The organism is Saccharopolyspora endophytica (genome assembly GCF_018070075.1).
Classification (GTDB): Bacteria; Actinomycetota; Actinomycetes; order Mycobacteriales; family Pseudonocardiaceae; genus Saccharopolyspora; species Saccharopolyspora endophytica.
In genome coordinates, this window is the sequence record NZ_JAGPXE010000009.1 from 230,687 (window position 1) to 286,528 (window position 55,842).

The window sequence follows — 55,842 nt, forward strand, 5'->3', positions numbered from 1 at the left end:
TGAGCGGCGATGAAGTCGGCCATCATGCGGCTGCAGGCGTCGTCGTCGAGGACCACCACGTCCACGCCGTGCTCGGCGAGCCAGTCGTGGCCGCCGTGGAAGTTGCGGGCCTCGCCGATGACGACGCGGCCGATGCCGAACTGCCTGATCAGGCCGCTGCAGTACCAGCAGGGCGAGAGCGTGGTGACCATCGTGGTGCCGCTGTAGGAGCGCTGCCGGCCGGCGTTGCGGAAGGCGGCCGTCTCACCGTGCACCGACGGGTCGTCGTCCTGCACGCGCCGGTTGTGCCCGCGCCCGAGCACCTCCCCGCCCGCACCGATCAGCGCGGCTCCGATGGGGATCCCACCGGTGGCCAGACTCGCTTCGGCCTCCTCGACGGCGACCCTCAACCACTCCCGGTAGTCCACTGCGGACACTCCTTCGCTCGGTGAACTCGTCGTGCGTGGTCTCAGACCCGGAACAGGGCGCAGAACATGGCGTCGGTGCCGTGCTTGTGCGGCCACAGCTGCACGCTCGGCCCGTCCCCGAGGTCGGGCACGTCCGGGAAGTGCTCGCGCGCGTCGAGCTGGGTGACGCCGGTTCGGCGCACGACGTCGGCGACCACGCCGTCGGTCTCGGGCAGGTGCGGCGAGCACACGACGTAGCCGACGATGCCGCCGGGCCGGGTGAGACCGATCGCGGAGATCAGCAGCTCGCGCTGCAGCTTGGTCAGCTCTCCGACGTCGCCGGGCTGACGCCGCCAGCGCGCCTCCGGGCGTCGCCGCAGCGCGCCCAGCCCGGTGCAGGGGGCGTCGACCAGCACGCGGTCGAAACCGGGTTCCAGTCCGGGGTCGCGGCCGTCGCCGGTGTGCACGGTGACCGACAGGCCGTCGGTGGCCTTGCGCACCAGCTCGGCGCGGTGCGGTGCCTGCTCGACCGCGTCGAGGGTGCCGCCGTCGAGGGTGACCAGCGCGCCCAGCAGCGCGGCCTTGCCGCCGGGGCCGGCGCACAGGTCGAGCCAGCGCAGGTCGGAGCCCTCGACCTCGGGGCGGGTGACGGCGAGGCTGGCGAGCTGGCTGCCCTCGTCCTGGACGGCGGCGAAGCCCTCCTGCACCGGTTCGAGGTCGCCCGGGTCTCCGGCACCGGCCTCCAACCGCACGCCGTAGGGCGAGTAGGGCGCGGGGTCGCCGCCGGTGATGGCGGCGAGCTCGTCGGCGCTGATCTCGCCGGGTCGCGCGGTCAGGTGCACGGCCGGGCGGGCGTCATCGGCGGCCAGGGCGTCTTCGAGCTCGTCGAGCCCGAGGGCGTCGGCGAACGCCCGCGCGATCCACTTCGGGTGCGCGTGCTTCATCGCCAGGTGGCCGACGGGGTCCTCGTCCGAGTTCGGGGCGATCTTGTCGACCCACCCCTGCTCGTCCAGCTCGGTCGCGCGCCGCAGCACGGCGTTGGCGAAACCGGACATCTTGGAACCGTTCTCGAACCGCACGATGTCCACAGTGGACGCCACGGCGGCGTGCGCGGGAATCCGGGTGCGCAGGATCTGGTAGACCCCGACGCGCAGCGCGTCCAGCAGCTTCGGGTCCATCTCCGACAGCGGGCGGGTGCTGCACTCGCCGATCACCGCGTCCAGCAGGCCCTTCGCGCGGCAGGCGCCGTAGGTGAGCTCGGTGGCCAGCGCGGCGTCGCGCCCGGAGAGGCGGCGCTGCTTGAGCAGCGGCGGCAGCGCCAGGTTCGCGTAGGCGTCGCGCTCGCGGACCGCGCGCAGCGTCTCCACCGCCACCAGCCGCACCGGGTCGACCTCCACCGGTCGCGGGTTGGGCTTGCGCTGCGGCGGGCGGGCCTTCGACGGGCGGGAGGGCCGTCGGCGGCGTTCAGTCACTGGAGCTTTTCTCCTTGCTCGATGCGTGTTCCGCGCGCCCAGTCGGTGGCGGCCATGCGCTTCTTGCCCGCCGCCTGCACCTCGCCGAGCGCGACGGCGGTGGTGCCGGTGCCGACGAGGACCCGTCGCTTCTCGGCCTTGATCTCGCCCGCGGGCAGCTGCTCGTCGGTGACGGTGACGGGGCCGAGCTTGAACCGCTCCTCCCCCAGCAGCGCCCACGCCCCGGGTTCGGGGGTGACGGCGCGGACGAGCCGGTCGACGGCCGCGGCGGGCGCGGTGAAGTCGACCCGGGCGTCGTCGACGGTGACCTTCGGCGCGTAGCTGACGCCGTCGGTGGGCTGTTCCTCGGCGCGGACGCTGCCGTCCTCGATGCCGTCGAGGGTGGCGGCCAGCAGGCCGGCACCCGAGATCGAGAGTCGTTCCAGCAGTGCACCGGAGGTGTCGGTGCCGCGGATCTGCTCGGTGACCACGCCGAAGACGGGTCCGGCGTCGAGCTCGCGGACGATGCGGAAGGTGCTGGCGCCGGTGATCTCGTCGCCGTGCCGGATCGCGGCCTGCACCGGCGCGGCACCGCGCCACGCGGGCAGCAGCGAGAAGTGCAGGTTGACCCACCCGTGCTCGGGGATCGACAGCGCCTCCTCGCGCAGCAGCGCGCCGTAGGCGACGACCGGGCAGCAGTCGGGGCCGATCTCGCGCAGTCGCGCCAGGAACTCCGGATCGGAGGCCTTCGCGGGGGTGAGCACTTCGATGCCGTGCTCGTCGGCGAGCGCCCCGACGGGCGAGCGCACGAGCTTGCGGCCCCGGCCGGCGGGAGCGTCCGGGCGGGTCACGACGGCGGCGACCTCGTGCCGGTCGGAGTCGATCAGCGCCTGCAGCGCGGGCACGGCGGGCGCGGGGGTTCCGGCGAAGACGACGCGCATCGTCAGCGGCCTCCGAACAGCGGGTGCGGGTTCTGCTTCATGACGGGGACGTCGCCGTCGAACCAGGACGCCTGGCGGATCTCGCGCATCGCCGCCTTGCGCGTCTCCTCGTCGAGGCGGTCGAGGAACAGCACGCCGTCGAGGTGGTCGGTCTCGTGCTGGATGCAGCGCGCGAGCAGGTCGGTTCCCTCGACCTCGATGGGCTCGCCGTGGGCGTTCCAGCCGCGCGCGACGACGTGCTGGGAGCGCAGGCAGTCCCAGGACATCCCGGGGATCGACAGGCAGCCCTCGGGCCCGAGCTGGCCGTCGTCGCCGACGGCGGTCCAGGTGGGGTTGATGAGGTGCCCGGCGAAGCCGTCGCAGTGGTAGGTGAACACGCGCAGGCTCACGCCCAGCTGCGGAGCGGCCAGGCCGGCGCCGCCCTGGTCCTCCATCGTGTCCCAGAGGTCCTTGATGAGGGTGCGCAGCTCCTTGTCGAAGTCGACCACCTCGTCGGCCTTGGTGCGCAGAACGGGGTCGCCGAAGAGTCTGATCGGCTGGACGGTCACCTGGTCTCCCTGAAACGTCGACTACGACCCGATGAGTCTAGTCGCCGCACCCCGCACTCCGCCTCGACCCACCACGGCCAGCCGCAACGCGGTGCACCCCGTTGCGTCCCGTTTCGAATTTCGCGCGAAGTTCGAAGGCTCTCCCCGCGGTCGGGCGTGTAGTGCCTGGTCGGGAAGCTGGGTGTCGAATTTCGCGCGAAATTCGAGTCCGAACCTTGCGACTCGAATTTCGCGCGAAATTCGAAATGGGGGTGATGTCGGGGTGCCGGAGCGTTCCGTCAGGGGGTGGGGACGACGACTCCCGCCGCGCCGCCGCCCCGGCGGTGGGGTTCTGCCGCTGCGAGCCAGCGCCCGTCCGGGAGCAGTTCGACGCCGGTGGCCGCACCGATCTCGTCGGTGGATTCGAACCGGTGCCCGAGGGCTTCGAGCTTCGCCGCCTCGGGCTGGGCCAGGAAGCCGGGCTCGGCGTCGGTGGTGGCGCTGTTGCGCTGCGAGGCCCGGGGCTCGGCGATCGCGTCGACCAGCGACTGCCCCCGGTCCAGCCGTCCGGTGAGCGTCTGCAGCACGGTGGTGATGATCGTCGAACCACCGGGGCTGCCGACCGCGAGCACCGGCTCGCCGTCCCGCAGCACGATCGTCGGGCTCATGGAGCTGCGCGGCCGCTTGCCCGGTCCCGGCAGGTTCGGGTCCGGCACGCCGGGGGTGACCGGGGTGAAGCTGAAGTCGGTGAGCTCGTTGTTGAGCAGGAACCCGCGCCCGGGCACCACGATGCCGCTGCCGCCGGTCTGCTCGATGGTCAGCGTGTAGGACACGATGTCGCCGCTGGCGTCGGCCACGGTCAGGTGCGTGGTGTTGGGGCCCTCGTAGGGCTCGCCGCCGCCCTGACCGCCCTCGCAGCCCTGCGGCGACGCGGGATCACCCGGTGCCGCCGGGGCCGGGAGCACGGCGTCGTCATTGATCAGGCACTCGCGGGAGGCCGCGAACTCGTCGCTGAGCAGTCCTTCGGTGGGCACTTCGGAGAAGGCGGGGTCGCCGACCCACCGGTTGCGGTCGGCGAAGCCGAGCTTGCTCGCCTCCAGGTAGCGGTGCAGGTAGCCGGTCTTGTCGGCGGCGGCGAGGTCACCGCGTTCGAGGATGTTGAGCGCCTCGCCGACGGTGGTGCCGCCGGATCCGGAGGGGGCCATGCCGTAGACGTCGTAGCCCCGGTAGCCGGAGTGCGTGGGCTCGCGGTCGACGACCTCGTAGTCCTCCAGGTCGGAGGCGGTCATCGCGCCCGGCCGGACCTTCAGCCCGGCGGCGGGGTCGACGGGCGGCTGGTTGACGGTGCCGACGATGTCGGCGCCGATGTCGCCGGAGTGCAGCGCCTTCGCGCCTTCGTCCCCGAGCCGCCGGTAGGTGTCGGCGAGGTCGGGGTTGCGGTGCACGCTGCCGACGGTGGGCGGCTGCCCGCCGGGCAGGAACAGCTCGCGCGTGGCGGGGAAGGCGCTGAAGCGCTCCTGGTTGTCGGCGGTCTGGGAGCGGAACGTCTCGTCGACGACGAAGCCCTCGCGCGCCAACCGCTCGGCGGGCCGCAGGACCTCGCCGAGGTCCTGGCTGCCCCACCGCTCCAGGGCGCGCTCCCAGGTCCGCGGGGTGCCGGGCACACCGACGCCGAGCCCGCTGGTGACGGCCTCGTCGAACGGGATCGGCCGACCGTTCTCCAGGAACAGGTCCTCGCGCGCCGACGCGGGTGCGGTCTCGCGTCCGTCGATGGTGTCGACCTCGCCGGTCGCCGAGTCGTAGTGCACGAAGAACCCGCCGCCGCCGATGCCCGCCGAGTACGGCTCGGTGACGCCCAGCGCCGCGGCGGTGGCCACGGCGGCGTCGGCGGCCGTACCGCCCCGGCGCAGCACGTCGAGACCGGCTCGGGTGGCGTCGGGGTCGACGCTGGAGACCGCGCCGCCGACACCGACGGCCTCGGCCTGCTTGGGCGGTTCGGGCGCCGCCTGCGCCACCGGTGTCACCAGCGCGCACACCCCGAGCACGCTCAACCCCACCCGGACACTCGATCGCATCGTCGAGAACCTCCTGCTTTCCTCTGCTGCGCGGAGCGCGCACCTGAACCGCTCGCCGCCCCATGGAATACCTCAAGATCGGTTCCCGGAGCCATGCCGCGCGGCGATTCCGGGAGCAGTTTCCCGCAAAACCCGGCGAACGGACGGTTCGCTTACCCCGACGAGGCGAACGGTCGTCCTCGCGATCCGCGCGGTTCGGGGGACGGGTGGGCGAGCAACACGTCCGAACGGAACGCGAGGTTCACCCCGACGCTGGTCACCGGGCGTCTGACGATCACCCCATGCTGGGTGCGCGCCACCGCGGCGTGCGGCGAAAGACGCGACGGAGCTGACCGAATGCCATGCCCTTATCCGCTCGACCCGACCGGGAGCGAACTGCACGCCGAGGCGGCAGGGCTCAGCGCGCGAGGCCCCGCGACCCGGGTGGTGCTGCCCGGCGAGGTGGAGGCGTGGCTGGTCACCGACCCGGAGGTGTTGCGCTCGCTGTTCGCCGACCCCCGCGTTTCCAAGGACCCGCACCGGCATTGGCCCGGGTACCGCGATCTCCCCGCGGACTGGCCGCTGCACACCTGGGTCTCGATGCGGAACATGTTCAACTCGCACGGCGCCGAGCACCGCAGGCTCCGGGCGCTGATCGCCCCGGCGTTCACCACCCGCCGGATCCGCGGCCTGGGCCCGCACGTCGAGCGGATCACCGGCCGGCTGCTCGACGAGGTCGCCTCCGCGGGGCCGGGTGTCGCGGTCGACCTGCGCGCGCGCTTCGCGAACCCGTTGCCCGTCGCGGTGATCAGCTCGCTGCTCGGCATCACCGATCGCGATTCCCTGGACGAGATGCGCCGGCTCGTGGAGCGGTTCTTCAGCACGACGGCCACGCCGGAGCAGGTGGTGGCCGGGATGGAAACGCTGTACCGGCGGTTCGGCGAGCACGTCTCGTCGTGCCGGCGGAATCCGGGCGACGACCTGACCAGCGACCTGCTGGCGATGCAGGACGAGGACGGCTCGCGCCTGTCGGACGGCGAGCTGACCGACACCCTGATGCTGATGTTCTCGGCGGGCCACGAGACGACCGTGAACCTGCTCGGACACGCCATCGCCGAGCTGCTCACCGAACCTCGGCACCTGGCCGCGATCCGGGCGGGCGAGCTGAGCTGGGACGCCGTCATCGAGGAGACGCTGCGCTGGCAGCCACCGCTGGCGAACCTGCCGCTGCGCTTCGCCATCGAGGACATCGAGCTGCCGGGTGGCGGCGCGATTCGTGCGGGCGAGCCGATCGTGGCGGCTCTGCTGGCGGCCAACCGGCACCCCGCGCACCGCGCCGACGGGGACCTCTTCGACCCGGCCCGCGCTGACACCGCGCACCTCAGCTTCGGTCACGGCCCGCACTTCTGCGTCGGCTCCCAGCTCGCCCGCCTGGAGGCCCGCATCGCGCTGTCGGCGCTGTTCGACCGCTTCCCGCGGCTGACCGCGGCGTTCGGCGAACTGGAGCAGCGACCGTCGTTCATCTCCAACGGCCACGTCGACCTGTTCGCGATCCCCGTCCCGGAAGGGATCTGAGGGCGAGCGGGCCGTTCGCCCGGCGAGACCGGCGCGAACGGCCCGTCCCGGTCAGCCCCTCGGTACCAGTGCCGCGTCGTGGTAGCGGCAGTTCGGCGCCCACAGCAGGAACGAGTTCATCCCGTTGCTGCGCGAGGCGTCGATCTGGGCCGCGACCTCGCCCGGGCCGTAGGACACCCCGAGGCTGAAGTCCTGCAGCCACGGGATGATCTGCACATCGGTCCCCTCCACTGCCTTGCCGAACGCGGCCAGCGAGCGGGCCACGATGTCGTAGGGCTGGCTGTTGGGGTTGCCGACGCCGAACTCACCGGCCGCCCAGTGCGACGGGTAGACCATCGGCGCGATGTAGTCGACGTAGTGCGACATCTGCCGGACGTCCTGGGCGATCTCGGTCGGCCGGTCGACGGCGATGCCGAACACCGATGCGCCCAGCAGCGCGCCGCGCGAGCGGACCTCGGTCTGGGTCTGGCGCAGGAACTCCGCGATGGAGGTCTCCGGTGTGCCGACCAGGTTCGGGATCCGCATCTCCTCCATGTGGCCGTCCGGCCGGCGCACGTAGTCGTAGAGCACGTCGTCGAAGCCGAGCTGGGCCGCTTCGGCGGCGATGTCGACGTTGTACTGGCGCACCACCGGGTCGGCGAAGTTGGTGAACGCGTACTGCCCGTAGCCGCTGGACCAGGGCGAACCGCCCGAGGTCTGCACGACGCGTTCGGGGTGGCCGCTGTTCCAGGAGGCCGCGCCGAGCACCGGGTCCTTGAACGCCACGAGCCTGCCGACGACCCGCACGCCCATGCCGTGCAGCTGGTCGAGCGCCTGGCGCGCGTTGTAGTAGCCCTTGACGGCGCCGATCTGGTGGGCCATCGGGACCGCGGAGTCGTAGACGACCTCGCCGCTCTCGTCCTTGAGGTCGAGCTCGACGGTGTCGATCTTGCCCTGGCGGGCCATCTCCAGGATCGGCTCGCGCAGCGAGTCGCTGGTCCAGGCCATGCCGGTGACGTGCACCGCGCGCATGCCCGGGTGTTTGATGTGGACGGTCATGACCCGTTCGGCCCGGTTGCCCGCCACGTCGGTGGCGACGACCTTGACGTCGCGGTCCGGCTTGTCGACCACGACGCTGAACGCGCCCTGCGGGTCGGTCTTGACCTGCTTGCCCGCGACCTCGACGCGCTCGGCCCCGTGGGCTCTGCCGTTGACGGTCACCGGGCGGTTGGGACCTTCCGGCCGCAGCGAGTCCTCGACCTGGAGGTCCGGCGGCGTGCTGTCCACAGTGAACTCGTGACTCGTGGTGTCTGAACCGAGCCAGGAGATGCTGCGCGGTGCGTCGACGACCAACTCGTGCGGTCCGTCCGGCAGCCCGGCGGGCGCCAGGGCCATACCGCCCGCGACCTGCCGCGCGGCGATTTCCCGGCCATCGACCGTGATCTTGGCGTTGTTCACGCCCTGGATACCGACTTCGGCATTGGTGTTCACCGGCTGATCCAAACCGGTGATCTTCACGTCCTCAGTGGACAGTGTGCGTAACAGGAGGAAACCGAAGAGCAGCACCAGCGCGGTACCGACTCCGATCACGACGTACTTGGGCATTCCGGCGCTGATGGCCTTGATGCGGGCGCGCGCTGAAGCAGCATCCGACATCGGTTTCGCCTCCCCGACTTAGGCGAACTCGCGCGGTGCACGAATTTCCTTGCTGGACAATTGTGTTCCGGCCGCTCCCGGCGTCCGGAAACCCACTGTCGCAGTCGGATCGGGCTAGATCAATTGGCCAGTTGGAGTATCCCGGAACTGGAACCTGATCTATACCGTTGGTTCCGATGTTGCCCTCCAGAACCACGGTTCGCGCCGCCGCGCTCGCGATGTTGCTCGCGTCCGCCGCGTGCAGCGCACCCGCCGCGCCCGCTCCGCCGCCGCCTCCCGCTCCCGCCGCACCGCCCGCTCCCCCACCGCCACCGGACCCCGCATCGGTCGGGGCCAACGAGCTCGGGGACGTCCCGGTGCTGATGTACCACCGCATCACACCCGCTCCGAGCAGCGTGTACGACCGCACTCCCGCCGATTTCCGAGCGGAGCTGGAACGACTCGCCCGCGAGGGTTACGTTCCGGTGACGGCCACCGAGTACGCCACCGGGAAGATCGACATCCCGGCGGGCAAGCACCCCGTGGTGCTGACCTTCGACGACGGTTCGGCCACCCAGTTCACTGTGGACCCGGCGGGGAACCCGGCGCCGGAATCGGCCGTCGGCATCCTGCTCTCGGTGGCTCGGACCAACCCGGGTTTCCGCCCAGTGGCAACGATGTACGTGTTCAATCCGCCGTTCGAGGAGCCCACCGGTCGGCGCAGCCTCACCTGGTTGCACGACAACGGTTTCGAGATCGGCAACCACACGATGAACCACCCCAACCTCGGCCGGGTCTCCTCGGCGGAGGCGCAGCAGGAGATCGCCGGGATGCAGCGCGTCATCACCGACGCCGTCCCGGGACTGCGGGTGGACTCCATCGCGCTGCCGCTGGGCATGCACCCCGACGACGAGCGGCTGGCCTCCGACGGCTCCGCCGACGGGGTCACCTACCACCACACGAGCGTGATGCTGGTGGGCTCGAACCCGGCTCCGTCGCCGTTCACCACCGACTTCGACCCGGCCAACGTCCCGCGCATCCGCTCGCAGGGCCCGGTGGGCGAGGACGCGGGTTACGGCTCGGCGGCCTGGCTCGACAAGCTCGCCGCCGCCCCGGCGTCGCGCTACACCTCCGACGGAGATCCGGCGAAGACCTCGGCACCCCGCTCGGCGAGCGCCCAGCCGGCGCCGGGCGCACCGAACGTCCAGCGCTACTGACACCGCTTCGCGCAGCTGCGACCGGGATCCGCAGCTGCGCGAAGCGGTTGCTCGGTTTGTGGTTCCGCATGCTGATCGTGACCACTGCGTAGCCTGCGTTGGTATGAACGTGTCACGTGCGTTGACACGACTGCCAATCCGCGACACGCAGGGTTGATCAGCTGCTAGCGTCCGTGCACTCATCATCGCCGCTGAAACCGGAGGGGGGTTTCCGCTGGTGACGTCACAGGACGCCGAGACTCATCACCGGACCATCAAGAGGCGTCTTTCGCGCGCGCTCACACTGCCGATCGTGCTGCTGTCGGTCGTGCTGCTGTCCTCGACGGTGCCGCAGGGGGTCGAATCCTTCGTCGTCTGGAGGATCGGGGTCGCGGCCGAGGAGGCCGGTACGTCCGCGATGCGCGGTTTCGATTCGCTCCAGCGCGAACGCGACCTGTCGGTGCGGACCGAGATCCCGCCCGCGGAGTTGGCCGCCGCGCGTGCCGCGACCGACCGCAACATCGACGAGCTCAACGCCACGCTGGACTCCCTGACGGGATACGCGCCGGAACCGATCGCGGAGAAGACCGCGCAGTTCCAGCGCCGCCTGGCCGAACTGCCGCAGCGCCGCCTGCTCGCGCAGGGCAGCGAGCTCAACCGCCGCGCGACCGTCGACTACTTCAACTCCGTGATCGACTCGGGCATCGACCTGTTCGACACCCAGTCCCGCCTCGCCCACGACATCCAGGTCACCCAGGACGGCATCACCGCCACCGAGCTGCTGCGCGCCTCCGACCTGATGCAGCGCGCGGCCATGATCGGCGGGGCCGCGGTGGACTCGGGTCGTTTCGACGCGGGCGAGCACCTGGCGTTCGCCGAGCGGGTGTTCACCTACCGCAGCCGGATCCGGGCCGAGAGCGCCCATTCCGCGCCGCAGGTGCAGCAGCGCTACCGCGAGCTGACGCGAACCGGGGCCTGGGAGCGGCTCACCGCGGTGGAGGACCAGCTGATCGCGGCCGGCGCGGATGCGGTGCACCCGATGTCACCGCAGCAGCAGCGGGCCTGGCACACCGACGTCAGCACCGTGGGCCGCGAGCTCAACGCGATGTCGATGGCCCAGTCCGACCACGCGATCACGCTGGGCATGACGCAGAGCTACGCGAAGTTCGTCTGGACGATCCTGGTGGTGCTGGTCGCGGTCGCGGTGACCGCGGGCTGCTGGTGGTACTCGTGGCGCAACATCGGGGTCACCGAGCAGGTGCTGGCGCGGCTGGCCCGGCTGCGCGACGCGGTGCTGCACCGCACCAACGACCTGCTGCCGCCGATCCTGGAGCGCGCCCGGGAGGGCAAGCGCGTCGACGTGGACGGCGAGCTGGGCAAGCTGGACTTCGGTCGCGACGAGATCGGCCAGGTCGCCGACGCGATGGAGGTCTCGCAGCGCGCCACCATCGACGCCACGATCAACGAGGCCGGGACGCACGCGGCGTTCCGCAGCGCCATCGCCGCGATCGCCAGCGGGCAGCAGACGCTCATCCAGCAGGCGATCGTGCTCATCGACGCCGCCGAGCACGACGAGCAGGATCCGGCCAAGCTGCGGCGGTTGCTGCAGGTCGACAGCACGGTCACGCGGCTGCGGCGCAAGATCGAGAACCTGCGGGTGCTCTCCGGTGACCGTCCCGGTCGCCGCTGGCGCGACCCGGTGCCGCTGGGCAAGCTCGTGCAGTCGGCGATCGGCGAGACCGAGCACTACACGCGGATCAACGTCCGCGCGGTGCCCGCGGTGGCGGTCAAGGGTCCGGCGGTCACCGACACGATCCGGGTGCTGGCGGAGCTGATGGACAACGCCACCCGCTTCTCGCCGCCGAACTCGCCGGTGGTGGTGCGGGTGGAGCGCACCGACGACCGCGTGCTGGTGGAGATCGAGGACCGCGGTCTGGGCATGAAGGAACCCGACCGCGAGCGCATCAACCGAACCCTCGCCGCGCCACCGGATTTCACCGCGACGTCGGTGCAGGACGACGTGCGGCTCGGTCTCGTCGTGGTGAGCAGGCTCGCGCAGCGGCGGGGCATCGCCGTCAGCCTGCACCCCGGTGACGGTTCGGGCACGCGCGCCTCGGTGGCGCTGCCCGGCGACATCATCGCCGAGCACGTGTCCGCGAAGCGCGAGCGCAGCGCCGAGACGACGATCCGGATGCGCCGCCGACCCCACAGCACCTCGACGGTGTCCGAACCGGACTCGCCGGGCGGCCTGCCGCAGCGCAAGCGCGGCACGACGCTCGCGCGGCTCAAGGGCAGACCGGGCGAATCCTCCACGGAGGAAGCGGTTTCCGAGGATGAAGACCAGTCGTCCGGGGCGGTAGCGTTCATGAACCAGATCCGACGCGCCCGCGCCGAGCAGGAGGGACGTTCGTGAACAGCGACAACCTGAGCTGGTTGCTCGAAGATTTCCGCCGGCAGGTTCCCGACGTCCGGGGCCTCATCTTGTTCTCGGCCGACGGTCTGCCCACCTCGTTCTCCGGCATGCCCGAGGACGAGGCCGATGCGCTGGCCGCGCTGGGGGCCTCGATCAACAGCATGGTGGCCGGCGCGAGCGCGCACACCGGTTCCGGCGGTGTGCGGAGCACCCTGATCGAGAGCGACGAGGCGTTCCTGATGCTCAGCCAGGCCGCGGAGCGCACCGGCCTGCTGGTCGTCGTCCCGGCGAGCGCGGACCTCGAACTGGCGGCCACGGCCGTCGAGCAGCTGGTCTCGCGGGTGGGTTCGCACCTGGCCACCCCGGCGCGGCGGTGACCGGCATGGCCGAGTGGAACGACGACGAACCCGGACCGCTGGTGCGGCCCTACGTGCACACCGGCGGTCGCACCGACGTCACCAGCGACGAGCTTGACGTGTCGGCCCTGCTGCACGCGATTCCCGAGACCACCGTCGACGACGTGTCGCTGAGCGCCACGACGGTGCGGGAGTTGTGCTCGAAACCGGTTTCGCTGGCGGAGATCGCCGCGGAGCTGGAAAGCCCGATCTCGGTGGCGCGCGTGCTGGTCGGCGACCTCGTCGACCGCGGCCTGCTGCGGGTGACCGCGCCGCGCACCGACCGGCCCGACGTTTCGTTCATAGAGAGGCTTCGCAACGATGTCCGGAACCTTTGACCCGAACACGACCTCGGCGAAGATCGTGATCGCCGGGGCTTTCGGGGTCGGCAAGACCACGATGATCACCAAGCTCACCGATCGGGAACCGCTGCGGACCGAGGAGATCCTCACCGAGGCGGGCGTCGGGATCGACGACCTGGCGAACTTGCAGGACAAGAAGACGACGACGGTCGCCCTGGACTTCGGCCGCCTGGATCTGCCCAGCGGCCCGAAGCTCTACCTGTTCGGCACTCCCGGCCAGGACCGCTTCTGGCCGATGTGGGACAGCATCGCGCTCGGCGCGCTGGGCGCGATCGTCATCGTCGACACCGAGCGGCTCAACCAGTGCTTCGCGATCCTGGACTTCTTCGAGGACCGGGGAATCCCGTTCGTGGTCGCGGTCAACGAGTTCGACGGCACCCCGCGCCACCAACCGGACCAGATCGCCGCGGCGCTCGACCTCGACCCGGAGATCCCGGTCCTGACCTTCGACGCCCGGAGCAAGCAGGACACCAAGGAAGTCCTGGTCACGGTCCTGGACCGAGCCATCGAATTCCGCACGCCCCACTCGAACCCCGCCCGAGCAACAGGCCTCTGACCCCGGCAACGGGCAGTTCTGGTGCGAACCGACCGGACGAGGAGGACCTCGATCACGAACAACTCGAACCGGAACCGCCCCTGGCCGAGCAACCCCGCCCAGCTCACCTCACCATGTCGACGACGGAGAACAACGAGCGTTCAGCCAACCGGGCAAATCCGAATCCACGCACCGGAAACGACAGCTGAACCGCATTCGCCCAGCAACTTCCTCTCCGCTGCTCTGAACGGCTGATCGATCCTCAAAGCACCGCGCGGCCAACCGCACTTCCGGTTCACTGATCCACCAGCCGGGATCTCACGACGGCGAGGAGACGGGTTGCCGAGAATCAGCGTCCGCGAGTACATCCGCAACGGGACCAAGGTCAGGGCCCACACGCGGGGCGGACCAAGACGGAGGACCAGCGCGGTCGTTGCGGTCGCGCTCGGCGGATCGATCGCGCTCGGCGGCGGTGGCACCGCAGCTTTCGAGGGAATCTCGACGCCCAAGCCGAGACCTCGCACCGCGCAGTCCGCGAAGAGCCCTGTCGAAGTCGAACTGCGCGCAGTCGCGCGCTGGAGAAGCCGCGGCTACCAGGTCGAGGTGCAGGAACGCAGCCAGCTCGGGGCCTGCGACGACACGTCATACGGCGATGTGAAGCGCTTCTTCGCCGCACACCCCTGCCGCACGTTGCACCGGTTCATGGCCGAGCTGAGCAAGCCACGCAGCGGCAGCGTGGTCGTGGCAGTCTCGACGGTCGACATGCCCGGCATCGATTCGGCCAAGGAGTTCAAGAGGCTCGTGGACAGGCACGGCACCGGCAACGTCCTCGAACTCCCCAAGGAGTTCCGCAAGTACCGCAAGGTCGAGTTCACCGGTCATCGGTACGACTCGTGGCGGGATGACAACCTCGTCACCAACATCCAGGTCGAGCCCGTGGCGGGGAGCAAGCTCGGGTTGTTCACCATCACAGAGATCTTGAGCCTGGCGAGTTCCTGAGGTCACGCCTCGTCGAGCCACTGCTGGTGGGTGAGGGCGTATTCGACGTCGCCGTGTTCGGCGCCGGGTATGGGGCCTTCGGGCCATTCGGTGAAGAACGTGCGGACGTAGCGGAGCCCGGCCTTCTCCATGACGCGGCGGGATCCGGTGTTGACCGCCATCGTCTGGGCCCAGACCCGGCGCAGGCCGAGCTCGGCGAATCCCTCGTGGACCAGCGCCCGCGCGCCCTCGGTGGCCAGACCGCTGCCCCAGGTGGAGCGGAGCATCCGGTAGCCGAGCTCGAAGTCGTCGGACTCCTCGGGTGTCCGCGGGTGGAACTTGAACACGCCCAGGAACTCACCGCTTTCGCGGTCGACGGCGCTCCAGACGCCGTGGCCGCCGAAGCGATCGTAGCGCTCCCGGTACATCGGCAGGGCCTTCAGCCGCACCTCGTCGAAGGTCGTCGGCAGCCCGCCGTTGAGGTAGCGCATGACCTCGGGATCGTTGTTCATGCGGAACAAGCCGTCGGCATCGGCCTCGGTGAGCTCCCGCAGCACCATCCGCGCGGTCTCCAGGAAGATCCGGGCCACTACAGCATCTCCAGCGGGTCGAGCCGAACCTGCAGTTCGGTGGCCTTCCGGGCCGCGCGCACGGCCTGGGCTGCGTGCAGGGAGCTCGCGAGGGCCCTGCCCTCGGCGCGGTCGACGCGGACGATGAGGCGTTCGCGTTCGGAGTTGCCGTCCTCGTCGACCTCCCCGATCGGCACCGGTCCGAGGACTTCGGCGCTGGCCGGCAGGTCCGCCGAGTCCAGCAGCGCTTCGATGGCGTCGGGCGTGCCGTCGACGGCGGCGACGCGGCGGGCGGGCGGGAAGCCGAGCTCGGCGCGCTCGGCGAGCTCCTGCGCCGCGTACCAGGCGGGGTCCCAGCGGACGAGGGCCTGCACGGGTTGCAGCGAGGACTCGGCCATCACCACGACCCGTCCCCCCTCACCACCGGGCCGGACGAGGGCGGCGGCGGCGAACCACAGTCGCAGCGCGGCTTCGGAGGAGCGCAGCTCCGGTCGGCCGAGCAGGGTTCGCCCGTCGAGCAGCAGCGCGGCGCCGTAGCCGCCTTCGGCGACGGGCTCGGCTCCGGGCGTGCACACGATCAGCGCCGGTTTCGCGGGGACGTCGGCGAGGATGTCGCCCGCGCCGGAGGTGCGCACCGGGAACCCGGGGAACGCGCGGCCGAGCTCCTCGGCGGTGCGACCGGCACCGACGGCGGTCGCGCGCAACCGGCGGGAACCGCACTGGGGGCACTTGAACGCGGCCTCGGCGGCTCCGCACCAGTTGCAGGCGGCCGGTTTGGGCATGCCGTCCTCGGTCCCACCGGGCAGCGCGAGAGGGCCCGCGCAGCGTCGGCAGCGGGCGCGTTCACGACAGTCTCCGCAGGCCAGAGCCGGGACGTACCCGCGTCGGGGTACTTGGACGAGCACCGGGGCGCCGTGGGAGAGCGCGGCGCGGGCGGCCTCGAAGCCCACCGAGGGCAGTCGGGCGGCGCGGGCCGCCGGGTCGCGGGCCAGCTGCGTGTCGTCCTCGCCGATCGAGGTGACGCGCGGTGCGGCTGCGCGGACTTGGTCGCGGTGGGCGACGAGTTCGTGCGCCCACCCGGATTCGACCAGCAGCGCCGCCTCGGCGGTGCGGGCGAAACCGCCGACGATCAGCGCGGAGCCGACGGTGTGCGCGCGCTGGGTGAGCACGTCGCGGGTGTGCGGGTAGGGCACCTGCGGGTAGCTGTGCAGGTCGTCGCCGTCGTCCCAGACCACGGCCAGCCCGAGGTCGCGGACCGGCGCGAACATCGCGGCCCGGGTTCCGATGACGACCCGGGCCGAGCCGCGCAGCGCGGCGAGCCAGTGCTTGTAGCGCTCGGCCGGTCCGCTCTCGGCGGTCAGGGTCACCACGTCGTCGCCGAGCAGCGCCGCGCAGGCGGAGTGCAGGCGGGCGAGGTCGCGGTGGTCGGGGACGACGATCAGCGCGCCGCGCCCGGCCGAGGCGGTCGTGGCGGCGGCTTCGGCGAGCCGGGCCGGCCAGTCCTCCCCCGGCAACGCCTGCCACACCGCGCGGGCGGGACGTCCGGAGTGCAGGGCGTCCAAGAAGGACTGACCGTGCTGATACCGCTGCCACGCAGCCGCTTCCGGGCGCTCGGGTGCGGGAACCGGTTCGCGGCGCGCGGATTTCTCGGCGGCGGCGCTGCGCGGCGGGATCGCGAGTCGCACGACGTCGGCGAGCATGCCGCCGTAGCGGGTGGCGACGGCCCGCGCCTGGGCGAGCATGTCGGGCGTGAGCACCGGCTCGGGCGAGGACACCCGCTCCAGCCAGGCGAGGTTGCCCTTGAAGTCGGTGGTCTCGTTGCGCTCCAGCAGGTAGCCGTCGACCAGCTTGCCGCGGAACCGCACCCGCACCCGGCAGCCCGGCTGCGCGTCGGCGTCGAGCCGGTCGGGGACGCGGTAGTCGAAGGGCCGGTCCAGGTGGGCCGGGAGCGGGACGTCGACCAGCACGCGCGCGACCGGGTTGCTCGCCGCCGCCGTGCGCTCGGTCTCCTCCCCCTTCCGCTTCCGCGGCTGTCCACCTGCCATGCCTCTTCTCTACCAGACGACCCCGTCCCGGCCAGGGCCCGGCAGCCCGGCCCCGGCGAGTCGTGAGCGCCCGACCCGTGATGGGCGGTGCGGCGGGGTGTGTGAAAGCATTTTCGAGTGTTCCACGTCGTCTTCTACCACCCCGAGATTCCCGGGAACGCCGGGAACGCGATCCGGATGGCCGCCGGTTCCGGCGCCGCGCTGCACCTGATCGAGCCGCTGGGGTTCTCCGTGGAGGACGCGAAGCTGCGCCGCGCCGGGCTGGACTACCACGACCGCGCCGCGCTGCACGTCCACCCGAGCCTGGAGGCCTGCTGGGAGGAGCTGCGCCCGGAGCGCGTCATCGCGTTCACGGCCCGCACCGAGGCCTCGTACGTCGACGTGGACTACCGGCCGGGCGATGTGCTGCTGTTCGGCCCGGAGTCCACCGGGCTGCCGGACGACCTCATCGATGCGGCTTCGCTGCGGGTGCGCATCCCGATGCTGACCGGGATCCGCTCGATGAACCTCGCCAACTCCGCCGCCGTCGCCGTCTACGAGGCCTGGCGGCAGCACGGCTTCAAGGTGCCGTGACCGGTTCGCGGCTGCGCGTCCAGGGCCAGGTGAGCAGCGCCCAGGCGGCCATGCCGACGACGACCTCCACCGCGAGGTAGGTCGGCCAGCCGCCCATCAGGTCGAGCAGCGACGGGTTCTCCGGCTTGCTGCTGACGAAGCCGTAGTTGGTGCCGGCGGCCTCGTTGAACACCAGCATCGCCAAGCCCCACGCGGCGGTGACCCCGACCGAGATCCAGTACCCGCGCCACGTGGGCCGGAGCCCGACCGCCCAGGTCAGGAAGGCCGCCGCCCAGATCACCAGCAGGTGCTGGCCCCAGAACTCGATGAAGTTGACGTGCGGGAAGTCGGGCGAGTCGAGGGCCGGGGTGATGATCGCCTGCGGTGTCAGCGTCAGGCCCCAGAAGTAGAGCAGCGCGTGCGGCGTCGCCCGCCGGGTCCACAACGCCCAGGCCGCCACCATCCACGCGAGGTCGCACAGGTGCAGCGGCAGCGACTCGGCGACGTCCCACTCCCCCGGCATCAACCGGAACGCCAGCAGCGGAACGTTGAACCCCAGGACCACGACCGCGAACGCCCGGCACCACCGCTCCAGGGCCTGCGCGGGCACTCCCCTCCCGAGCACGACGAGGATCACCGACCCGGCCACGATGAGCACCATCAGCACCCAATGCGACGGGCCGTAAGCCTCGAACCGATCCCCAACCGGCCCCACACCCCCACCCTCGTCCCCCCGAACAACCACGTCAATTTCCAGGCAGACGCGTTCTCCAAAGCCTGTGGGACGAGCAAGCTCCACCAACTGCGGTCCACTTCGGGACTAGACGATCATTCCTTACCGAGAGTGACGACAGATCCCTGTGAGAGCTCATGGATGCGCTGCGCGAAGGGGCCACGGATCCGCATGCACTTCGCTGCGTCCTTGGCAGTGAGATTGGCGAAGTCATACGAGCCACCCAGCGTGAACAGGCGCCAGGGAATGAGCCGCTGACTGTATCCCAGGGTCCCGAACTCGTCCTGCCACGCAGCCGCCACCGATCGGCAACCGTGCACGTCGAGGTCGTCCAGCAACCAGCTCGCCCAGTCCTCGAGTGAGCGCCCCAGGGTCGTGACCCCACCGGATTCCGGGTGAAAGGTGACGACCTCGGTTCGATGGCGAATCGCGAATTGCACACCGAAGAGATCCTGTCCGAAGGAGAACAGCCCGTCCGTGAGCCCACCATAGGTGTTCTTCCACTCGCCGGGCTGATTCCAGCTCTGCAGCTCCGGGCCGAGCCCTGGAGAGCCTGCGCGAAAGGCCTGCACGCCCGAATTGCACGCGAAGAATCCGTTGCACCTGGTCAGCAGGCCAGCAAGCTCCTGCAACGGCCCGTCGCTCGCACCGAGATCAACATTGCGGGGGTGACCGGAGGCGCCATGAGCGCCGGCCACGACGTGTCGCAGAGCAGGGCCCATTCTCATTCGACTCCGGGCACTGCCTCGAGGTCGATTTGATCCAGGACAGCTCCGCGCAGCTCCGGTGTGACCGCTGCACGCATGTCGGGTTGTGTCGTGATCCCAGCCGGGGTGACGTGCCAGGGCTGTTCGGCGAACCACAGATCAAGAGAGGTGAGCAGCACGGCTCCGGCTTCTTCGACTCTGCTGGCCTTGATGAGCTGCCGCGCGAGCCAGAACGACATCTGCCAGTCCTGGGGTTCGACACCGGCATCGTGCAGTGTGAAGGCGATGTGCGGCTGCCGGGAACGTCGCGATGCTCCCCAAAGCCTGCGCTGCTCGGACCCGCTCAAGCTGTCCGGATCGCGTTCGGCGAGCTCCGCATCGGCACCGCGGAGCGGCCTCGCGGGCAGTGGGCTGTACAAGTCCGCGTCAAAACCGGTGATGAGGCTGTGCGCTGGCTGCTCCTTGGCCAGCTCGCCTTGCAGCCAGGTGAGCCGCTTTCCCAAGGTGCTATCGGCCGGAACGTGTTCGCCGACCCGTCCAAGTACAGCCCGGGGATCTTCGCCGGACTCGGTGGCACCGATCAGGATCGCCTCGTCGAACGGCATGTCGTGATCGAAGAGCGTCCCCGGTGCACTGCCGAATCGGCTGATCGTGTCCTCAGCGAGCGATTGCGCGTCGGAGAAGCGGTCGTGCCACCAGAGCACTTCGATCGCTGCGGCAGCCGCCGGCCACACCTGGTCCGCCGCCAAATCCTGCTGCGCGGCGAACAGCAGCCTGCCGAGAACGTCCTGCGGCATCGTGGAAGAACTCCTTCATGGTGTGTGAATCGTTCTTACTCGACGAGGATTCGCACGTGGTCGTCTTTCCCAAGCCCTTGTGTTCTGATCTGGGCGTTCATGGAAGAGCCCGCCCCGCGGTTGTCGCTGGCGTCAATGTACTTCACGGAGCTGCCTTCGCCGCCTTCGCGGAACATCGCAGGAGGGTATTCGTCGCGATCGAGGTAGTCCCCACCACGCGTCGGGATTCCGCGCAGTGACTCCCGACGGTTGATGTCCGCGTTCTCCTTGTCGATCGTGAGATCCGACGGGAGGGGCTCACCTCGGCGCTGGGGGTCCGGCCCGTGCGAAATGACTCCGCTCTGCGCCTCTTCGATGTGCTCCGCGGATTCCGGGTACTTCTCGCTCTTGACGATGACCGGCTGCGGGCTGGCATCAGGAGCGTTGTCGCCGTACGCGGGCGGGTCCTCAGCTCCCAAGGAACCTGCAATCCGATCCGCGCCCTCACGGATATCGTCCGCGAGCTCGTTGGTCTTCGCTGAAACCGTGTTGGAGGCAGCTTCAGTGCTCTCCTCGACCGAGCGCCCCGCATCATCGAGGCCGACCAGGTCTAGACCGCCACCAACGACGTTGCCGACTCCGTCCACCACACCGGCGATCGTCGTTCCTGCGGCGTCCACGGCGTTCCCGACACCGTCGAGCCCGTAATGAACGAGATTGCCCGGAACGTCCCCGACCGTCTCAGCCGCCTCGCTGAGGAACTCGCCGATCTCGTCGAGCAAAGTCGGTTTCTCCGGAGCATCCTGCTCTGCTTCGCGCATCGCGGACGCTGCCCTGTGACCAGCCTGCTCGACCTGCTCTCGAGCCCGATCCAGGATTGCCCTAGCGTTCTCTCGTTGAGCTTCGCCCGGGTCGCTGAACGAGCCGGTTCCCGGTCCGCGTTGGAAATCCTGCCGGGCTCGCTCGGTGGCCCGTTGACCGGCCTCGTACTCCTCGATGGCCTCACGCGCTTGCGTCTGGCCCCACTCCAGGACGCCGACGAAGTCGTTCAGCGTGCCCGCCGCCAGGTGGAAGGCTTCTCCACCCTTGATCCACCGCATGGGTTCTTGCTCGAAGCGCTGCCGAAACGCATCACCCGCTTCACCTTCCCACCCACCGGCATCGAGCCGCTTGAAGCCACCCCCGATCTCCAGAAGACGGTCACCGAGCCTGACGAGCTTTTCCGCCGATGCGCGCACATCTCCCGGCTCCCCTGGAACGAGCTGCTTCGGGTCGGCGCTTTCGCCTAATTCAGTCATCCTGCTCAATCGCTCCCGCACCAGGATCATCCACGCCGTCGAAGAAACCCTTCAGACGTCGCTCCTGCTCCTCATCCGCCTCGATGTAGGCACCTGCCGCGTCGATCATTCGTTGAGACATTTCATTGCCGTCGGTGAGCAGACTGTCGATGCCGACCGCCCATCGGTCGGTGAAGGACGCGTAGGCCTCGGCCAGCGCAGCATGGCCCACGGACTCCGAAGCGCAATCGATGTCCTCGACTGCGAGCCGGTCGGTCTCCGTGAGCAGCTCTGCGAGACCGATGCCTGCATCCGTCAGAGCATCGATATCGACGCGGAAGTAGTCTCCTGCCCCCATCAAGAACCTCCGCCAGGAAAGATCGTCGCGCTGGCGCGAATCGTAAGTGCGGTTCACGCCGTGTGGGCGGCTTTGGGGAACGCTGACCTGATCAGAGCAAAAGAAGGCGTCCCGGAGCGGAGCTCTGGGACGCCTTCTCGGGGTTGGCTGTTAGACGCCTGCTGCTGTCTTGAGGGCTTCGGCTCGGGTCGTCGATTCCCAGGGGAGGTCGACGTCCGTGCGGCCGAAGTGGCCGTAGGCGGCGGTGGCCGAGTAGAGGGGCCGCAGGAGGTCGAGGTCGCGGATGATGGCGGCCGGGCGGAGGTCGAAGACCTCGTTGATGGCCTGCTGGATCCGGTCGGGGTCGACGGTCTCGGTGCCGAAGGTCTCGATGAACAGGCCGACCGGGGCGGCCTTGCCGATGGCGTAGGCGACCTGGACCTCGATGCGCTTGGCCAGTCCGGCGGCGACGACGTTCTTGGCCACCCACCGCGTCGCGTACGCCGCGGAGCGGTCGACCTTGGACGGGTCCTTGCCGGAGAAGGCGCCGCCGCCGTGGCGGGCCATGCCGCCGTAGGTGTCGACGATGATCTTCCGCCCGGTCAGGCCGGCGTCACCCATCGGGCCGCCGACGACGAACCGGCCGGTGGGGTTGACCAGCAGCCGCGTGTCGGAGGTGCTCAGCGAGAGCGACGAGATCTCCGGCTCCACGACGTGGGCCTTGATGTCGCCGACGAGCTGCCCGTCGAGGTCGATCTCCTCGGCGTGCTGGGTGGACAGCACGACGGTGTCCAGCCGCACGGCCTTCTCGCCGTCGTACTCGATGGTGACCTGGGTCTTGCCGTCGGGCCGCAGGTAGGGCAGCACGCCGTCCTTGCGGACGCGGGTGAGCCGGCGCGACAGGCGGTGGGCCAGCGCGATGGGCAGCGGCATGAGCTCGGGCGTGTCGTCGCAGGCGTAGCCGAACATGAGGCCCTGGTCGCCGGCGCCCTGCTGGGCGATCTCGTCGATGACGCCTTCGACGCGGGTCTCGTGCGCGGTGTCGACGCCCTGGGCGATGTCGGGCGACTGCGAGCCGATGGCGACGTTGACGCCGCAGGAGTTGCCGTCGAAGCCCTTGGCGGAGGAGTCGTAGCCGATCTCGAGGATCTTCTCGCGCACGATGGCGGGGATGTCGGCGTAGGCCTCGGTGGTGACCTCTCCGGCCACGTGCACCTGCCCGGTGGTCACCATGGTCTCCACCGCGACGCGGGAGCGCGGGTCCTGCGCGAGCAGCGCGTCCAGGACGGAATCGCTGATCGCGTCGCAGATCTTGTCGGGATGCCCTTCGGTCACCGACTCACTGGTGAACAACCGCTGCTGACTCAACGACTCTCCTCTGGTGCTTGCGGCCTGTTGCCGACAAACACTACTGGTCGGAGAGCCGCCGACCGACCGAGTCCCACAATGTGGACGCCAGCAGGGACTTGGCCCCGAAGGCGATGCGCTCCTCGGTCCCGTCGTCCCCGAGCAGCCAGCCGGAGTTGTCCTCGACCTCGAAGGCCATGCCCTCGCCCACGGCGTTGACCACGAGCATGTCGCAGCCCTTGCGCGCGAGCTTGGCCCGGCCGTGGTCGAGCACGGACGAGCTGGCGTCACCGGTCTCGGCGGCGAACCCGACGATCAGCGACGCCGAGAGCTTGCCGGCCGACCGCGCTTCGACGATCTCGGCGAGGATGTCGGGATTGCGGGCCAGCGCAACGGGTTCCGGGTCCCGCTCGGTCTTCTTGATCTTGTGCTCGACCCGGTTGACCGGTTTGAAGTCGGCCACGGCGGCGGCCATGACGACCGCGTCGGCCCCGTCGGCCTCGGCGAGCATCACCGACCGCATCTCCTCGGCGGTCCCGACCTTGATCAACCGCACTCCGGCGGGGGTGATCAGGTCAGCGGTGTGCGCGGCCACCAGCGTCACGTCGGCGCCGCGGTGCGCGGCGATGCGCGCCAGCGCGTAGCCCTGCCGCCCGGAGGAGCGATTTCCCAGGTAGCGGACGGGGTCGAGCGATTCCCGAGTGCCACCGGCGGAGATGACCACCCGGCGCCCTTCCAGGTCCCACGGCAGCGCGGTGGACGAGGTCAGCAGCAGCCGGGCCAGGTCGACGATCTCGGCCGGGTCGGGCAGCCGCCCCTTGCCGGTGTCCTTGCCCGTGAGCCGACCGCTGTCGGGCTCGGCGACGATCACGCCGCGACTGCGCAGCGTCGCCACGTTGTGCTGCGTCGCCGGGTGCTCCCACATCTCGGTGTGCATCGCCGGGACCATCAGCACGGGGCAGCGCGCGGTCAGCAGGGTGTTGGTGAGCAGGTCGGGCGCCTGCCCGTTGGCCGCGCGGGCCAGCAGGTCAGCGGTGGCGGGGGCGACGACGACGAGGTCGGCTTCCTGCCCGAGGCGCACGTGCGGGACCTCGTGCACGTCCGAGAACACGCCGGTGACCACCGGCTGCCCGGACAGGGCCTCGAAGGTCGCGGCGCCGACGAAGTTCAGCGCGGCCTCGGTCGGCACGACGCGGACGCTGTGACCGGTCTCGGTCAGGCGCCGCAGAACCTCGCACGCCTTGTAGGCGGCGATGCCACCGCTGACGCCGAGGACCACCCGCGGGCGGTCCTCGGTCGGTTCAGACGTCACTCGCCTTCGGTGTGCTCGAGCACGCCGGCGTGGATCTCGCGCAGCGCGATCGACAGCGGCTTCTCACGCGGGCCGGGCTCGACCAGCGGGCCGACGTACTCCAGCAGGCCCTCGCCGAGCTGGGCGTAGTAGTCGTTGATCTGCCGCGCGCGCTTGGCGGAGTAGATGGCCAGCGCGTACTTCGAGCTGACCTGCTCGAGCAGGTCGTCGATCGGCGGGTAGGTGATGCCCTCGACGGTGTTGGTCGACGGGCTGCTGTTGAGCGCAGCCAGCGCGCTAGGGGTGCTCACAGGTGTGGCTCCTGCTCAGTAGTAGGTCGCTCGGAGGACGGGAAGGGAGACGTCACTTCTCGTGGCCGAGTATCAATCGTACCAATTCGCTGGTCGCGGACTGCACGTCGGCGTTGACGACGGTCTCGTCGAACTCCGGTTCGGCCGCCAGCTCGTCCCGCGCGGCGGCGAGCCGCTTCTCGACGACGTCGGCCGGTTCGGTGCCGCGGCCGGTGAGCCGGTCGACCAGCTCGTCCCAGGACGGCGGCAGCAGCATGACCAGCTGCGCGTCCGGCCAGGCCTTGCGAACCTGGCGGGCGCCTTGGAGTTCGATCTCCAGCACGGCCGGCTTGCCCGCGGCGATCGCCTCTTGGACGGGCTTGCGGGGCGTCCCGTAGAAGTTGCCCGCGTAGCGGGCGTGCTCGAGCATCTCGCCGTCGGCGATCATCCGCTCGAACTCCGCGACGGAGACGAAGTGGTAGTGCACTCCGTCGACCTCACCGGGGCGCGGAGCCCTGGTGGTCGCGGACACGCTGAAGTACACCTCCGGAACCTGCCTGCGCACCTCGCTGAGCACGCTGGACTTGCCGACTCCAGAAGGCCCGGAAACGACGGTGAGCCGAGGCTCGCCCTGACGGACGATCCTCGGCTCAGCGCCGGTTTTTGCGTCGATCACTCGCCGCTGAACTCGGTGAGCAGCGCCTTGCGCTGCCGCTCGCCCAGTCCGCGCAGCCGACGGCTGTTGGCGATCTCCAGCCGCTCCATGATCTGCTGCGCACGGACCTTGCCGACGCCGGGAAGGGCCTCGAGCAGGGCGGAGACCTTCATCTTGCCCAAGACCTCGTCGTTGTCGGCGGTCTCCAGGACCTCCGCCAGCGTGGTTCCGCCTCGCTTGAGGCGCTCCTTGAGCTCAGCTCGGGCGCGACGGGCGGCAGCCGCCTTTTCCAGAGCTGCTGCCCGCTGCTCCTCAGTCAGCTGGGGAAGGGCCACCATGTCCTCCGTGATGTGGGGTTTCTCTTGATCGGTGCGGGCGACGGTACCGAGTCCCGAAAGGCGGTTGCCCACGGGGGTCCCGGTTTTGTGGAACGGATCAGTCCGCCCCACCGCCCTGGCCCTTGAAGTTCTACCCGTACAAGGCGTGCACGAGCACGGGGCCGCTGCAAGTCCTATCAACAAAGCCGCTGAAGTGCACTAATCTCAGCAAAACTTATCGGAATGTGTCCGATTTCCGCACAGTTGAGCCACGTGAGGGTTGTCTCCGCAGGTCACAACCGCGTTAAACGGTCCCCGAACGCACGCCGTTCGAGAGCCTGTTCTATGATGGAAGTTGATCTTGTTTTCTTCTGCTCAGCGGAAAGGGCGGTCCCCGTGATGCGGCACCGAAGCACCCCGTGGCCCCGCCCGTCCAGACGCGGCGGGGCCAGAGCCTGACACCGCCGGCTCAGCCACCCGAGCCGGCCCGTGGCCAGACCTCGGGACTGATCACGTTCGCCGCGCGGCTCGCGTCGGTGCAGGGGCTGCTGGCAATCGGCATTCTGCACCCAGCCCTGGACTCGCTCGCCGGGGCCTTCGCCGACCGGCTTCTTCGCCGCTGTGCGCCCAGCGCAGCCCCTCCTGGCCATCGAGAGCGCGTTCGATCGGCTCCGTGCCGCCCACGGGCGTGCGCTGGGCTTCAGCACGCTCAGAGGCGGCTTCAGGCCGTCAACCAGGCCACCTGCCGGCCGCGAAGCCCCACGGACCCGCGCTGCTCAGCCACGCCGCTCGGCGGTGGCGAACCGCCACACGAGGAAGGCGACCGCAGCCGCCGCAGCGATGTGAGGCCCGCAATCGGGGACGTTGATGAACACCAGGGACAGCACCAGCACGATCGCGATGCCGACCAGCCCGGTCCGCCAATCGCGATACCCGGGCCGCGCCCTGCGCTCCTCACGGGCCGCAGTCCCACCCCCAGCGTCGTCCTCAGCAAGCTCTCCCCGGGGCATGCGAAAGCCCCGGGCGCGCGGCCCGGGGCTTCAGCTCTCGCTACAGCGTTTTGACGAGGTCCTGCACGCGGCCGGCCATGCGCTGCCGGTCGATCGGCGCGATGGTCGTCCACCCCTCGTCGCTGCGGTGGCTGTTCTCGATCATGTACCAGCCCTTGGCGTTGGCGAAGAAGTTGGTGACCATCGGCGCCCGGTGCCGCTTGCCCTGACCGTCCATGACGGCGTAGCCGACCTGCGCGTAGGCGTTGCGAGCCCCGCCGGCCATCTCGACCAGCGTCTTGGCCTCCTCGCGCCGGATCCCTTGCCGCACGAGCGCTTCGCCCATCTCGCGGTCGTTGCCCGCGGACTTGGCGGCGGCTTCCATCGCCGAGCTGCGCAGCGACACGCCCCGCCCGGGGCCGGCCTTGACGTCGTCGGGCAGCACGCTCAGCAGCGCCCGCACCATCGAGTCGGCGGGCAGCGTCTGGACGGTCACGGCTTCCTCGGTGAGCACCGCGAGCGTCGCGTGCCCCCGGGTGCAGGCGACCATGCCCGCGACGGTGCGCTGGGCGCCGTCGGGCGTGCGCTGCCGGAAGTTGATGTCGAAGGCCCGCTCGTAGCGCGTGAGCGGCAGCAGGGCCCCCTGGATGTCCTCTTCGCGCATCTCGTTGCCGAAACCGAGCGCCTGCAGCTCATCTCGCGCGCGTGCCTCGACCTGGCGCCGCTCGGTTTCGAGGATGCCTTCGGGCAGGACGTTGAGCACGAGCGGCTTGGTGCCGAGGTTGAAGTACTTCCACGCCTCGTGGAAGCCCTGCTTCGACAGCTCGATCTTCACCGGTTCTCCCCAGCCAGAAAGTGTGGACGGCACAGCCCCGAGAGCGTCCACGAATTGATCCGAGTTGTTCACTGATCCGTCCAGTTCTCAGCCGTTCGGAAGCCCATGACGCACGGCCGTCCCCCACAGTCCGAGCCCTGATCGTCCACGTTCTCGCAAGAGCCAGTGGGCGGCACCGAAGCGGTACCGCCCACTGGCCGATCTGCGTTGACGAGCGATTACCGCTGGTTGTCCCAGTCACCGAAGACCGGCGGGGCGACCTTCGGCAGGTCCTCGTCGAAGACGCCCTGGTCGCCGATCAGGTAGTCGGGAGTCTCGTGCTCGAGGTCGTCCTCGCCTTCCTGACCCCGGCCGCGCGCACCCGCGCCCGCACCGGCACCAGCAGCACCACCGCGGCCACCGGCGCCTCCAGCACCGCCGGCCCCGGCAGCTCCACCGAGACCACCCATGCCCGCACGACCACCGGCGCCCATCCCGGGACCACCGGCACCCGCACGACCACCGGCACCAGCACCCGAGCCGGCCCCCAGGCCACGACCCGCACCAGCGCCACCGCGGCCACCAGCACCGCTACCGGCACCCGGCCGCGCACCCGCGCCCGAACCCGGCATGCCGGTGCGACCGGCGCCGAGACCGGGAGCACCACCGGGAACGCCGGGCCCGTTCGGGACGCGACCAGCGCCACCGGGGTTCGGGTTCTGGTTCGAGCCCGAACCACCAGGACCAGGCGGAGTCGCCCAAGCAGCACCGGTACCAGCAGCACCACCGCCGAAAGCACCACCGCCGTAGGAGCCGCCAGCCCCCGAGCCAGCACCGGCAAGGCTGCCGGAACCACCGGAGCCACCAGCCCAAGCACTCGAAGTCGACGACGGAGACGACGAACCAACACCACCGACGCCGGGGCCTTCGGAGCCAGTCACGGTGGTCTTCATGCCGCCGTCTGGCGGCGGGGTGAAGACTGCACTGCCAGCGACGTTGTTCTGGCTCGTCTCCTGGTACGAGGTGAACGCCTGAACAGCTTCCTGGCGCAATTTCTCATTGTGCGCTTTGGCGTCCTCGGCGTCCGTGGACCCGGTCGTGAGGGTGTCCCAGCCTTCTTCAAGCCAGTTGTCATCCGGAACAGCCTGCTCTTCGCCCTCGCCTGGAATCGAGGTCTGGACCTTGCCGAAAGCGTCACCCTGAGCAGTCATCTGCTCGGATTGAAGCTTTGCGCTGTCCGCCGTGACCTCAGTCCACAGGACGACCGGCATGGCCTGGTTCTTCATGGCCTCGCCGGACTCGGACTGCATGACCGCGCCGACCTGCTTCAGCTTGTCCTCAAGCCGGGTCTTCAGCTCACGGAGATACTCGTCCTCTTTGTTCCAGCCGGTCGAAACCTCGTAGAGCCCTTCAGCCCCAGCTCCGCTGTTGACCCACTTACGCATCTGGTCGAGCTGCGCACCTTCAAAGTCCGCAGGCTCAAGTTGCCTACCTGTCACCGCCTACCCCCTCAGTCAGGCATTCGGAAGATTCTGAACAACCGCACCTGCGATTTGCTTGCCCACGTCGCACGCGTTGACGTTCTGGACCCGAGAGATGGCGTTCACGAACACGGATCCCTGGTCTGAGACGTCAACGGAAACCATGCAGTTCCGTCCCTCGTTGCCCGACTGCGCCGCCGGGTAACCGGCTACCTCAGCAGGCACGACGTTTGCGGTGGTCTCAGTGAAGCCCTGCATCGTCTCGGTCGTCGTGACAGTGACGAATGCGTTCCAACCCTGGTCAGAACCGGCCTGGCCAGAAACGTAGGTGCAACCGGGCTTGCCATTCGACTCGCGCGGCTGCGGAGGCATCGTGATCCCAAGAGCCTGATGCTGGTCCTGCGGCAAACTCATGCACTGATCCGCGAGCTGCACCGACTTGGCGGGCGCTTGACGCGACGAGCTCGGCGGAGCCGGGGACTCGGCCGGGGCGCTGCTAGGGGTTTCCGTGGTACCACCATTCCCCGAGCAACCAGCCAGCACAAAGCTGGCCAGAACCGAGCCGATAGCGAGCCCCTTACGCAAGGTTTCCTCCTCTGTCCGGTCTCAAGACCGGAGGCTGTCCGCCGAGTCCTGGTCATTCGTGCGCGTCTGAGTAGCACTCGCGCGCAGGTTTGCTGCAGTGTCCTTGAAGACACGTGCAAGCTTTCGGTAGTTGGTCAGGTATGCCTGCTCATCGCCCTCAGCGACCTGCCCGTAGGTCGAAGCCGCGCTGATGCTGATCGGGTCCTTGCCCGCCGTGGGCACGGTCGCCAGCTCGAAGACGTCGGCCTCGCGGGCTTCCATCGCAAGCGCTTCAGCTTCGAAGAACGACGCAAGCTCGTCGACCTTGTCAGGCTCGATGCGCATCGAACCGCCTGCGGACTGTGACTGCGCAAGTGCAGCCTTGTCAGCCATGCGGTCAACAGTTTCGACAAGCCCGCTCCAGATGTTCGGGAACGTCATGCCGCGCCTCCCTCGCTGTTCACGCTGAACTCCCCTTGTCCAGGTGCCGTCGCGATGAGGGCGACGGACATCCACTTGCCAGCGTGGCAAACGTTAGCGCACGGGTCTACGCGCGTGTAGCGAAGTTGGTCAAAACAGGAACCGGCAACCGAGTGAAATGGATCTCAGATCATCGCTAGGGGCTTCTCAAGCAGTTGATCTTGTGTTGAAGCCCCTATCGACCCCTATCAACTACATGATCACCTGCGAAAAGGGCTGACGAACCGGTCATCCCGCAGCCCCTGCACGAAGGACGACCACGCCGGCTGCCCGAACATCAGGTGCTGACCAGCAGGGTTCTTCGAGTCGCGGGTGTGCACGGTGTCGCCTGCGAAGGCGACTTCAACGCAGTTCGCGTAGTTGCTGCTCCGAGTGCTCTTACGCCACTGAAGCGCATTCCGGTCCGGCGCAGTCACAATCCGCTCCTTGAGTTTTAAACGAGTTTGTCGGCGATGTCGTTCATGAGCGCAATCGAATCGTGGGGAGACAACGCGGCTTCGTGCAACCGCCGAAGGGCTTCTCTCGTCGCAGCGACATGCTCGGGTTCTTCCAGGAACGCACTGCTGCCGCGGTTCTCCAGAAGCACCAGGCTCGGATGCTGGTCGAAGTCGAAGAGCACGAATGGGCCGTCCAAACCGGGGTGCGCACCTGCTCGGGTCTCGACTACCCGGACCGTGATGTTGTCCTGCCTGGTTGCAGAGACAAGGTGGCGAATCTGCTGGTACATCACACCTGCGTCGCCCACCAGGCGTTCAAGCGTGCCTTGTTCGATCAAGGCCTCGAAGTACGGAGCATTAGCCCTGTTCAACACCGTCTGACGGCTGAGACGAGAGCTGACCAACGTTTCGATCTCGGCGATGTTCAGATCAGGGTCCGTTCCACCGACGAGCGCCGACGCATACCCGGTTGTCTGCAACATGCCTGGTACGAGCATCGTCTCGTAGTTGAAGATCGCCGCCGCTTCCCGCTCGAACCTGGTCGTCTCTTCCCACATCGCAGGCAGACGCCCTTCCTGCACGCGCCACCAGTTCGGCATGGCCGCGTTCCGAACCAGGCTCAACAGCTCTTCCCGCCGCCGCGCCGGAACGCGGTAGAGCCCGAGCAGCGCCGACACGTCATCGGCCTGCAACCCCCGCTGCCCGGACTCCATCCGAGACAGCTTGCTCATGGACATCCCGAGCGCCCCGGCAACCTCCTCAGCCCCGAGCCCGCTCCGCAGCCGAAGCTCCCGAAGCTCGCTCGACACCCGCCGAACCCGAACCGGCACACCCACACGACCGCTCATCAATCCTCCCGATCAAGACCAACGACGCGACCAAGATCGGCACTTGCCCCAAGGGCACGAAAGAGCATCGCTCCGAATTCAGCCACCGGGTACAACGAGGCGAACCCAACAGTTTCACCAATCACTCCAGGTGACGCCCTCGCTCTCCTTACGATGGCGCCGTTCACGGGAACGTCTGCGAGGGGGAGACTTCTGTGCCGAATCCGCCGGGCTGGAATCAACACTGGGCGCAACAGCCGCAGCAGAACTGGCAACCGCAACAGCCCTGGGGTCCATCGCCTCAGCCGCCCAAGAGGAAGAAGAGGTGGCCACGCGTCGTCTTCGCGGTCTTCGGCGTGCTGCTCATCGCCTTCCTGACCCGCCTCGGCTTCGTGATCGTCGAGATGCAGTCCAAGCAGGCCGACGACGGGCCTACCGCCCCGGCCGCCAACTACCGGGACCACATGGTCGCGCTCGCTCAGTCACCTGGGACCGGGTCTCCGAACAGCTACGGCGGAACCGCGATGCACGACGCGTGCGAGTTCCTGCCTATGGACGCGTTGGACAACCTGGGGCTGCCGCCATCGCCGGAGATGAGCGTGCTGCACAACTACTTCGACGGAGACGTCCCGCCCCACCGGACCGTCGAAGAAGACTCGTTGGCTCCGAGCGTGTGCGGTTACGTGTTCCCGAAGCAGGCCGGGGTGACGATCGAGGTCTTCCAGCCTCCCTACACAGCCCCGGATCGGATGCGGACCTGGCAGCCCAACCCGGAGGACGGGCCGATCACGCAGGACCGCGGCTTCAACGTGCAGAACTACTACGACCAGAGGAACCACTGGTGGGACGTGCGCCTCGCCCGTCCTGACCTGGTCGTCAGGGCAACGGTGAAGGGACCGCGCGACTCCGCTAGCGGACGCAGCGAAAGCGGACGGGACGGAAAGCCCATCGCCGACGCCCTCGTTCAACCGATGCTGGCCAGGGCGCTCGCCGGGCCGACTCCGCACCGCCAGTACGAATTCACCGGCCCCTACGCCGGCCAGAAGGACGCCTGCGAGGTCTTTCCCGCCCAAGACGTCGAAGCAGTTCTCAACAAGCCGGTCAAACCCCAGGCATGGGCGAGCTATCTCGTCGGCGACGCGATCATGACCGAGTTCGACGGTTCGGTCTCCTACCGCGTCGAGAACAAGTGCACCCGCCATACCCTCACCGAAGGCGGCAGGATCGGCGAAGGCGACGGCGAAGCCAAGCTCTCCCTCAGCACCTGGCAGGACAGCCAAGGCGCGACCAACCGCCAAACCTCACTATGCCGTGACACGATCGGCGGCACTGTCCCGATCCCAGTACAGGCCCGGCTCGGCGACGGTCCGGTCTGCACCCTGCAAACCGGCCAAGGCGCAACCCTCCTCACCTTCAAGGCCGGCAACACCACAGCCGAACTCTCGGTCTCCGACCCCCTGGCAGACCCGGCACAGGAAGCCCAACGCCTGATGCCACTAGCCCAACAGGTAGCCACAAACCTCGCGGGCTGACGGGAGTCCGAGGAACTGACCGATGTGCCTACAAACGGCCTAGCGTTCCAGCAGATGGCCAATCTCTTCCCAGCGCTTTCTCCGTGCGTCGATGGCCTTCAACACGGCGATGCCGAAGAGCACGAGCATGATCATTGCGATGCCCAGGGAGGCGTAGTAGCGGGCGCCATCTGCGGGTTCGAAGGAGTTCAGAGCTCCGAGCAAGATGATCACGTCGACGACGCCGTAGAGCAACGTCAGGCCGAATTGCCTGTTGAACTTCTTGGCCCAGACCTTGTGGCGCTCGCGTGCCCAGTTGAGCTCTTGAGGTGACAGTCCGGATTTCGGTGCGAACGGGCCATCGCTCGGGGACAACGTGGTCGTCCGCGGATGCGCGAGAACCAGCATGCGCCCAGCAGAGTTGGGGATCGTCCTGACGACCGTCAACCCGGCCGCGTTGACTGCCATCCCGATATCCGTCAGCGACAGAACCGCGTACTGGGACGTATCGAGGTGATAGCACCCCTTGTCGTCCATCTCAGCATCCCTCAGCTCGGCGTTGAGCCGACTCAGGGAATCACCCTCGTCCAGCATTGGCCTGGTTTTCTGCCGAGTTCAGGTCGAAGCGCAGCAGCCAGCCGTTCTTGCCGAGTTCGTCATCCCGGTAAGCCCAGCCGTACTTTCGAAGCATGTCGACGATCTCGGCCATCGGGATCTCCCGGTAATCCAGCCAGTCGATTTCGACTGCTTGCTGACGCGCCCTCTGCTCCTGCGCCAGCTGCTCAAGCCGTGCCAGCTGGCGTTCCCTCCGACTGGCACGGACGCCGCGAGGAGTACCAAGGGCGGTCGCGACAGTGACCACGGTGAAGAGCAGCAAGGAAGGGATGAAGATCCACAACGCGAGGTCATTGGCGAGTTCCTTCGACACGTCAACCTGCCTTCTTCGCGGTGCGGACAAAGCGCAGCATCAAGCTGCCGTACCGACTGACCTCACCGGTGAATTGGAAGCCCTCGCGCCTGGCCAGTTCCTTGATCATGTGGTCGGAGAGGGGATGCGCACGCCAGACCGTGACCTCGACCTGCCCGTCACCTGCTCGACGACGGCCGGCCAAGTCCTTCCTCACCGAGGAGATACCACGCGCCGTGCTCTGGAAGCGCGCAAACACCCGTTCCAAGGCCACCCACAGCATTACCGCAGCAAAAAGCAAGCCGCCGATCAGCGTGCCCACACCTGTCAACTCCTCTGCACATCCAAACGGCTACAGGCCAGCAAGCCGGTCAGCGATCGTGGCCCGAGACGGATCGGTGAACGAGATGCTACGAGCGATCCCATCCAGCATCGCAACGTAGTGAGGCCAGTCGTCAAGCGACTCGCTCGTGACCCCGACGATCACCAGGTATTGCCCGCCCGGTACAGGAAAGAGCACCTGCGCCTGCCGAACCCGGTGCTCGTTCTCCTCCACGCGGCCGCTCAAGGTCACGGGCAGAACGACCTTGACTTCTTCCCCAACAACAATCGCTTCACCGGCCGGATAGTCGGCCAGGCCGACTTCGCGTGTCGTTCCCGGCTGCTTGAGCGCGTTCACGAGAACCGAGAGAGGCTGGGTTCCTGACAATGCAGCGTCCTGAACGAGGATGCTGAACTGCGCGACCGCCAGCTTCGACGGGTCAGCTTCCGAACGGGCAACGCAATGCGCTACGTACACAGCGCCCTGCCTGCGCAGCTGGGACAACATCGCTTCCTGGAGATATGCCACGCGCAGCGGTTCAGCGTCCGAGGCATCAGACATGACCGCGGTGGCGTTGCCGACGGCACGTTGAAAACGCTCGGCGGGGGCTTCGTCCAGGTCCAGCTCGTTGAACTGGTCAGGCACTTTGAACCACAGCGGCACACCCAGGTCAGAACCTGTTTCCGCAGCCATCATGATTACGAAGCCCCCTTGATGGAAATGCCGCTCAACACCCCGGCCACGGCGCCGCTGGCATTCTTCGCGTCAGTCGTAGCCTGGTCATTGGAAATCAAGCCGGCAGCGGCAGGGACCTGCAGTGCAACGCTGGCTCCTCCTTGGAATACCTTGGCGACGTTTTGCTGCAGCTCCACCGGCGCATCAGCTTTGACGAGCTTGTCCGCGAGCACGTCGAAAGCCTTCGCCGGCTCCTGCGCTGCTTGACCAGCTTCCTGCGCGAACGCGCGGCCGCCCTTGTAGACGGCTTCACCAGCCGTGTCGAGCATTCCGGAGGCACCGGTGGCGCGGCTGACATCAACTAATCGGTCCGCACCTGCGACAACATCGCCAGCTGCGTTGAAGCCCTTGGAAATCGCTCCGACTCCGGGAACCAGTCCCGCTACGTCACCACCCAGCGAGACCCAGGCATTCATGTCGTCGTATTTCTCGTTCACGACCATGTCTGCACCGTGTGCAGCTAGCGCCACGCCACCAGCGATCAGGGCAATCGGTCCAGCGATGGGAGCGCATACGGGAATAAGTGCCAGCGCCCCGGCCACTGCCGACACGATGCCAGCTATGTCGCCGATATCGCCGAGGTGGTCCTTGAACCATTTGCCTGCATCATCCCAAATCTCTGACAGAGAGTCGAAGAATGCCTTGTTCGGAGCCTTCTGCGCTGCCTCGTTGAGTTTGTCCGCGCAGGTCCGGGCATCGTCTTCCCAGATGTCCTGCAAGTCACCGGCCTTCCGGCGAATGCTCTCGACCTCGTCCCAGGCGTCGTTCGCAGCGGTGACCTTCTGAACCGCGGAGTCGTGCAGTACCGGGTCGTCGGCGTTCTGCTGCGCCGCGTTGCGCGCGCTCTCTGCCGCCTTCGTCTTCGCTTCGTAGTCCTGCAGAGCGCGACGTGCTCGATCCTCCAGCCGTGCGGCTTCGTTCTGGTGCTCCTGGAGACGGTCACCCCAGGCCGTGAGGGCTTTACTGGCATTCTTGAGAGATTCCTGCGCATCGGCCAGGTATTGGGGAAGTTCCCCGAGGCCGCCCGCGAAGGCCTTCGCGGCCTCACCTTTCCACACGTCCTTCTGGTTCTTCACCGACATCAGGACTTCGTGGGCTTCGCGTGAGTACGTGGCGGTGTCGTCAAGTTGCTTGGCGACCGACCGCACTGCGGCGATGTCGCCGCGTGCCGGGTCGAATCCCAGCGATGGGCACTTTCCACTCATCGCGCACTCCCGGCTTGACCGTTGCCCGTGGTTTCCGCCGCGACGTCTCCGGACATATTCTGCAGGCTCGAGGCGATCGAGTTGTCCAGCTCGGCGTAGGTCTGCTTGGAAGCATCTAGTACGTCCTTGACCTTGCCGACCGCCTCACGGAGCTTGTCCAGGCCCTCTTCCCAATCTGCGCGGAAGTCCGAACACGCCTCGTCGAGCTCGGCTGGTCCCAGGCTCCCCGAGCCGCCATCCTTCATCCTCTTCGTCGCACCATCGATGTTCTCGATCGTCCGATCAAGGTTCTTGCCCAGGGCGTCAAGGCCGCCGATATCGACCGAAAAGTCCGACAAGTCGGTGTCCCCCGTAAACAGGATTCGCCAGCAAACGGGGGCCACCGTATCGTCCACAGGCTCTGCTGGGAGACGATTCGGCGAAATGTGCTCGACACTACCTCTGGGGAAACCAAACCCGAAAGATCACAAGACTTCGAGCACCAATGGGAAGGATGCTATGCCACTGCGGTCCACGCCTCCAGCGAATCCCGCACGACGTCGCCGGCTGCGGGTGATGTGGATCGCGACCTTCACGCCGTTCTTAACTGGTCTGCTCATCGCCGGCCTCGCATTCCACTGGGTATTCCTGCCTGCTGCCGCGCTCTGGATCGCAGCCTTGGGGTGCGTGCTCCGCATGGAGTCCCTGGACCATCAGACACGCTCGGCCGCCGAAGCCACCCCGCGGCAGCAGCTGACCAAGGCCGGTTGGCTGCTGCTCGCGATCGCCCTCATCACCGCGAGCGCTGCAGCCGTGAACGCAGCGCTGGGGTGACCCGGGGCTCGGCAGGTGGTCCGGCAGGTGCTGGGAGCCGCCGACAACCCGACGTCACTCGCTTCGGCGGTTGGAGGGCGCCGATGAATTCCTCCAGCTGAGCTGGTCTACCTGGACGTGCTCGCGCCCGAGGTTGGAGGAGACGGCATGGCGAAGTCGGTTCTGTACATGGCGATGTCGCTTGACGGATTCATCGCCGGTCCGGAGGACGGGCCGGGCAACGGGCTCGGCAACGGTGGCCTCCGGCTGCACGAATGGCTCGGCGAGCCCGTCGCCGGGTATCCGCACTTCGACCCGCCGGGGGTGAGCGGGCAGGTGTTCGCCGAGGTGATGAGGACCGGTGCCGTCGTCGTCGGCCGCAAGACGTTCGACTACGCCGGCCACTGGGACGGTGACCACCACGGCGTGCCGATCTTCGTGCCCACGCGCGGCACCCCGCCGCAACCGCAGAGCGGCTGGGTGCACTACGTCCCCGATGTCGCGACCGCGATGCGCGAGGCCAAGGCGGCCGCCGGGACCGAGGACGTGATGGTGCACGGGGCCGCCCTCGCGCAGTCTTTGCTGCGCGAGGGTTTGCTCGACGAGCTGGAGATCCAGCTGATCCCGGTCGTGCTCGGCGACGGGCGACGACTGTTCGGCTCAGACCACGTCGAGCTGGAGCTGACGCGCGTCCTCGACGCACCGGGCGTCACGCACCTGCACTACCGAGTCCTCCCGTCGTCCTGATCCTCGTCACTTCGGTGGTGAGATCGCCGCGGAAGAGGGCCCCAGCCGGTGATCCGCACGACGGGATCCCGACGTACTTCGGGCCCGCATACTGACACCCATGACTTCGCCAACTCCCCGGTCCCGTTATCCCGCTTGTGCGCTGTGCGGTGGGACGTTCGTCGGCGGGATGCGGATGACCAGCCAGCACAAGACCGGGGTGTTCCCGTTCCGGAAGCGGCTGTGGGTCAATCCGCTCTCCACGCTCAGCGCTGTCGTGTGCCTGGGGTGCGGGCACACGAAGCTGTTCGCCGACGAGCTCAACCGGCTCCGCTTCGAGGCGCAGCGGCATCCGGAGATCTTCGACTGGTAGCGGGTCAGGACGTGAGCGTGTCGAGGAAGCGGTTGTGGCGGAGTCTCGTGGCTCGTTCGAGGGCGGCGAGGGCTCCGGCGGTGATCAGGGTGGTGTTCGCCCAGGTGGAGAGGTGGATCGGCGAGGTGAACGTGCCGACCTTCTCGGCGATGATCGGGCTGTGGGTCAGGACCTCGGCGCCGTGGAGGAGGTTCACCGCGAGCGCCACGACGAGGATGACCACCGCTGCTGCGCCGATGACCGCGCTGGCGCGGGGATAGCGCTGCCCGAGCCTCGCGCGAAGGCCTTCCTGGGAGCGGGGGTGCGGGCGCAGGGCGCGTTCCACGCCGGCTTCGGAGACGAAGTGCATGCGCTTCAGGCCGAACGCGGTGGTGGCGACCTCGATGACGCCGCCGGGCACCGGGAACGCCGTCGGCACGTTGGAGCGGGACACCTGCACGCCGTTCCGGTACAGCGCGGCGGGGGCTTTGCCCTCCCCGTTGTCGTGCTGCTGCCGCGTCTTCGCATCGGCGAGGTGCCGGACGTCGACCGCGTAGCTGTGACTGATCCCGTCGTGGTCGGCGAGTTCGAGGAAGAACACGGATCGGGCGAAGAGCTGCCAGAGGTGGTAATCGCGAAGCGGGCTCCCGTCGCCGGCTCTGACCTTGGCGAGCTGCCAGCGTCTCTTGAGCTTGTTGACCATTCGGGCGCCTCTCGTCGTAGAACCCATCCCCTGCGCTAGTCAACGGCGTGTCCTCGGGGCAGGGTCAAGAGGCGCTGCGGGCTGCGGCCGACGAGGCGACGGCGTCACCTCCCTCGGGAAACACACCTGTTCGCCAGACTTGTCCTGCGTGCGGGGCGTGACACAATCCGCACCATGAGTTACCAGCCACACGATCCCTACGACCGGAACGACCCCGGGCGCTACCCGTACGGGGACGACTACGGCGACCGGCGCCCTCCGCGGCGTCCGGGGCAGGTCGGGGACACCATCGCGCGGGTCGTGCGGATCGTGGTGTCGATCGTGGTGCTGGTGTTCGCGTTGCACGTGCTGTTCGTGGTGCTCGACGCGAACCAGAGCAACGGCTTCGTGTCGTTCATCTACACCCTCGCGCAGACCTTCGTGCTGGGCCTCGGTGACGTCTTCACCCCGGAGGACGCACTGCTCGGCGTGGTGCTCAACTACGCGCTGGCCGCGTTGATCTGGTTCATCGTCGGACAGATCATCATCAAGATCATCCGCCGCTGAGCGCGGTGGGGTGGGCTCCGACAGCCCGGGCTGACCTTCCACGCAGGTCACGGCGCCTCGTGCGGAGTTGTCGATCACGCGGTCTCGCGCTCCACCGGCAGCCACAGCGCGGCATCGGCCTCCGAACCGTCCTCCGACATCCGGGTGCGCAGGATCTCCGGCCCGGGACGGCTCCGGTACGGGTTCGACGGGAACCACTCGGTGAACACGTCCCGCCACAGGTTCTGGATCGCTTCCGGCGCCGGGCCCGAGGTCGTGAACTCCGCCCACGTCCCGGCTCGCACGGTCAGCGCGGCCATGCCCTCCGGAACCGGTGAGGAGGTGATCACGCCGTGGTAGTAGTCGAGTTCCGTGCCTTCGGCTCGGCTCGGGTCCAGGTCGTCGCAGACGGCGAGAACGCCGCTCGGTTCGCCGTCGGACAGCTGCTCCAGGTGCGCGTGGGTCCGCTCGCCCAGTCCGCGGACGAAGTCGATGATCGCCTGGTTCGGCCCCGAGTGCACGAGCGGCACCCGGGTTTTCGGCCCCACCACCGTGAACTCCGGCTTGTCCACGACCCGATATCGCATGCTGCTGCTCCCGTCGACGACGAGCCGGAAGCTCATCCGCGGCTGGGAGCTCAGCGAAGCACCCGTGCGCCGCGCCTCCGCCGGCCCGACACCGTGCATCGCGCGGAACGCCCGCGCGAACGCCTCGCCGGAGCTGTAGCCGTAGCGCACCGCGATCTGCAGCAGGGGCTCGCGCCCGTCCAGCACCTCCGCTCCGGCCACGGTCAGCCGACGGCGCCTGATGTACTCCGACAGCGGCATCCCGGCCAGCGCCGAGAACATCCGCCGCAGGTGGTGCTCCGAGGTGGCCGCCACCCGCGCGAGCTCGCCTGCGTCGACGGAGCCGTCGAGCTGCCGCTCGATGTGCTCCATCGCCTGGTTGAGCCGTTCCAGCACGCTCGCCTCCGCAGTTCCGTCCCGTTGATTCAAGCAGGTCGGGCCCGTCATCCACCCGACAGAAGCTGCGCGGGAAATGTCGGGCGACCGAGTCCGGCGACGCCGCACGATGAGAGGCATGCACGACACGACCTTGGTATCCCGGTTCCTCCGCGACGGCTTCGTCAAGCTCGAAGGCGCCGTCGCACCCCGCGTGGCAGCGGACTGCGCGCGGCTACTGTGGCGGGAGACCGGCTGCGACCCGGACGATCCGAGGACGTGGACCCAACCCGTGCACTGGGTGGGCGGGCTGGCGCAAGGACCGTTCGCCGCCGCGCCCAACTCCCCTGCCCTGCACCACGCGTACGACCTGCTGGTCGGTGCCGGGCGCTGGGAACAGCGGTACTCGCTCGGCACCTTCCCGCTGCGCTTTCCGCACGAGGAAGAGCCGGATGACGCAGGCTGGCACATCGAGGGGAGCTACGAGGTGGAGGGCGAAACCTGGCCCTTCACCAATCTGCGCTCGCACGGCCGAGCGCTGCTGATGCTGTTCCTGTTCAGCGAGGTCGGGCAGGACGACGCGCCGACCCGGATCCGGGTCGGCTCCCACCTCGACGTGCCGAAGGTGCTCGAACCCTACGGCGAAGCGGGCGCAAGTGGCCTGGTCATGGCGCCGGACCTGGTGGCGGCGTCCGACCACCGACCGCTCGCCCTCGCCACCGGAGCGCCGGGCGACGTGTTCCTCTGCCATCCGTTCCTGGTGCACGCGGCTCAGCCGCACCACGGTGCACATCCGCGCTTCATGGCCCAGCCTCCGCTGATGCCGGCTGCCCCGTGCGAACTGGAACGGGCCGATGGCGCGTACTCCCCCGTCGAGATCGCGATCCTCCGGGGCCTGGGACGTGAACCTGGCCGGCGGGCGCCGCGTGACGATCGCAGGGGTCAGCAAGCACGCTCCGAAGCGTCCTGACCACTTCGACCGGTGACCGAGGTGGTGGCGAGCAGGGTCAGCTTCTCGGCGCTGTCCGTTCCGGGGTCGGGGTGGAAGATGACCAGGGCCTGGCCCGGGCTGCCTTCGACACCGAGGCGTTCCCGGTTGAGCACCAGCTGCCCGACCTGCGGGTGGTCCACGCGCATCGGCGCCGCCGCGCACACGAGAACGTCGTGCCTCGCCCAGATCTTGCTGAACCGGATGCTGGCGAGGCTGAGCTCCCCGACGATCTCGATGTAGCGGGGATCGTCGGTGTCCGTGCCGACCGCCTTCCGGAAACCCGCGACAGCGCTCACCGAATCGGACTCCCAATCCGGGTGGAGCGCTCGCTCGGCGGGGTCGAGGAACATCTCGCGCAGGCGGTTGGTGCCCGCCACCAGGCGTGGTGACAGCGCGGTCGCCAGGGGGTTGGCCGCGAGGACGTCCATGTAGCGGCTCTCGACGAACGCCGGAAGTGCCAGTGAATCGAGGAGTTTCGCCGTGCTCGGCCGGAGCTTCTGCACCGGGGGCTTGTGGCGGCGCTTGGGCTGGGCGGCGCCCAGGCGCAGCAGGTGGTCCGTCGCGGCCTCGTCGAGCCGCAGCACGCGCGCGAGCGACTCCAGCACCTGCACCGACGGGTTGCGGTCGCGGCCCTGCTCCAACCGCAGGTAGTAGTCGGCGCTGATGCCGGCGAGCATCGCGACCTCCTCCCTGCGCAGCCCCGGTACCCGCCGCACGCCCATCACGGGGATCCCGGCCTGCTCGGGCGTGACCAGCTCACGGCGTGCGCGCACGAACTCGCCCAGCAGGTTCTGCTCACCCATAGGTCCAGCGTAGGCGCGCGGATGTGGGCGTGCCTGGTCCTGCGAGCCCCAGGGTCGCGGGGGCTCTGGTCGAGGTGGCCGACCGGCGGGAACGTGGTCGGCACATCGACGAAGGAGTGCACGAATGTCCACGTTTCTGCTGGTGCACGGCGCCTGGCACAGCGGTCGGGCGTGGGACCGGGTGGTTCCGCTGCTCCACGACCACCGGGTGCTCACCCCGACCCTGACCGGCTACGGCGGCACCGCCCACCTGCTGAGCCCGGACGTGGGGCTGCGCACCCACTCCGCCGACGTCGTCCGGTTGATCCTCGCCGAGGACCTGCACGACGTCGTGCTCGTCGGGCACAGCTACGCCGGGCTCGTCATCTCCGATGCGGCCAACCAGGTTCCCGACAGGATCGCGCGGCTGGTCTACCTCGACGCGATGGTGCCCGTCGACGGCGAGACCGCGGCCGACGTCATGCCGCAGGCGCGGAAGGCCATCGACCGGGCGCTCGACTCCGACAGCGGCTTCCGCGTCCCGCCACCGCCCGAAACCCCGGAGGGCCTGTTCGGCGTCAGCGACCCCGCGGACCTCTCGTGGCTGCGGTCGATGCTGTCCGACCAGCCCGTCGGGGCGCTCCGAGAGACCGTCCGCCTGGACAACCCCGCGGTGCGGACGATCCCCCGAGTCCACATCCACTGCACCGACGTCCCCGCGGGCTTCGCCCGGCGCCCCGTCCCAGCCGTGCAGCCCAACGGGAAGCCCGAAGTCGTCTGGGAACTGCCCACCGGCCACGACTGCATGATCACCACCCCGCACGAGCTGGCGGAACTCCTGCTGCGCCTGGCTCCAACCAACCCGAACTGACCCAACCCGCACCCCGGCCCCGTCTCGAGTCCCCGGATTACGGCGGTAATCGGGTCCCTGATTACGGCGGTAATCCGGGTTCGCCACCACCTCCGCACCCACACCACCCGGAATACGGCCGTAATCCGGTCCCCGATTACGGCGGTAATCCGGGTTCGCCACTGCGGACTCGGGTGGGGTTGGGGGTGAGGACAGCGGGTCGCGGGAGGGTTGAAGAGTTGGTGAATTGCGGGTGTGGTGTCGGTGGGGTGTCGTACGGTCGACGCGTGAAGACGGATTTCGAAGAGCTCTTCCGGATTTCGGAGGAGAACCGTCGGCTGGCGGCGGACATGTTCGCCTCGTTGACGCCGGAGCAGTGGACGACGCCGAGCCTGTGCGCGGGGTGGACCGTGCGGGAGGTGGCAGCGCACCTGCTCGCTCCGCTCGAAACCCGGTTCAGCTGGTTTCGCGTGCTGCGCACGGTCGTTCGCTACCGCGGTGACCTCGACCGGTACGTCGACGAGCAGACCCGCGAATGGGCCGAGCGTCCCACCGACGAGCTCGTGGCCGGCCTGCGCCGGCTGGCCGGGCGGCAGTTGAACGTGCCGTTCGTCGGGCCCTTCGGTCCGATGACCGACACGTGCATCCACCTGCGCGACGCCGCCCGGCCGCTCGGCCTCGACGTCAACCCGCCGCCGAGCTCGTGGCGACCGGCGCTGGACTTCCTCACCACCACGAACGGCGCTCGCGCCTTCCTGCCCGCCAGCCGCCTCACAGGCCTGCGACTCATCGCCACCGACCAGGACTGGGCCTGGGGCGACGGTGGTGAGATCCACGGCCCGAGCGAGGCGTTGACGCTGGCCGTCACCGGACGGTCGGTCGCACTGCCCGACCTCGAAGGCCCGGGCGTCGAGACCCTCGGGAGCCGGATCACGAGCTGAGCTCGGACCGCATCCCCAGGATCGTCCACTTCGGACGGTAATCGCGGGCGTTGCCGCCCTCCCGAGGAGGCGGGCTCAATCGTGCAGTCCCCTGTGGCGCCTCCACGGCCAAGGCCGCTCCACGATCCACACGACGTTGCCGGCAAGTCCGGGATGGACGCGAAGATCGTCGTCCGGAAAAGAACGCACCGAACCTTGAGGGTAGAACTCCGGTTCTGGCCCTCATGTCGGCGCGCACCCCGCTCGTTAGACTTCGATCGTCTGAAACGGCCTCGGAAATCGACAAATCCGGCGCAGCTCCCAGCAACCACCGAAGGATGAGCATCGTGCACACCACCACCGCGCCCACGAATCCGCCTTTAAGCCCACCGCGCAAGCGGCTCTCGGCAATTGCGGGCTCCTTGCGCGCTGCGGCATCGGTTTCGCTGGCTGAACCGGAATTGCGAGGGCTGTCGCAGCTGGTGCGGCCCGGTGATGTCTGCTTCGACATCGGTGCCGCGTACGGGATGTACAGCTTCAGCCTGGCGCAACTGGTCGGACCGTCCGGTGCGGTGCACTCGTTCGAACCGCAGCCTAAACCTCGGCGAATTCTGCGCACCGGCGTCCGCGCTTCGAACCTGGAGAACGTGCACGTCATCGATGCTGCGGTCGGTGAAAGTTCCGGTGAACTGGAGATGTCCTTGCCGGTGAAGTTCGGTTTCGCCCCGATCCACGGGCATGCGCACGTCAACGACGGAGTGCGGCAAAGCCGACCGAATTCCACTGTCACCCGCACCCGCAGCTGGTCCACCCCGATTCGGTCGGTCGACGAGTTCTGCGCGGAGAACTCGATCTCGCGCGTCGACTTCATGAAGGTCGACGTGGAAGGATTCGAACCGACCGTCATCTCCGGCGCAAGGGAGATCATCGAGAAGAACCGACCGATCTTGCTCCTGGAGATCGAAGATCGCCACCTCTCCCGGTATTCCACCACCGCCGCCGAATTCACCGCCACGCTGCGGTACCTGGGATATCGAATGCACGTGTGGAATCGGCAGGAATGGGTTCTCGCCGAAACCGTCACCTCGGATCGGCGCAACTACCTGTTCACCTCCGAGACCCCCTGACGCGGTTGCGGCGCTGGGCCGCAATTCACCCGCGTCGAACGCCAAGTTGGCCGGATCACGAGCTCAGCGCGGACAGGACCTCGGGGAGCGGTTCGGCGTGCACGACTCCCAGCCTCTGCGTCGCCCGGGTGAGGGCGACGTAGAGCTCCGCGACACCTCGGTCGCCTTCGGCCAGGATCCGGCCCGGTTCGACCACGAGAACCGCGTCGAACTCCAGTCCCTTGGTCTCTGCGGGCGGGACAGCACCTGGGACGCCCCGCGGCCCGATGACGACGCTGGTGCCCTCGCGCACCGCCTCCTGCCGGTTGAACTCCTCGATGGCAGAGGACATCTCGTCCTCCGCGACCTGGCGGCGCCAGGGCGCGACCCCGCAGGAGCGGACCGAGTCCGGGGGCGCCACGTCGGGGGCGAAATCGGCCAGCAGCGACGCCGCGACCTGCATGATCTCCGCCGGGGTGCGGTAGTTGACCGTCAGCTCCCGGTACGCCCAGCGGCCGGGGACGTAGCGTTCCAGCATCGCGCCCCACGCCACGGCACCCGCCGCTGAGCGACGCTGCGCCAGGTCCCCGACCACGGTGAACGAGCGACTGGGGCATCGGCGCATCAGGACTCGCCAGTCCATTTCGGACAGTTCCTGCGCCTCGTCGACGACGACGTGCCGGTAGGTCCAGTCCCGGTCGGCAGCGGCGCGTTCGGCGAGATCGCGGGTGTCGTGCTCGACGAAGCGCTCCGCCAGGTCTTCCGCGTGCAGCAGGTCCTGGGCGAGCAGGTGATCTTCGTCGTCCATCATGTCGTGCCGCTCGGTCTGCATGATCTCCAGGACCCCGGCGGCGTACTCGGCCTCGACGGCTCGTTCCGGGGCCTCCGGGTCGGACGTCTTCACGACGCCCAGCAGGTCGACGAGCTCGTCGAGCAGCGGGACGTCGGAGACCGTCCACGCCTGGCCATCGGCGCGGTGCAGCGACTCCGCACCGACCGCCCGCGACCGCTCCGCAGAGGAGTACACCTCTGCCAGGAGCTGCTGCGGGGTGAGGATCGGCCACAGCTCGTCGAGGGCCTCGGTGAAGGCCGGGTGCTCGCCCAGCTCGGTCAGCAGATCGGCCCGCAGGTTCTCCCACACCTCCTTGTTGTCCCTGGTCAACCAGCCCTTGCCGATGCGGCCGATAGCGCGTTCGGTGAGCACGTAGGTGACGATGTCGGTGAACACCGCGCGCGCCTCGTTGTGCGGCAGTCCGCTGTCGCGGGCCTCCTCGCGCGCCCACTCGACGGTCGCGGCGTCGATGCGGACCGTCACGTCCTCCAGCTCGATGTGCAGCGGCTGCTCCGGCAACCGCTGGCGGTCGGCGACCGCCGCGCGGAGCACGTCGAGGATCTTCAGCGAGCCCTTGAGCTGCGCGACCTCCGGTGCGTCCTCGGCCGTGACGTGCAGGCCGGGCACCAGGTCTCCGGTGGTGGCGAACACGACGTCGGACTCCCCCAGCGACGGCAGGACGCGGCCGATGTGGGTGAGGAACGCCGGGTTCGGGCCGACGACCAGCACGCCGCTGCGCTCCATCCGCTCGCGCTGCGTGTAGAGCAGGTAGGCGACGCGGTGCAGCGCGACGACGGTCTTGCCGGTCCCCGGCCCGCCCTCGATGACCAGCACACCCGCGTGGTCGAGCCGGATGATGCGGTCCTGCTCGGACTGGATGGTGGCGACGATGTCGCGCATCCCCTCCCCGCGCGGAGCGTTGACCGCGGCGAGCAGCGCCGCATCACCACCGGTTTCGCCGTCCGGGCGCCCGAGGACCTCGTCGGTGAAGTCGGTGACCTGGCGGCCTCGGGTGTGGAACTGGCGTCGCCGGCGCATGTTCTCCGGGCTTGCCGCGGTGGCGACGTAGAACGGGCGTGCCGCCGGGGCACGCCAGTCCAGCAGCAGCGGCCGGTAGTCGTCGTCGGAGTCGAACAGCCCGATCCGACCGATGTAGCGGCGCTCGCCGTCGACCGCGTCGAGCCGGCCGAAGCACAGGCCCTGGTCGGCCACGCCGAGCCGCTTGAGCTCCCTGGCCTGCGCCCGGACCTCCACGTCACGTTCCATCGCCGACGCGCCGGTCCCCCGCAGCGCGTGCGCGTAGCGCGTCTCGACCCGCGCGCGTTCGGCGTCGAGCTGTTCGTAGAGCTCCGCGACGTAGGCGCGTTCGGACGCCAGTTCTTGTTCGTGCTGGGACACGTGTTCCTCGCAATTGATCGATTCCCCCAGCCGGGCACCGCGTTTTCGCTGGTCTCGGCCCAGGCCGAGCATTGTGCGGCGCACCCGGGGCCTTGCCGCAAGTCCCCCCACCCCCTGTAAGATGAGAGCGGGAAGAGGGGATCTGCTCTCTCACCGTTCCGCCGCAATTCTTCGGCAAATCCGTCGCGCCTCTTGCCGATCAGCCGATCGCATCCGGTCGTTCCCGCTGATCGCGCCGCCCCGGGTGTGACCCGCGGTCACGCCGCTGCGGTCCCCGGAACGTGATGTTGCGTGCCCGACCGTCACGCGCGGACATTCGATCTCGTCACTGTTTCCACTGTGGAGGGATGAGAACATGTGCGCCAGTTGGCGAATTCCGGCTTGCGAGCGTCACGGTGAGGTCGTGGTGACGCTGCTGGTGCGGGACGAGATCTCCGTCGCCCAGGAGGGCGTGGAGGTCGTGGTCGCGCGCAGCCAGCTCACCGACGTCGCCGACAAGCTCTACTTCCTCGACCAGGCGTTCCGCGCCGAGGCCCGCGACGTGGTGGAAGCGCTGTGCGACTGATGACCTGCCTGATGCTGTGGGCGCTGCTCGCGGGCTGCGCGACCGAGGTGCCGGAACGGCCCGAGGACCTGTTCTGGGAGGTCTACCGGCGGCAGGCCACCCAGCCCGTCGTGCACACCCGCCGCGAACGCTTCACCACCCCCGAGACCGCCGCGACGCGCCGGATGGTGCTGGTCAGCGACGAGATCTTCGACCACCGGTCGGGGCACCACGTCGGGACCAGCATCGAGCACTGGCGCGGTGAGAGCGTCGTGCGGACCAGGTGCGTCGACGGCGTCCGCCACGGCTACCGGCCCTCCCGCAAGACGTGGGACGAACCCGAATCGAGCTCGTTGTGCCAGGTCAGCACACGTCCGCTGCTCGGCGACGGGATCATTCCCGGGGGCCTGTCGGACTCGCAGGCCGACGCGGTGGTGGAGTCGCTGCGCGGCGAGCACCGGTTCCTCATCCCGCTGCCACCGACCCCGGTCGACGTCGGCGGCAAGCGCTACCTGCGGATTCCGGTGCGGGCGCGTCCCACCGAGCACGACGGCACGGCGTGGGACATGCAGCACCTGCTGTTCGCGCTGCACGACGCGGGCGTGGACCCGAGGACGTACCCGTTCCAGCCCGCCGACGACACCGGGGCCGGCGCGGACCTGACCTACTTCGTCGATCCGGCCACGCTGCTGCCCGCCTTCGTCCACCGCCAGATGCTGCCCGCGCCGGGGCCGGTGGTGCGGGTCGAATACGTCCGCCCGGCACGGCTTCCCGCTGATCCGCTGGCCGACGTGACCCCGTGGGCGCTGAGCTGGTGACCCCACCGCCGCCGCGAAGACCCGGATTACCGCCGTAATCAGAACCCCGAAAACCGCCGTAATCGGGTACCCGGAAAACCGCCGTAATCGGGTCCCCGAAAACTGCCGTAATCGGGTTCCCGAAAACTGCGGTATTCCGGGGCCTGAGAACTGCGGTATTCCGGAAGCCTGAAGCCGCCGTGAATCGGGTGGCTGGTAACCGGGGTGATTCGGGGGTGTTGAGGGTGGGGGTGGGTGTTGGAGGGGTGGGTCAGCCGTCGCCGCCTCGTGACTTCTTGTCCTCGCTGCGGGGTTCCGGCGGGTTGACCGTCACGGTGACCGGGACCGAACCGGGCACCGGGATGGTGCGCACGTCCTCGGCGACCCGGTCGGCGGCGGCCATGATGGATCCGGCGCTGTCGGAGTCCAGCGCGCCGTCGGCGACCGCCTCGGCGATCTCGCGATGCAGCGCGGCCAGCGCGGTCTCGGTGTCGAGGCGGTTCTGCGCCAGGGCCGCGGCCTTCACCTCGGCGACGCGGGCGCTCAACCGCGTCCGCACCTGCGGGTCGTCACCGCAGCCGGCCAGCACGAACCCGACCAGGAGCAGGACGGGCAGCAACCGGTTCATCCGCGCACCAGCCTCTCCAGGTTGGCCAGGTCCACGGGCAACCGATCGACACCGGGACTCCCGGAAACCGGCGGCAATCCGGGTGTTTCGGACCTCTCGGGCCAGAAGGCGACGAGGAGCGCGGCCAGGGCCACCACCACGAGCAGTCCGGCCGCGATCGGTGCGACCGGCGGTTGCGAGGGTTGCGGCTGGATCGGCATCGACTGCGTCGGCGGGCGGTGCGCCCGCTGCTGCGGGATGCGCGGAGGCGGTGCCGGGAGCGGCGGCGGGACCGGGGCGATGACCTCGGTGGTGCGGCCGTTGAGCAGGTCACCGGCCTGCTCGGCGGTGATGCGGCGCGCCGGGTCGGCGGCGAGCATCGCGAGCAGACCGCGCCGCAGGCGAGCGGGGATGCTGAACGGGATCTGCGGCGGGCGGACCAGCCGCGCCACTGCCGCGTCCGGCCCGCCCGGGTACTCCACGCGCCCGGTCACGCACTCCAGCAGCACCAGGCCCAGCGCGTACACGTCGGCCGGGAACCCCACGTCACCACCGGAAACCTGCTCCGGAGCCATGTAGGTGGTGGTGCCGACGACCATGCGCGAGTCGGTCAGCCGGCCCGCCGCGTCGGCCAGTCGCGACACCCCGAAGTCGGCCAGGTAGGCGCGGCCGTCGTTGCCGATGAGGACGTTGGTGGGCTTGACGTCGCGGTGCACGACGTCGTTGCCGTGCACGTAGGCCAGCACGTCGGCGAGCTTGCCCCCGATGTCGGCGACGTCCTCGGGACGCATCGGCCCGGACTCGGTGACGTCGGCCAGCGTGCCGCCCTCGATCAACTCCATGATCAGGAACAGCTCGTCCTCGTCGGCGCTGAAGTCGTGCACCGTCACCAGACCCGGGTGGCTCAGCCCCGCCAGGATGCGCGCTTCCTCCGCGAAGCGCTTGCGCCCCAACTCATCGGTCGCCGAGCGGAAGACCTTGGCCGCGACCAACCGCTGCAGGCGGGTGTCCATCGCCCGGTGGACGTCGGCCATCCCGCCGCCACCGAGACGAGACCCCAACCGGTACCGCGCGCCCAGCAGCGGAGCATCGTCGGTCATCGAGCCAACCCTCCGAACCCCTCAACACAGCGACCCTAACGGGTGAAGATCACTCCGCGATCACCAGCTTGCACCCCTCCAACGAGCCGGCCGGACACCGGTGATCACCGGAAGAATCCCCGCTGCTCAGGCGATTCCGGCCACGACGGGGAGGTTCGGAGCACCCGCCGAACAGCAGCCACCAGCGATCACCCGAACGGAGCAGTTCATTCAAATTTCGCGCGAAATTCGAACGCCCCGGACACCCGACCGCCGGCCACTGCTGGGCACGACCAGCGGCTACGACGCGAGGACGTGCTGAGGAAACGCCAGCCACGGAAGTCCCAGCCTCGCGGCGACTCGACGAAGACCACCTCGGTTGGCGGAACGCCACGACAACGTCAGATCCGCTGTCCGGCGATCTCCACGAGCTCGGCCGCGTCCTTGAGCCGAACTCGAGCGTGGAGCCGTCGGTGGGTTCATCGTTCAGCCAGAGCAGCCGAGCTCGACCGCATCGGGAATTCGGCGCGAAACACCCGTCCCCGGCGCGAATGTGTCGTGCCGGGGACGGGTGTTGTGGTCGGCTCAGTCGTTGAGCTGGTGGTTGATGTCGTCTGCGAGGCGGGTGTGGGTGTCCCGCAGGGACTTCACCTCCGGGCCGTGGCGGAGGACGTCTCGCGACGTGGTCGGGAGGACGTGCGGGAGGGCTCGGCCGAAGACGGCCTTGAGGTCCCGGACCGTGGCGCCCTGGGCGCCGAGGCCCGGGGCGAGGATGGGGCCGTTGAGGTCGGAGAAGTCCAGCTCCCCCGCGGGGATGGTGGCGCCTGCCACCACGCCCACGTGCCCCATCGGCTCCTTGCCCAGGTTGCTCTCCGCCGCGGAGTCCACGATGTACTGGCCGACCGTGTCGCCGCTGCCGTGGACCGACTGCTGCAGGCCCACGCCCTCCGGGTTGGAGGTGCGGGCCAGCACGAACACGCCCCTGCCGTTCTGCTCGGCCAGGCCGATGGCCGGGGCCAGCGAGCCGTAGCCGAGGTACGGCGAGACCGTGATCGCGTCGACCGCCAGCGGGGCGCGCTCGTCGAGGTAGGCCATCGCGTAGGCCGTCATCGTCGAGCCGATGTCGCCGCGCTTGACGTCCAGCAGCACCAGCGCACCGGCCTGCTGCGACTCCGCGATCACCTTCTCCAGCACCGCGATGCCCGCGGACCCGTAGGCCTCGAAGAACGCCGACTGCGGCTTGAGCAGCGCCACCCGGTCGGCCAGCGCCTCCACCACGGTCATCGCGAACCGCTCCAAGGCCTGGGGGCTCTCCCCCAGCTGCCAGGCGTGCAGCAGCGACGGGTGCGGGTCGATGCCCACGCACAGCGGCCCGCGCCGGCTCACCGCATCGGCGAGCCGGGCGCCGAAGCCGGCGCGCAGCGGAGCATCAGGCATCGCCGCTCACCGCCCCTGCCGCAGCGCGGCCTGCAGGGCCTGCAGCGGGCGGACGCCGATGTTGCCGCCGATCGCGGCCTCGATGCCCTGCACCGCCGCGGCAGCGCCCTGCACCGTGGTGATGCACGGGATGTCGCGGGACACGGCGGCCGTGCGGATCTCGTAGCCGTCGACCCGCGGACCCGGGTTGCCGTACGGGGTGTTGATGATCATGTCGACCTCGCCCGCCTTGATCAGGTCGACGACGTCGCGCTGGCCCTCGACCGACTCGGTGTGCTTGGCGACCACGGTGGAGGTGATGCCGTTGCGCCGCAACACCTCGGCGGTGCCCTCCGTCGCCAGGATCTCGAACCCGAGGTCGGCCAACCGCTTGACCGGGAACACCAGCGAGCGCTTGTCCCGGTTGGCCACCGAGACGAACACCTTGCCCGAGGTCGGCAGCGAGCCGTAGGCACCTGCCTGCGACTTGGCGAACGCCTGGCCGAACGAGGTGTCGATGCCCATGACCTCGCCCGTCGACTTCATCTCCGGCCCGAGCAGCGAGTCGACCCCGACGCCCTCGCGGGTCCGGAAGCGGTGGAACGGCAGGACCGCTTCCTTGACCGCCACCGGCGCCTCGACCGGCAGGTCGGCGCCGTCGCCCTCCTCGGGCAGCATGCCTTCGGAGCGCAGCTCGGAGATCTTGGCGCCCAGCATGATCCGCGCCGCGGCCTTGGCCAGCGGAGCGGCCGTGGCCTTCGAGACGAACGGAACCGTCCGCGACGCGCGCGGATTGGCCTCCAGCACGTAGAGCACGTCGTCCTTGAGCGCGTACTGCACGTTGAGCAGACCGTGCACGCCCACACCGCGCGCGATGGCCTCCGTGGAGCGGCGGACCATCTCGATGTCCTGGCGCCCCAACGTGATCGGCGGCAGCGCGCACGCCGAGTCGCCGGAGTGGATGCCGGCCTCCTCGATGTGCTCCATCACGCCGCCGAGGTAGATCTCGGTGCCGTCGCACAGCGCGTCGACGTCGATCTCGATCGCGTCGTCGAGGAACTTGTCCACCAGCACCGGGTGCTCCGGCGTCACCTCGGTGGCGCGGGCGATGTAGTTGGCCAGCGACGCCTCGTCGTAGACGATCTCCATGCCCCGGCCGCCGAGCACGTAGGACGGTCGCACCAGCACCGGGTAGCCGATGTCGTCGGCGATCCGCTTGGCGCCCTCGAAGGACGTCGCGGTGCCGTACTGCGGGGCCGGCAGACCGGCCGCGACCAGCACGTCGCCGAACGCGCCGCGCTCCTCGGCCAGGTGGATCGCCTCCGGCGCGGTGCCCACGATCGGCACGCCCGCGTCCGCGAGCCGCTGCGCCAGGCCCAGCGGGGTCTGGCCGCCCAGCTGCACGATCACGCCCGCGACCGTGCCCGAGGCCTGCTCGGAGTGCACGACCTCCAGGACGTCCTCGAAGGTCAGCGGCTCGAAGTACAGCCGGTCCGAGGTGTCGTAGTCGGTGGAGACCGTCTCCGGGTTGCAGTTGACCATCACCGTCTCGTACCCGGCCTCGCGCAGCGCCATGGCCGCGTGCACGCACGAGTAGTCGAACTCGATGCCCTGGCCGATGCGGTTCGGGCCCGAGCCGAGGATGATCACCTTCGGCTTCTCGCGCTGCTCGGCGACCTCCGACTCCGCCGCCGGGTCGGACTCGTAGGCCGAGTAGTGGTACGGGGTGTTGGCCGCGAACTCGGCGGCGCAGGTGTCGACCGTCTTGTACACCGGCCGCACGCCCAGCCGGTGGCGCAGCGCGCGAACGCCGTCCTCACCGGCCAGTTCCGGGCGCAGCGCGGCGATCTGGCGGTCCGACAGGCCCGCGCGCTTGGCCACGCGCAGCAGCGCGGCGTCCAGCACCGGGGCGTCGACGAGCTCGCGGCGCAGCTCCACCCACGCCGAGATCTGGTCGACGAACCACGGGTCGATGCCCGAGGCCTCGTGCACCTGCTCGACGGTGGCGCCGAAGCGCAGCGCGCGCTCGACGGTGTAGATCCGGCCGTCGTGCGCGGTGCGCATCTCCTCCAGAGTGGACTCCAGCGTCGCGTTCTCGGGATCGGGCTTGGTCCAGAAGCCGACGGACTTGGTCTCCATCGACCGCAGGGCCTTGCCCATCGCCTCGGAGAAGCTGCGGCCCACGGCCATCGCCTCGCCGACGCTCTTCATCGTCGTGGTCAGCTCCTGGTCCGCGCCCGGGAACTTCTCGAAGGCGAACCGCGGCACCTTCACGACCACGTAGTCCAGCGTGGGCTCGAACGACGCCGGGGTCTCGCCGGTGATGTCGTTCTGGATCTCGTCGAGGGTGTAGCCGACGGCGAGCTTCGCGGCGATCTTGGCGATCGGGAAACCCGTCGCCTTCGACGCCAGCGCCGAGGACCGCGACACCCGCGGGTTCATCTCGATGACGACCATGCGGCCGTTCTCCGGGTGGATGGCGAACTGGATGTTGCAGCCACCGGTGTCCACGCCGACCTCGCGCAGCACGTCGATGCCGACGTCGCGCATGTGCTGGTACTCGCGGTCGGTGAGCGTCATCGACGGTGCCACGGTCACCGAGTCACCGGTGTGCACGCCCATCGGGTCGACGTTCTCGATGGAGCAGATGACCACCACGTTGTCGGCGTGGTCGCGCATCAGCTCCAGCTCGTACTCCTTCCAGCCGAGCACGCTCTCCTCGATGAGCACCTCGTGCACCGGGGACTCGGACAGCCCGAAGGAGGCCATCCGCTCCAGGTCCTCCTCGGTGTGCGCCATGCCCGAACCCAGACCACCCATGGTGAAGCTGGGCCGGATGACCACCGGCAGACCCGAGGTCTCGACGAACGAGCGGACGTCGTCCATCGACTTGCAGACCTTCGACGAGGGCACCTCGCCGCCGACCGAGCGCACGATGTCCTTGAACATCTGCCGGTCCTCGCCGCGCTGGATCGCGTCCACGTCCGCGCCGATGAGCTCCACGCCGTACTTGTCGAGCACACCGCGCTCGTGCAGCGCGATCGCCGTGTTCAGCGCCGTCTGCCCGCCCAGCGTCGCCAGGATCGCGTCCGGGCGCTCGGCGTCGATGACCTTCTCCACGAACTCCGGCGTGATCGGCTCGATGTAGGTGGCGTCGGCGAACTCCGGGTCGGTCATGATCGTCGCCGGGTTGGAGTTCACCAGCGAGACGCGGATGCCCTCCTCCCGCAGCACGCGGCACGCCTGGGTGCCGGAGTAGTCGAACTCGCACGCCTGACCGATGACGATCGGCCCGGAACCGATCACCAGAACGTGCTTGATGTCAGTACGCTTTGGCATTACCGAGCCTCGCTCATCAGATCAACGAACTTGTCGAACAGGGGCGCCGCGTCGTGCGGACCGGCCGCCGCCTCGGGGTGGTACTGGACGGAGAAGGCCGGGCCGCCCAGCAGCCGCAGACCTTCGACGGCACCGTCGTTGGCGCAGTGGTGGGACACGATCGCGCGGCCGAAGTCGGTGTCGAACTCCTCGCCCGGCTCGCCTTCCACCGCGAAACCGTGGTTCTGCGCGGTGATGGCGACCCTGCCGGTCTCGTGGTCGATGACCGGGATGTTGATGCCGCGGTGGCCGTACTGCAGCTTGTAGGTGCCGCGGCCCAGCGCGCGACCGAGGACCTGGTTGCCGAAGCAGATGCCGAACAGCGGCAGCTTGCGGTCCAGGGCCTGGCGGGTCAGCTCGACCTGCGCGTCGGTGGTCGCCGGGTCACCGGGACCGTTGGACAGGAACAGCCCGTCCGGCGCGATCTCCAGGATCTCGTCCATCGTGGACGCCAGCGGCATCACGTGGATCTCGATGCCCCGCTGAGCCATCATCCGCGGCGTGTTCGCCTTGATGCCCATGTCCAGCGCGGCCACCGTGAACCGCTTCTGGCCCTCGGCCGGGATCACGTAGGACTTGCCGGTGGTGACATCGCCCGCCAGGGACGCGCCCACCATCTCCGAGGAATCCTTCACCGCGGCCACCATCTGCTCGTCCGAGAGCAGCTCGGGGCCCGAGAAGATGCCGCCGCGCATCGCGCCCAGCTCGCGCACGTGGCGGGTCAGGGTGCGGGTGTCGATCCCCGAGATGCCGACGACGCCCTGGTTGGTCAGCTCGTCGTCCAGGCTGCGGGTGGAGCGCCAGTTCGACGGGCGGCGGGCGGGGTCGCGCACGGCGTAGCCGGCGACCCAGATCTTGTCCGACTCGTCGTCCTCGTCGTTCCAGCCGGTGTTGCCGATCTGCGGCGCGGTCTGCACCACGATCTGCCGGTGGTAGGACGGATCGGTCAGCGTCTCCTGGTAGCCGGTCATGCCCGTGGTGAACACGACCTCCCCGAGGGTGCGGCCCACCTTGCCGTAAGCCTCCCCGCGGAAGATCCGGCCGTCCTCCAGCACCAACGCGGCCGGTGTGTACGCGGTCATTTCTCCTCCTGTGCTGGCGTGGGGATGACCCACGCCCCGGTCGGTCGGATGAACGTCGGCGAGAACGTCGTTCATCCGTCCTCCGACTCGTTCGAAGTCGTGCGAGCGGGCAGCGATCGGATCGCCTCGACCCACTCGGTCTGCGCTTGCTTGTCGTCGCCGCGGAATCCGGTGTCCAGCAGCTGATCGCCGAGACGCCAGGTCACCACCACCAGACCGGCACCGGGCACGACCTTGTTGGCCAGCTTGTGGTCCAGCCGGGCGTCCACCACGGACTCGGCCGGGACCCACACCGCCGAAGCGCCGTCGCGCTCGATCAGCAGGCCGCTGGTGTGCAGGTGCGCGGTCCCGTTGGCGCGGTGCCCGATGTCGCCGACCGCGATGCGGTCCTGCCAGTCATCGGCGCTGGTCGTGCCGATGTACATG

Annotated in this window: 60 protein-coding genes (2 of these 60 only partly in view); 19 read left to right on the forward strand and 41 right to left on the reverse strand. The window is 69.0% G+C overall.

What is annotated here, in order from left to right; genetic code table 11:
- From KBO27_RS21425 to ggt, 5 genes are all read right to left on the reverse strand, one after another.
- Positions 1-416, reverse strand: partial view of a nucleoside deaminase gene (locus tag KBO27_RS21425; RefSeq protein ID WP_210971660.1) — the 5' portion only. Its footprint begins 37 nt before the window's first position; the window shows 416 of its 453 coding nt (coding positions 1-416); the start codon lies at positions 414-416; its stop codon lies off the left edge, out of view.
- 32 nt (positions 417-448) lie between these two features.
- Positions 449-1,858, reverse strand: a complete 1,410-nt coding sequence (locus KBO27_RS21430) for an RsmB/NOP family class I SAM-dependent RNA methyltransferase (protein WP_210971661.1) — start codon at positions 1,856-1,858, stop codon at positions 449-451.
- Complete coding sequence (gene fmt / locus KBO27_RS21435) at positions 1,855-2,778, reverse strand: methionyl-tRNA formyltransferase (RefSeq protein WP_210971662.1); 924 nt, start codon at positions 2,776-2,778, stop codon at positions 1,855-1,857. The genes KBO27_RS21430 and fmt overlap by 4 nt, the downstream gene beginning before the upstream one ends.
- Positions 2,779-2,780: 2 nt before the next feature.
- Entirely contained in the window at positions 2,781-3,326 is a 546-nt protein-coding gene (def, locus tag KBO27_RS21440) for a peptide deformylase (protein WP_132622537.1), read from the reverse strand.
- A 278-nt stretch (positions 3,327-3,604) separates the two neighbouring features.
- Positions 3,605-5,380 (reverse strand): gamma-glutamyltransferase, encoded by a 1,776-nt coding sequence (ggt, locus tag KBO27_RS21445; RefSeq protein WP_210971663.1) that lies wholly within the window; start codon positions 5,378-5,380, stop codon positions 3,605-3,607.
- A gap of 336 nt (positions 5,381-5,716) precedes the next feature.
- Here ggt and KBO27_RS21450 point away from each other — a divergent pair, with 336 nt between their 5' ends.
- Entirely contained in the window at positions 5,717-6,934 is a 1,218-nt protein-coding gene (locus KBO27_RS21450; protein WP_210971664.1) for a cytochrome P450 family protein, read from the forward strand.
- A 51-nt stretch (positions 6,935-6,985) separates the two neighbouring features.
- On the opposite strand, the gene KBO27_RS21455 is transcribed toward KBO27_RS21450, so the two are convergent.
- Positions 6,986-8,569, reverse strand: coding sequence for a putative glycoside hydrolase (locus KBO27_RS21455; RefSeq protein ID WP_210971665.1), 1,584 nt, complete (start codon positions 8,567-8,569; stop codon positions 6,986-6,988).
- Between the two features lie 176 nt (positions 8,570-8,745).
- On the opposite strand from KBO27_RS21455, the gene KBO27_RS21460 reads away from it, so the two are divergent.
- The 6 genes from KBO27_RS21460 (at position 8,746) to KBO27_RS21485 (ending at position 14,448) form a co-directional block, all read left to right on the forward strand.
- A complete protein-coding gene (locus KBO27_RS21460; RefSeq protein WP_210971666.1) occupies positions 8,746-9,765 on the forward strand; it encodes a polysaccharide deacetylase family protein in 1,020 nt (339 codons plus the stop codon).
- A 217-nt stretch (positions 9,766-9,982) separates the two neighbouring features.
- The gene (locus tag KBO27_RS21465) at positions 9,983-12,157 is read left to right on the forward strand and encodes a sensor histidine kinase (RefSeq protein ID WP_210971667.1); all 2,175 of its coding nucleotides are present in this window, start codon (positions 9,983-9,985) and stop codon (positions 12,155-12,157) included.
- The gene (locus KBO27_RS21470) at positions 12,154-12,534 is read left to right on the forward strand and encodes a roadblock/LC7 domain-containing protein (RefSeq protein ID WP_210971668.1); all 381 of its coding nucleotides are present in this window, start codon (positions 12,154-12,156) and stop codon (positions 12,532-12,534) included. Before KBO27_RS21465 ends, KBO27_RS21470 begins: the two co-directional genes overlap by 4 nt.
- Positions 12,535-12,539: 5 nt before the next feature.
- Entirely contained in the window at positions 12,540-12,890 is a 351-nt protein-coding gene (locus KBO27_RS21475; RefSeq protein WP_132679856.1) for a DUF742 domain-containing protein, read from the forward strand.
- Positions 12,874-13,470 (forward strand): GTP-binding protein, encoded by a 597-nt coding sequence (locus KBO27_RS21480; RefSeq protein ID WP_210971669.1) that lies wholly within the window; start codon positions 12,874-12,876, stop codon positions 13,468-13,470. The genes KBO27_RS21475 and KBO27_RS21480 overlap by 17 nt, the downstream gene beginning before the upstream one ends.
- Positions 13,471-13,788: 318 nt before the next feature.
- Entirely contained in the window at positions 13,789-14,448 is a 660-nt protein-coding gene (locus KBO27_RS21485) for a hypothetical protein (protein WP_210971670.1), read from the forward strand.
- A gap of 2 nt (positions 14,449-14,450) precedes the next feature.
- Here the strand turns inward: KBO27_RS21485 and KBO27_RS21490 are convergent, their stop codons facing one another.
- Both KBO27_RS21490 and KBO27_RS21495 read right to left on the reverse strand, forming a co-directional pair.
- Positions 14,451-15,017 (reverse strand): GNAT family N-acetyltransferase, encoded by a 567-nt coding sequence (locus KBO27_RS21490; RefSeq protein WP_307870536.1) that lies wholly within the window; start codon positions 15,015-15,017, stop codon positions 14,451-14,453.
- Complete coding sequence (locus tag KBO27_RS21495) at positions 15,017-17,041, reverse strand: primosomal protein N' (RefSeq protein ID WP_210971671.1); 2,025 nt, start codon at positions 17,039-17,041, stop codon at positions 15,017-15,019. Before KBO27_RS21495 ends, KBO27_RS21490 begins: the two co-directional genes overlap by 1 nt.
- 117 nt (positions 17,042-17,158) lie before the next feature.
- On the opposite strand from KBO27_RS21495, the gene KBO27_RS21500 reads away from it, so the two are divergent.
- On the forward strand, positions 17,159-17,614 hold the full coding sequence (locus KBO27_RS21500; RefSeq protein ID WP_210971672.1) for a tRNA (cytidine(34)-2'-O)-methyltransferase: 456 nt from the start codon (positions 17,159-17,161) through the stop codon (positions 17,612-17,614).
- Here KBO27_RS21500 and KBO27_RS21505 read toward each other — a convergent pair.
- The 17 genes from KBO27_RS21505 to KBO27_RS21585 all read right to left on the reverse strand — a co-directional run bounded on the left by KBO27_RS21505 (position 17,601) and on the right by KBO27_RS21585 (position 30,936).
- Positions 17,601-18,308 carry a YwaF family protein gene (locus KBO27_RS21505; RefSeq protein WP_210971673.1) on the reverse strand — a complete coding sequence of 236 codons (708 nt, stop codon included), beginning with the start codon at positions 18,306-18,308 and terminating at the stop codon, positions 17,601-17,603. The two genes, KBO27_RS21500 and KBO27_RS21505, sit on opposite strands and share 14 nt — an antisense overlap.
- Positions 18,309-18,421: 113 nt before the next feature.
- Positions 18,422-19,048 carry an SMI1/KNR4 family protein gene (locus KBO27_RS21510; protein WP_210971674.1) on the reverse strand — a complete coding sequence of 209 codons (627 nt, stop codon included), beginning with the start codon at positions 19,046-19,048 and terminating at the stop codon, positions 18,422-18,424.
- A gap of 2 nt (positions 19,049-19,050) precedes the next feature.
- Positions 19,051-19,830: a hypothetical protein gene (locus KBO27_RS21515; protein WP_210971675.1), complete on the reverse strand. Its 780-nt coding sequence runs from the start codon at positions 19,828-19,830 to the stop codon at positions 19,051-19,053.
- A 35-nt stretch (positions 19,831-19,865) separates the two neighbouring features.
- Positions 19,866-21,107: a putative T7SS-secreted protein gene (locus KBO27_RS21520; RefSeq protein WP_210971676.1), complete on the reverse strand. Its 1,242-nt coding sequence runs from the start codon at positions 21,105-21,107 to the stop codon at positions 19,866-19,868.
- Positions 21,100-21,501 (reverse strand): hypothetical protein, encoded by a 402-nt coding sequence (locus tag KBO27_RS21525; protein ID WP_210971677.1) that lies wholly within the window; start codon positions 21,499-21,501, stop codon positions 21,100-21,102. Before KBO27_RS21525 ends, KBO27_RS21520 begins: the two co-directional genes overlap by 8 nt.
- Positions 21,502-21,594: 93 nt before the next feature.
- On the reverse strand, positions 21,595-22,776 hold the full coding sequence (gene metK, locus KBO27_RS21530) for a methionine adenosyltransferase (RefSeq protein ID WP_210971752.1): 1,182 nt from the start codon (positions 22,774-22,776) through the stop codon (positions 21,595-21,597).
- A gap of 55 nt (positions 22,777-22,831) precedes the next feature.
- Positions 22,832-24,082 carry a bifunctional phosphopantothenoylcysteine decarboxylase/phosphopantothenate--cysteine ligase CoaBC gene (gene coaBC, locus KBO27_RS21535; RefSeq protein ID WP_210971678.1) on the reverse strand — a complete coding sequence of 417 codons (1,251 nt, stop codon included), beginning with the start codon at positions 24,080-24,082 and terminating at the stop codon, positions 22,832-22,834.
- Complete coding sequence (gene rpoZ / locus KBO27_RS21540) at positions 24,079-24,372, reverse strand: DNA-directed RNA polymerase subunit omega (protein ID WP_132627363.1); 294 nt, start codon at positions 24,370-24,372, stop codon at positions 24,079-24,081. Before rpoZ ends, coaBC begins: the two co-directional genes overlap by 4 nt.
- A 52-nt stretch (positions 24,373-24,424) precedes the next feature.
- Positions 24,425-25,027, reverse strand: coding sequence for a guanylate kinase (gmk, locus tag KBO27_RS21545; protein ID WP_210971679.1), 603 nt, complete (start codon positions 25,025-25,027; stop codon positions 24,425-24,427).
- Complete coding sequence (mihF, locus tag KBO27_RS21550) at positions 25,024-25,341, reverse strand: integration host factor, actinobacterial type (RefSeq protein ID WP_093154362.1); 318 nt, start codon at positions 25,339-25,341, stop codon at positions 25,024-25,026. Before mihF ends, gmk begins: the two co-directional genes overlap by 4 nt.
- A 758-nt stretch (positions 25,342-26,099) precedes the next feature.
- Positions 26,100-26,333 (reverse strand): hypothetical protein, encoded by a 234-nt coding sequence (locus tag KBO27_RS21555; RefSeq protein WP_210971680.1) that lies wholly within the window; start codon positions 26,331-26,333, stop codon positions 26,100-26,102.
- 40 nt (positions 26,334-26,373) lie between these two features.
- Positions 26,374-27,147 carry an ESX secretion-associated protein EspG gene (locus KBO27_RS21560; RefSeq protein WP_210971681.1) on the reverse strand — a complete coding sequence of 258 codons (774 nt, stop codon included), beginning with the start codon at positions 27,145-27,147 and terminating at the stop codon, positions 26,374-26,376.
- A gap of 218 nt (positions 27,148-27,365) precedes the next feature.
- Positions 27,366-28,571 carry a PPE domain-containing protein gene (locus KBO27_RS21565; protein ID WP_210971682.1) on the reverse strand — a complete coding sequence of 402 codons (1,206 nt, stop codon included), beginning with the start codon at positions 28,569-28,571 and terminating at the stop codon, positions 27,366-27,368.
- Positions 28,572-28,640: 69 nt separating this feature from the next.
- A complete protein-coding gene (locus KBO27_RS21570) occupies positions 28,641-29,150 on the reverse strand; it encodes a DUF3558 domain-containing protein (protein WP_307870544.1) in 510 nt (169 codons plus the stop codon).
- A 63-nt stretch (positions 29,151-29,213) separates the two neighbouring features.
- Positions 29,214-29,612, reverse strand: coding sequence for a hypothetical protein (locus tag KBO27_RS21575; protein ID WP_210971684.1), 399 nt, complete (start codon positions 29,610-29,612; stop codon positions 29,214-29,216).
- 239 nt (positions 29,613-29,851) lie between these two features.
- Positions 29,852-30,067, reverse strand: coding sequence for a DUF397 domain-containing protein (locus KBO27_RS21580; RefSeq protein ID WP_210971685.1), 216 nt, complete (start codon positions 30,065-30,067; stop codon positions 29,852-29,854).
- 17 nt (positions 30,068-30,084) lie between these two features.
- Entirely contained in the window at positions 30,085-30,936 is an 852-nt protein-coding gene (locus tag KBO27_RS21585) for a helix-turn-helix domain-containing protein (RefSeq protein ID WP_210971686.1), read from the reverse strand.
- A gap of 194 nt (positions 30,937-31,130) precedes the next feature.
- Here KBO27_RS21585 and KBO27_RS21590 point away from each other — a divergent pair, with 194 nt between their 5' ends.
- The gene (locus tag KBO27_RS21590) at positions 31,131-32,447 is read left to right on the forward strand and encodes a hypothetical protein (protein WP_210971687.1); all 1,317 of its coding nucleotides are present in this window, start codon (positions 31,131-31,133) and stop codon (positions 32,445-32,447) included.
- A 39-nt stretch (positions 32,448-32,486) separates the two neighbouring features.
- On the opposite strand, the gene KBO27_RS21595 is transcribed toward KBO27_RS21590, so the two are convergent.
- Genes KBO27_RS21595 through KBO27_RS21620 form a run of 6 tightly spaced genes read right to left on the reverse strand, consistent with a single transcriptional unit; the run spans position 32,487 to position 35,990 of the window.
- On the reverse strand, positions 32,487-32,963 hold the full coding sequence (locus KBO27_RS21595) for a hypothetical protein (RefSeq protein ID WP_210971688.1): 477 nt from the start codon (positions 32,961-32,963) through the stop codon (positions 32,487-32,489).
- Positions 32,964-33,003: 40 nt separating this feature from the next.
- The gene (locus KBO27_RS21600; RefSeq protein ID WP_210971689.1) at positions 33,004-33,354 is read right to left on the reverse strand and encodes a hypothetical protein; all 351 of its coding nucleotides are present in this window, start codon (positions 33,352-33,354) and stop codon (positions 33,004-33,006) included.
- A gap of 1 nt (position 33,355) precedes the next feature.
- On the reverse strand, positions 33,356-33,655 hold the full coding sequence (locus tag KBO27_RS21605) for a hypothetical protein (RefSeq protein WP_210971690.1): 300 nt from the start codon (positions 33,653-33,655) through the stop codon (positions 33,356-33,358).
- A gap of 30 nt (positions 33,656-33,685) precedes the next feature.
- A complete protein-coding gene (locus KBO27_RS21610; protein WP_210971691.1) occupies positions 33,686-34,351 on the reverse strand; it encodes a hypothetical protein in 666 nt (221 codons plus the stop codon).
- Between the two features lie 2 nt (positions 34,352-34,353).
- Entirely contained in the window at positions 34,354-35,595 is a 1,242-nt protein-coding gene (locus KBO27_RS21615; RefSeq protein WP_210971692.1) for a putative T7SS-secreted protein, read from the reverse strand.
- A complete protein-coding gene (locus KBO27_RS21620) occupies positions 35,592-35,990 on the reverse strand; it encodes a WXG100 family type VII secretion target (protein ID WP_210971693.1) in 399 nt (132 codons plus the stop codon). The genes KBO27_RS21615 and KBO27_RS21620 overlap by 4 nt, the downstream gene beginning before the upstream one ends.
- A 160-nt stretch (positions 35,991-36,150) precedes the next feature.
- On the opposite strand from KBO27_RS21620, the gene KBO27_RS21625 reads away from it, so the two are divergent.
- The 3 genes from KBO27_RS21625 to KBO27_RS21635 all read left to right on the forward strand — a co-directional run bounded on the left by KBO27_RS21625 (position 36,151) and on the right by KBO27_RS21635 (position 37,486).
- On the forward strand, positions 36,151-36,408 hold the full coding sequence (locus KBO27_RS21625) for a hypothetical protein (RefSeq protein WP_210971694.1): 258 nt from the start codon (positions 36,151-36,153) through the stop codon (positions 36,406-36,408).
- 147 nt (positions 36,409-36,555) lie between these two features.
- A complete protein-coding gene (locus KBO27_RS21630) occupies positions 36,556-37,134 on the forward strand; it encodes a dihydrofolate reductase family protein (RefSeq protein ID WP_210971695.1) in 579 nt (192 codons plus the stop codon).
- A 100-nt stretch (positions 37,135-37,234) separates the two neighbouring features.
- The gene (locus KBO27_RS21635; RefSeq protein WP_210971696.1) at positions 37,235-37,486 is read left to right on the forward strand and encodes a hypothetical protein; all 252 of its coding nucleotides are present in this window, start codon (positions 37,235-37,237) and stop codon (positions 37,484-37,486) included.
- Between the two features lie 4 nt (positions 37,487-37,490).
- Here KBO27_RS21635 and KBO27_RS21640 read toward each other — a convergent pair whose 3' ends face one another.
- Positions 37,491-38,168 carry a hypothetical protein gene (locus KBO27_RS21640; RefSeq protein ID WP_210971697.1) on the reverse strand — a complete coding sequence of 226 codons (678 nt, stop codon included), beginning with the start codon at positions 38,166-38,168 and terminating at the stop codon, positions 37,491-37,493.
- A gap of 174 nt (positions 38,169-38,342) precedes the next feature.
- Here KBO27_RS21640 and KBO27_RS33860 point away from each other — a divergent pair, with 174 nt between their 5' ends.
- The gene (locus KBO27_RS33860) at positions 38,343-38,714 is read left to right on the forward strand and encodes a hypothetical protein (RefSeq protein ID WP_246537695.1); all 372 of its coding nucleotides are present in this window, start codon (positions 38,343-38,345) and stop codon (positions 38,712-38,714) included.
- A gap of 74 nt (positions 38,715-38,788) precedes the next feature.
- Here the strand turns inward: KBO27_RS33860 and KBO27_RS21650 are convergent, their stop codons facing one another.
- A complete protein-coding gene (locus KBO27_RS21650) occupies positions 38,789-39,655 on the reverse strand; it encodes an AraC family transcriptional regulator (protein ID WP_210971698.1) in 867 nt (288 codons plus the stop codon).
- A gap of 118 nt (positions 39,656-39,773) precedes the next feature.
- Here KBO27_RS21650 and KBO27_RS21655 point away from each other — a divergent pair, with 118 nt between their 5' ends.
- On the forward strand, positions 39,774-40,604 hold the full coding sequence (locus tag KBO27_RS21655) for a phytanoyl-CoA dioxygenase family protein (RefSeq protein ID WP_210971699.1): 831 nt from the start codon (positions 39,774-39,776) through the stop codon (positions 40,602-40,604).
- Here the strand turns inward: KBO27_RS21655 and KBO27_RS21660 are convergent.
- Complete coding sequence (locus KBO27_RS21660) at positions 40,577-41,428, reverse strand: helix-turn-helix transcriptional regulator (protein ID WP_210971700.1); 852 nt, start codon at positions 41,426-41,428, stop codon at positions 40,577-40,579. The genes KBO27_RS21655 and KBO27_RS21660 overlap by 28 nt on opposite strands.
- A 124-nt stretch (positions 41,429-41,552) precedes the next feature.
- On the opposite strand from KBO27_RS21660, the gene KBO27_RS21665 reads away from it, so the two are divergent.
- From KBO27_RS21665 to KBO27_RS21675, 3 genes are all read left to right on the forward strand, one after another.
- Complete coding sequence (locus tag KBO27_RS21665; RefSeq protein WP_210971701.1) at positions 41,553-42,278, forward strand: alpha/beta fold hydrolase; 726 nt, start codon at positions 41,553-41,555, stop codon at positions 42,276-42,278.
- Positions 42,279-42,544: 266 nt separating this feature from the next.
- Positions 42,545-43,198 carry a maleylpyruvate isomerase family mycothiol-dependent enzyme gene (locus KBO27_RS21670; protein WP_210971702.1) on the forward strand — a complete coding sequence of 218 codons (654 nt, stop codon included), beginning with the start codon at positions 42,545-42,547 and terminating at the stop codon, positions 43,196-43,198.
- 317 nt (positions 43,199-43,515) lie between these two features.
- Positions 43,516-44,304 (forward strand): FkbM family methyltransferase, encoded by a 789-nt coding sequence (locus KBO27_RS21675; protein ID WP_210971703.1) that lies wholly within the window; start codon positions 43,516-43,518, stop codon positions 44,302-44,304.
- 55 nt (positions 44,305-44,359) lie between these two features.
- Here the strand turns inward: KBO27_RS21675 and helR are convergent, their stop codons facing one another.
- On the reverse strand, positions 44,360-46,513 hold the full coding sequence (gene helR, locus KBO27_RS21680) for an RNA polymerase recycling motor ATPase HelR (RefSeq protein ID WP_307870537.1): 2,154 nt from the start codon (positions 46,511-46,513) through the stop codon (positions 44,360-44,362).
- A 403-nt stretch (positions 46,514-46,916) separates the two neighbouring features.
- On the opposite strand from helR, the gene KBO27_RS21685 reads away from it, so the two are divergent.
- Together KBO27_RS21685 and KBO27_RS21690 are read left to right on the forward strand one after the other, a co-directional pair.
- On the forward strand, positions 46,917-47,078 hold the full coding sequence (locus KBO27_RS21685) for a hypothetical protein (protein ID WP_210971704.1): 162 nt from the start codon (positions 46,917-46,919) through the stop codon (positions 47,076-47,078).
- Positions 47,069-47,875 (forward strand): hypothetical protein, encoded by an 807-nt coding sequence (locus KBO27_RS21690; protein ID WP_210971705.1) that lies wholly within the window; start codon positions 47,069-47,071, stop codon positions 47,873-47,875. The genes KBO27_RS21685 and KBO27_RS21690 overlap by 10 nt, the downstream gene beginning before the upstream one ends.
- Positions 47,876-48,125: 250 nt before the next feature.
- On the opposite strand, the gene KBO27_RS21695 is transcribed toward KBO27_RS21690, so the two are convergent.
- The 6 genes from KBO27_RS21695 to KBO27_RS21720 all read right to left on the reverse strand — a co-directional run.
- Positions 48,126-48,482, reverse strand: a complete 357-nt coding sequence (locus tag KBO27_RS21695) for a hypothetical protein (protein WP_210971706.1) — start codon at positions 48,480-48,482, stop codon at positions 48,126-48,128.
- On the reverse strand, positions 48,479-49,561 hold the full coding sequence (locus KBO27_RS21700; protein ID WP_210971707.1) for a serine/threonine-protein kinase: 1,083 nt from the start codon (positions 49,559-49,561) through the stop codon (positions 48,479-48,481). Before KBO27_RS21700 ends, KBO27_RS21695 begins: the two co-directional genes overlap by 4 nt.
- A 564-nt stretch (positions 49,562-50,125) precedes the next feature.
- Complete coding sequence (gene pyrF / locus KBO27_RS21705; protein WP_210971708.1) at positions 50,126-50,977, reverse strand: orotidine-5'-phosphate decarboxylase; 852 nt, start codon at positions 50,975-50,977, stop codon at positions 50,126-50,128.
- A gap of 6 nt (positions 50,978-50,983) precedes the next feature.
- Positions 50,984-54,295: a carbamoyl-phosphate synthase large subunit gene (gene carB, locus KBO27_RS21710; protein ID WP_210971709.1), complete on the reverse strand. Its 3,312-nt coding sequence runs from the start codon at positions 54,293-54,295 to the stop codon at positions 50,984-50,986.
- Complete coding sequence (gene carA / locus KBO27_RS21715; protein WP_210971710.1) at positions 54,295-55,416, reverse strand: glutamine-hydrolyzing carbamoyl-phosphate synthase small subunit; 1,122 nt, start codon at positions 55,414-55,416, stop codon at positions 54,295-54,297. Before carA ends, carB begins: the two co-directional genes overlap by 1 nt.
- Before the next feature lie 71 nt (positions 55,417-55,487).
- Positions 55,488-55,842 carry the 3' portion of a PH-like domain-containing protein gene (locus KBO27_RS21720; protein WP_210971711.1) on the reverse strand. 167 nt of this gene lie beyond the right edge of the window, so the window shows 355 of its 522 coding nt (coding positions 168-522); its start codon lies beyond the right edge, outside the window — the gene reads right to left on this strand; its stop codon occupies positions 55,488-55,490.

Bases quoted from the DNA above. Each gene is read 5' to 3' on its own strand.
- KBO27_RS21655 (WP_210971699.1), top strand. From the start codon at position 39,774: ATGCACGACACGACCTTGGTATCCCGGTTCCTCCGCGACGGCTTCGTC.
- KBO27_RS21695 (WP_210971706.1), bottom strand. From the start codon at position 48,482: ATGAACCGGTTGCTGCCCGTCCTGCTCCTGGTCGGGTTCGTGCTGGCC.
- KBO27_RS21510 (WP_210971674.1), bottom strand. From the start codon at position 19,048: ATGGGCCCTGCTCTGCGACACGTCGTGGCCGGCGCTCATGGCGCCTCC.
- fmt (WP_210971662.1), bottom strand. From the start codon at position 2,778: ATGCGCGTCGTCTTCGCCGGAACCCCCGCGCCCGCCGTGCCCGCGCTG.
- KBO27_RS21700 (WP_210971707.1), bottom strand. From the start codon at position 49,561: ATGACCGACGATGCTCCGCTGCTGGGCGCGCGGTACCGGTTGGGGTCT.
- ggt (WP_210971663.1), bottom strand. From the start codon at position 5,380: ATGCGATCGAGTGTCCGGGTGGGGTTGAGCGTGCTCGGGGTGTGCGCG.
- pyrF (WP_210971708.1), bottom strand. From the start codon at position 50,977: ATGCCTGATGCTCCGCTGCGCGCCGGCTTCGGCGCCCGGCTCGCCGAT.
- KBO27_RS21595 (WP_210971688.1), bottom strand. From the start codon at position 32,963: ATGGACGACAAGGGGTGCTATCACCTCGATACGTCCCAGTACGCGGTT.
- KBO27_RS21460 (WP_210971666.1), top strand. From the start codon at position 8,746: ATGTTGCCCTCCAGAACCACGGTTCGCGCCGCCGCGCTCGCGATGTTG.
- KBO27_RS21565 (WP_210971682.1), bottom strand. From the start codon at position 28,571: ATGCGTAAGTGGGTCAACAGCGGAGCTGGGGCTGAAGGGCTCTACGAG.
- KBO27_RS21555 (WP_210971680.1), bottom strand. From the start codon at position 26,333: ATGCCCCGGGGAGAGCTTGCTGAGGACGACGCTGGGGGTGGGACTGCG.
- KBO27_RS21625 (WP_210971694.1), top strand. From the start codon at position 36,151: ATGTGGATCGCGACCTTCACGCCGTTCTTAACTGGTCTGCTCATCGCC.
- carB (WP_210971709.1), bottom strand. From the start codon at position 54,295: ATGCCAAAGCGTACTGACATCAAGCACGTTCTGGTGATCGGTTCCGGG.
- KBO27_RS21475 (WP_132679856.1), top strand. From the start codon at position 12,540: ATGGCCGAGTGGAACGACGACGAACCCGGACCGCTGGTGCGGCCCTAC.
- KBO27_RS21665 (WP_210971701.1), top strand. From the start codon at position 41,553: ATGTCCACGTTTCTGCTGGTGCACGGCGCCTGGCACAGCGGTCGGGCG.
- KBO27_RS21640 (WP_210971697.1), bottom strand. From the start codon at position 38,168: ATGGTCAACAAGCTCAAGAGACGCTGGCAGCTCGCCAAGGTCAGAGCC.
- KBO27_RS21480 (WP_210971669.1), top strand. From the start codon at position 12,874: ATGTCCGGAACCTTTGACCCGAACACGACCTCGGCGAAGATCGTGATC.
- KBO27_RS21450 (WP_210971664.1), top strand. From the start codon at position 5,717: ATGCCATGCCCTTATCCGCTCGACCCGACCGGGAGCGAACTGCACGCC.
- KBO27_RS21610 (WP_210971691.1), bottom strand. From the start codon at position 34,351: ATGATGGCTGCGGAAACAGGTTCTGACCTGGGTGTGCCGCTGTGGTTC.
- KBO27_RS21495 (WP_210971671.1), bottom strand. From the start codon at position 17,041: ATGGCAGGTGGACAGCCGCGGAAGCGGAAGGGGGAGGAGACCGAGCGC.
- KBO27_RS21520 (WP_210971676.1), bottom strand. From the start codon at position 21,107: ATGACTGAATTAGGCGAAAGCGCCGACCCGAAGCAGCTCGTTCCAGGG.
- KBO27_RS21515 (WP_210971675.1), bottom strand. From the start codon at position 19,830: ATGCCGCAGGACGTTCTCGGCAGGCTGCTGTTCGCCGCGCAGCAGGAT.
- carA (WP_210971710.1), bottom strand. From the start codon at position 55,416: ATGACCGCGTACACACCGGCCGCGTTGGTGCTGGAGGACGGCCGGATC.
- KBO27_RS21675 (WP_210971703.1), top strand. From the start codon at position 43,516: ATGAGCATCGTGCACACCACCACCGCGCCCACGAATCCGCCTTTAAGC.
- KBO27_RS21660 (WP_210971700.1), bottom strand. From the start codon at position 41,428: ATGGGTGAGCAGAACCTGCTGGGCGAGTTCGTGCGCGCACGCCGTGAG.
- KBO27_RS21455 (WP_210971665.1), bottom strand. From the start codon at position 8,569: ATGTCGGATGCTGCTTCAGCGCGCGCCCGCATCAAGGCCATCAGCGCC.
- KBO27_RS21575 (WP_210971684.1), bottom strand. From the start codon at position 29,612: ATGACGTTCCCGAACATCTGGAGCGGGCTTGTCGAAACTGTTGACCGC.
- KBO27_RS33860 (WP_246537695.1), top strand. From the start codon at position 38,343: ATGAGTTACCAGCCACACGATCCCTACGACCGGAACGACCCCGGGCGC.
- KBO27_RS21635 (WP_210971696.1), top strand. From the start codon at position 37,235: ATGACTTCGCCAACTCCCCGGTCCCGTTATCCCGCTTGTGCGCTGTGC.
- KBO27_RS21585 (WP_210971686.1), bottom strand. From the start codon at position 30,936: ATGAGCGGTCGTGTGGGTGTGCCGGTTCGGGTTCGGCGGGTGTCGAGC.
- KBO27_RS21615 (WP_210971692.1), bottom strand. From the start codon at position 35,595: ATGAGTGGAAAGTGCCCATCGCTGGGATTCGACCCGGCACGCGGCGAC.
- KBO27_RS21630 (WP_210971695.1), top strand. From the start codon at position 36,556: ATGGCGAAGTCGGTTCTGTACATGGCGATGTCGCTTGACGGATTCATC.